At 67.7% G+C, this 55,495-nt stretch carries 54 protein-coding genes and 1 other RNA gene (1 of these 55 running past the window's edge); 23 read left to right on the top strand and 32 right to left on the bottom strand.

What is annotated here, in order from left to right:
* The first annotated feature begins 71 nt into the window (after positions 1–71).
* The 3 genes from ACNSN4_RS10490 (at position 72) to ACNSN4_RS10480 (ending at position 2,615) form a co-directional block, all read left to right on the top strand.
* Positions 72–332: a DUF7123 family protein gene (locus tag ACNSN4_RS10490; protein WP_418285762.1), complete on the top strand. Its 261-nt coding sequence runs from the start codon at positions 72–74 to the stop codon at positions 330–332.
* A 311-nt stretch (positions 333–643) separates the two neighbouring features.
* On the top strand, positions 644–1,795 hold the full coding sequence (locus ACNSN4_RS10485; RefSeq protein ID WP_418285761.1) for a site-2 protease family protein: 1,152 nt from the start codon (positions 644–646) through the stop codon (positions 1,793–1,795).
* A gap of 4 nt (positions 1,796–1,799) precedes the next feature.
* Positions 1,800–2,615, top strand: coding sequence for an FkbM family methyltransferase (locus ACNSN4_RS10480; RefSeq protein ID WP_418285760.1), 816 nt, complete (start codon positions 1,800–1,802; stop codon positions 2,613–2,615).
* A gap of 3 nt (positions 2,616–2,618) precedes the next feature.
* On the opposite strand, the gene ACNSN4_RS10475 is transcribed toward ACNSN4_RS10480, so the two are convergent.
* The 4 genes from ACNSN4_RS10475 to ACNSN4_RS10460 form a co-directional block, all read right to left on the bottom strand.
* Positions 2,619–4,292 carry an ABC1 kinase family protein gene (locus ACNSN4_RS10475; RefSeq protein ID WP_418285759.1) on the bottom strand — a complete coding sequence of 558 codons (1,674 nt, stop codon included), beginning with the start codon at positions 4,290–4,292 and terminating at the stop codon, positions 2,619–2,621.
* Positions 4,293–4,295: 3 nt separating this feature from the next.
* Positions 4,296–4,733 (bottom strand): Hsp20/alpha crystallin family protein, encoded by a 438-nt coding sequence (locus ACNSN4_RS10470; RefSeq protein WP_418285758.1) that lies wholly within the window; start codon positions 4,731–4,733, stop codon positions 4,296–4,298.
* Between the two features lie 63 nt (positions 4,734–4,796).
* Positions 4,797–5,549, bottom strand: coding sequence for a DUF2391 family protein (locus ACNSN4_RS10465; RefSeq protein ID WP_418285757.1), 753 nt, complete (start codon positions 5,547–5,549; stop codon positions 4,797–4,799).
* Positions 5,550–5,629: 80 nt separating this feature from the next.
* Positions 5,630–6,409 carry an alpha/beta fold hydrolase gene (locus ACNSN4_RS10460; RefSeq protein WP_418285756.1) on the bottom strand — a complete coding sequence of 260 codons (780 nt, stop codon included), beginning with the start codon at positions 6,407–6,409 and terminating at the stop codon, positions 5,630–5,632.
* Between the two features lie 209 nt (positions 6,410–6,618).
* Here ACNSN4_RS10460 and ACNSN4_RS10455 point away from each other — a divergent pair, with 209 nt between their 5' ends.
* Together ACNSN4_RS10455 and ACNSN4_RS10450 are read left to right on the top strand one after the other, a co-directional pair.
* Positions 6,619–6,870, top strand: a complete 252-nt coding sequence (locus ACNSN4_RS10455; protein ID WP_418285755.1) for a DUF7127 family protein — start codon at positions 6,619–6,621, stop codon at positions 6,868–6,870.
* The gene (locus ACNSN4_RS10450; protein ID WP_418285754.1) at positions 6,867–9,143 is read left to right on the top strand and encodes a CDC48 family AAA ATPase; all 2,277 of its coding nucleotides are present in this window, start codon (positions 6,867–6,869) and stop codon (positions 9,141–9,143) included. The genes ACNSN4_RS10455 and ACNSN4_RS10450 overlap by 4 nt, the downstream gene beginning before the upstream one ends.
* 39 nt (positions 9,144–9,182) lie before the next feature.
* Here the strand turns inward: ACNSN4_RS10450 and ACNSN4_RS10445 are convergent, their stop codons facing one another.
* Positions 9,183–9,422 carry a DUF8029 family protein gene (locus tag ACNSN4_RS10445; protein WP_418285753.1) on the bottom strand — a complete coding sequence of 80 codons (240 nt, stop codon included), beginning with the start codon at positions 9,420–9,422 and terminating at the stop codon, positions 9,183–9,185.
* A 425-nt stretch (positions 9,423–9,847) separates the two neighbouring features.
* Here ACNSN4_RS10445 and ACNSN4_RS10440 point away from each other — a divergent pair, with 425 nt between their 5' ends.
* On the top strand, positions 9,848–13,009 hold the full coding sequence (locus ACNSN4_RS10440) for an adenosylcobalamin-dependent ribonucleoside-diphosphate reductase (protein ID WP_418285752.1): 3,162 nt from the start codon (positions 9,848–9,850) through the stop codon (positions 13,007–13,009).
* 468 nt (positions 13,010–13,477) lie between these two features.
* Here the strand turns inward: ACNSN4_RS10440 and panB are convergent, their stop codons facing one another.
* Positions 13,478–14,284 (bottom strand): 3-methyl-2-oxobutanoate hydroxymethyltransferase, encoded by an 807-nt coding sequence (panB, locus tag ACNSN4_RS10435; protein WP_418285751.1) that lies wholly within the window; start codon positions 14,282–14,284, stop codon positions 13,478–13,480.
* A 135-nt stretch (positions 14,285–14,419) separates the two neighbouring features.
* On the opposite strand from panB, the gene ACNSN4_RS10430 reads away from it, so the two are divergent.
* Positions 14,420–14,713 (top strand): DUF5822 domain-containing protein, encoded by a 294-nt coding sequence (locus ACNSN4_RS10430; protein ID WP_418285750.1) that lies wholly within the window; start codon positions 14,420–14,422, stop codon positions 14,711–14,713.
* A 28-nt stretch (positions 14,714–14,741) separates the two neighbouring features.
* Here the strand turns inward: ACNSN4_RS10430 and ACNSN4_RS10425 are convergent, their stop codons facing one another.
* The 8 genes from ACNSN4_RS10425 to ACNSN4_RS10390 all read right to left on the bottom strand — a co-directional run bounded on the left by ACNSN4_RS10425 (position 14,742) and on the right by ACNSN4_RS10390 (position 20,545).
* Positions 14,742–15,398, bottom strand: a complete 657-nt coding sequence (locus ACNSN4_RS10425; protein WP_418285749.1) for an HAD family hydrolase — start codon at positions 15,396–15,398, stop codon at positions 14,742–14,744.
* Positions 15,395–16,594 carry an acyl-CoA dehydrogenase family protein gene (locus ACNSN4_RS10420; protein WP_418285748.1) on the bottom strand — a complete coding sequence of 400 codons (1,200 nt, stop codon included), beginning with the start codon at positions 16,592–16,594 and terminating at the stop codon, positions 15,395–15,397. The genes ACNSN4_RS10425 and ACNSN4_RS10420 overlap by 4 nt, the downstream gene beginning before the upstream one ends.
* Before the next feature lie 50 nt (positions 16,595–16,644).
* A complete protein-coding gene (locus tag ACNSN4_RS10415; RefSeq protein WP_418285747.1) occupies positions 16,645–17,670 on the bottom strand; it encodes an AIR synthase family protein in 1,026 nt (341 codons plus the stop codon).
* Positions 17,667–18,938 (bottom strand): alanyl-tRNA editing protein, encoded by a 1,272-nt coding sequence (locus ACNSN4_RS10410; protein WP_418285746.1) that lies wholly within the window; start codon positions 18,936–18,938, stop codon positions 17,667–17,669. The genes ACNSN4_RS10415 and ACNSN4_RS10410 overlap by 4 nt, the downstream gene beginning before the upstream one ends.
* Before the next feature lie 181 nt (positions 18,939–19,119).
* Positions 19,120–19,320, bottom strand: a complete 201-nt coding sequence (locus ACNSN4_RS10405) for a dodecin (RefSeq protein ID WP_418285745.1) — start codon at positions 19,318–19,320, stop codon at positions 19,120–19,122.
* Between the two features lie 69 nt (positions 19,321–19,389).
* Entirely contained in the window at positions 19,390–19,728 is a 339-nt protein-coding gene (locus ACNSN4_RS10400) for a DUF7116 family protein (RefSeq protein ID WP_418285744.1), read from the bottom strand.
* A 97-nt stretch (positions 19,729–19,825) separates the two neighbouring features.
* Complete coding sequence (locus ACNSN4_RS10395) at positions 19,826–20,071, bottom strand: DUF5816 domain-containing protein (protein WP_418285743.1); 246 nt, start codon at positions 20,069–20,071, stop codon at positions 19,826–19,828.
* Positions 20,072–20,179: 108 nt separating this feature from the next.
* On the bottom strand, positions 20,180–20,545 hold the full coding sequence (locus ACNSN4_RS10390) for a HesB/IscA family protein (protein ID WP_418285742.1): 366 nt from the start codon (positions 20,543–20,545) through the stop codon (positions 20,180–20,182).
* A 130-nt stretch (positions 20,546–20,675) separates the two neighbouring features.
* Here ACNSN4_RS10390 and ACNSN4_RS10385 point away from each other — a divergent pair, with 130 nt between their 5' ends.
* Positions 20,676–23,066 (top strand): glycoside hydrolase family 32 protein, encoded by a 2,391-nt coding sequence (locus tag ACNSN4_RS10385; protein WP_418285741.1) that lies wholly within the window; start codon positions 20,676–20,678, stop codon positions 23,064–23,066.
* 27 nt (positions 23,067–23,093) lie between these two features.
* On the opposite strand, the gene ACNSN4_RS10380 is transcribed toward ACNSN4_RS10385, so the two are convergent.
* Positions 23,094–24,455 carry a glycoside hydrolase family 68 protein gene (locus ACNSN4_RS10380; protein ID WP_418285740.1) on the bottom strand — a complete coding sequence of 454 codons (1,362 nt, stop codon included), beginning with the start codon at positions 24,453–24,455 and terminating at the stop codon, positions 23,094–23,096.
* Positions 24,456–24,717: 262 nt separating this feature from the next.
* On the opposite strand from ACNSN4_RS10380, the gene ACNSN4_RS10375 reads away from it, so the two are divergent.
* Entirely contained in the window at positions 24,718–25,791 is a 1,074-nt protein-coding gene (locus tag ACNSN4_RS10375; RefSeq protein WP_418286360.1) for a TrmB family transcriptional regulator, read from the top strand.
* Positions 25,792–25,994: 203 nt separating this feature from the next.
* Here ACNSN4_RS10375 and ACNSN4_RS10370 read toward each other — a convergent pair whose 3' ends face one another.
* Genes ACNSN4_RS10370 through ACNSN4_RS10355 form a run of 4 tightly spaced genes read right to left on the bottom strand, consistent with a single transcriptional unit; the run spans position 25,995 to position 30,636 of the window.
* Complete coding sequence (locus tag ACNSN4_RS10370; RefSeq protein ID WP_418285739.1) at positions 25,995–27,122, bottom strand: ABC transporter ATP-binding protein; 1,128 nt, start codon at positions 27,120–27,122, stop codon at positions 25,995–25,997.
* Between the two features lie 2 nt (positions 27,123–27,124).
* A complete protein-coding gene (locus ACNSN4_RS10365) occupies positions 27,125–28,147 on the bottom strand; it encodes a carbohydrate ABC transporter permease (RefSeq protein ID WP_418285738.1) in 1,023 nt (340 codons plus the stop codon).
* Positions 28,144–29,151: a carbohydrate ABC transporter permease gene (locus tag ACNSN4_RS10360; protein ID WP_418285737.1), complete on the bottom strand. Its 1,008-nt coding sequence runs from the start codon at positions 29,149–29,151 to the stop codon at positions 28,144–28,146. Before ACNSN4_RS10360 ends, ACNSN4_RS10365 begins: the two co-directional genes overlap by 4 nt.
* Before the next feature lie 15 nt (positions 29,152–29,166).
* On the bottom strand, positions 29,167–30,636 hold the full coding sequence (locus tag ACNSN4_RS10355; protein ID WP_418285736.1) for an extracellular solute-binding protein: 1,470 nt from the start codon (positions 30,634–30,636) through the stop codon (positions 29,167–29,169).
* A 160-nt stretch (positions 30,637–30,796) separates the two neighbouring features.
* Here ACNSN4_RS10355 and ACNSN4_RS10350 point away from each other — a divergent pair, with 160 nt between their 5' ends.
* The 3 genes from ACNSN4_RS10350 to ACNSN4_RS10340 all read left to right on the top strand — a co-directional run bounded on the left by ACNSN4_RS10350 (position 30,797) and on the right by ACNSN4_RS10340 (position 32,560).
* The gene (locus ACNSN4_RS10350; RefSeq protein ID WP_418285735.1) at positions 30,797–31,255 is read left to right on the top strand and encodes a DUF8215 family protein; all 459 of its coding nucleotides are present in this window, start codon (positions 30,797–30,799) and stop codon (positions 31,253–31,255) included.
* Positions 31,252–32,169 (top strand): DUF8054 domain-containing protein, encoded by a 918-nt coding sequence (locus ACNSN4_RS10345; protein WP_418285734.1) that lies wholly within the window; start codon positions 31,252–31,254, stop codon positions 32,167–32,169. The genes ACNSN4_RS10350 and ACNSN4_RS10345 overlap by 4 nt, the downstream gene beginning before the upstream one ends.
* A gap of 88 nt (positions 32,170–32,257) precedes the next feature.
* A complete protein-coding gene (locus tag ACNSN4_RS10340; protein WP_418285733.1) occupies positions 32,258–32,560 on the top strand; it encodes a hypothetical protein in 303 nt (100 codons plus the stop codon).
* A 46-nt stretch (positions 32,561–32,606) separates the two neighbouring features.
* Here ACNSN4_RS10340 and ACNSN4_RS10335 read toward each other — a convergent pair whose 3' ends face one another.
* From ACNSN4_RS10335 to ACNSN4_RS10305, 7 genes are all read right to left on the bottom strand, one after another.
* On the bottom strand, positions 32,607–32,849 hold the full coding sequence (locus ACNSN4_RS10335) for a hypothetical protein (RefSeq protein WP_418285732.1): 243 nt from the start codon (positions 32,847–32,849) through the stop codon (positions 32,607–32,609).
* Positions 32,850–33,129: 280 nt separating this feature from the next.
* Positions 33,130–34,407 (bottom strand): histidinol dehydrogenase, encoded by a 1,278-nt coding sequence (gene hisD, locus ACNSN4_RS10330; protein WP_418285731.1) that lies wholly within the window; start codon positions 34,405–34,407, stop codon positions 33,130–33,132.
* 94 nt (positions 34,408–34,501) lie between these two features.
* Positions 34,502–34,711, bottom strand: a complete 210-nt coding sequence (locus ACNSN4_RS10325) for a hypothetical protein (protein WP_418285730.1) — start codon at positions 34,709–34,711, stop codon at positions 34,502–34,504.
* A 39-nt stretch (positions 34,712–34,750) separates the two neighbouring features.
* On the bottom strand, positions 34,751–35,716 hold the full coding sequence (locus ACNSN4_RS10320; RefSeq protein WP_418285729.1) for a phytoene/squalene synthase family protein: 966 nt from the start codon (positions 35,714–35,716) through the stop codon (positions 34,751–34,753).
* 262 nt (positions 35,717–35,978) lie between these two features.
* Positions 35,979–36,134: an HVO_2523 family zinc finger protein gene (locus ACNSN4_RS10315; protein WP_418286359.1), complete on the bottom strand. Its 156-nt coding sequence runs from the start codon at positions 36,132–36,134 to the stop codon at positions 35,979–35,981.
* Between the two features lie 108 nt (positions 36,135–36,242).
* Positions 36,243–36,818, bottom strand: coding sequence for a hypothetical protein (locus ACNSN4_RS10310; protein ID WP_418285728.1), 576 nt, complete (start codon positions 36,816–36,818; stop codon positions 36,243–36,245).
* Between the two features lie 102 nt (positions 36,819–36,920).
* A complete protein-coding gene (locus ACNSN4_RS10305) occupies positions 36,921–37,496 on the bottom strand; it encodes a cysteine hydrolase family protein (protein WP_418285727.1) in 576 nt (191 codons plus the stop codon).
* Positions 37,497–37,649: 153 nt separating this feature from the next.
* Here ACNSN4_RS10305 and ACNSN4_RS10300 point away from each other — a divergent pair, with 153 nt between their 5' ends.
* Together ACNSN4_RS10300 and ACNSN4_RS10295 are read left to right on the top strand one after the other, a co-directional pair.
* Positions 37,650–39,437, top strand: coding sequence for an Hvo_1808 family surface protein (locus ACNSN4_RS10300; protein WP_418285726.1), 1,788 nt, complete (start codon positions 37,650–37,652; stop codon positions 39,435–39,437).
* A gap of 90 nt (positions 39,438–39,527) precedes the next feature.
* Positions 39,528–40,688, top strand: a complete 1,161-nt coding sequence (locus tag ACNSN4_RS10295) for a nicotinate phosphoribosyltransferase (RefSeq protein WP_418285725.1) — start codon at positions 39,528–39,530, stop codon at positions 40,686–40,688.
* 72 nt (positions 40,689–40,760) lie between these two features.
* Here ACNSN4_RS10295 and ACNSN4_RS10290 read toward each other — a convergent pair whose 3' ends face one another.
* The gene (locus ACNSN4_RS10290; protein ID WP_418285724.1) at positions 40,761–41,363 is read right to left on the bottom strand and encodes a TIGR00296 family protein; all 603 of its coding nucleotides are present in this window, start codon (positions 41,361–41,363) and stop codon (positions 40,761–40,763) included.
* A 177-nt stretch (positions 41,364–41,540) separates the two neighbouring features.
* On the opposite strand from ACNSN4_RS10290, the gene rnpB reads away from it, so the two are divergent.
* Positions 41,541–41,942: RNase P RNA component (gene rnpB, locus ACNSN4_RS10285), an RNA gene on the top strand.
* A gap of 375 nt (positions 41,943–42,317) precedes the next feature.
* On the opposite strand, the gene ACNSN4_RS10280 is transcribed toward rnpB, so the two are convergent.
* The 3 genes from ACNSN4_RS10280 to ACNSN4_RS10270 all read right to left on the bottom strand — a co-directional run bounded on the left by ACNSN4_RS10280 (position 42,318) and on the right by ACNSN4_RS10270 (position 45,520).
* Positions 42,318–43,340: a CPBP family intramembrane glutamic endopeptidase gene (locus ACNSN4_RS10280; protein ID WP_418285723.1), complete on the bottom strand. Its 1,023-nt coding sequence runs from the start codon at positions 43,338–43,340 to the stop codon at positions 42,318–42,320.
* Positions 43,341–43,424: 84 nt separating this feature from the next.
* Entirely contained in the window at positions 43,425–43,970 is a 546-nt protein-coding gene (locus ACNSN4_RS10275) for an NUDIX hydrolase (protein WP_418285722.1), read from the bottom strand.
* A gap of 80 nt (positions 43,971–44,050) precedes the next feature.
* Positions 44,051–45,520, bottom strand: a complete 1,470-nt coding sequence (locus ACNSN4_RS10270) for a DNA polymerase Y family protein (protein ID WP_418285721.1) — start codon at positions 45,518–45,520, stop codon at positions 44,051–44,053.
* A 138-nt stretch (positions 45,521–45,658) separates the two neighbouring features.
* On the opposite strand from ACNSN4_RS10270, the gene ACNSN4_RS10265 reads away from it, so the two are divergent.
* The 3 genes from ACNSN4_RS10265 to ACNSN4_RS10255 all read left to right on the top strand — a co-directional run bounded on the left by ACNSN4_RS10265 (position 45,659) and on the right by ACNSN4_RS10255 (position 48,525).
* A complete protein-coding gene (locus ACNSN4_RS10265) occupies positions 45,659–47,449 on the top strand; it encodes a hybrid sensor histidine kinase/response regulator (RefSeq protein WP_418285720.1) in 1,791 nt (596 codons plus the stop codon).
* A 70-nt stretch (positions 47,450–47,519) separates the two neighbouring features.
* Positions 47,520–47,798: a zinc ribbon domain-containing protein gene (locus tag ACNSN4_RS10260; RefSeq protein ID WP_418285719.1), complete on the top strand. Its 279-nt coding sequence runs from the start codon at positions 47,520–47,522 to the stop codon at positions 47,796–47,798.
* A 52-nt stretch (positions 47,799–47,850) separates the two neighbouring features.
* Positions 47,851–48,525 carry a phosphate ABC transporter permease gene (locus ACNSN4_RS10255; RefSeq protein WP_418285718.1) on the top strand — a complete coding sequence of 225 codons (675 nt, stop codon included), beginning with the start codon at positions 47,851–47,853 and terminating at the stop codon, positions 48,523–48,525.
* 58 nt (positions 48,526–48,583) lie between these two features.
* On the opposite strand, the gene ACNSN4_RS10250 is transcribed toward ACNSN4_RS10255, so the two are convergent.
* Positions 48,584–49,441, bottom strand: coding sequence for a 3-hydroxyacyl-CoA dehydrogenase family protein (locus ACNSN4_RS10250; protein ID WP_418285717.1), 858 nt, complete (start codon positions 49,439–49,441; stop codon positions 48,584–48,586).
* Positions 49,442–49,735: 294 nt separating this feature from the next.
* On the opposite strand from ACNSN4_RS10250, the gene ACNSN4_RS10245 reads away from it, so the two are divergent.
* Positions 49,736–50,539: a class I fructose-bisphosphate aldolase gene (locus tag ACNSN4_RS10245; protein WP_418285716.1), complete on the top strand. Its 804-nt coding sequence runs from the start codon at positions 49,736–49,738 to the stop codon at positions 50,537–50,539.
* Positions 50,539–51,450: a class 1 fructose-bisphosphatase gene (locus ACNSN4_RS10240; protein WP_418285715.1), complete on the top strand. Its 912-nt coding sequence runs from the start codon at positions 50,539–50,541 to the stop codon at positions 51,448–51,450. The genes ACNSN4_RS10245 and ACNSN4_RS10240 overlap by 1 nt, the downstream gene beginning before the upstream one ends.
* Before the next feature lie 70 nt (positions 51,451–51,520).
* Here ACNSN4_RS10240 and ACNSN4_RS10235 read toward each other — a convergent pair whose 3' ends face one another.
* Positions 51,521–52,435: an NAD-dependent epimerase/dehydratase family protein gene (locus tag ACNSN4_RS10235; protein WP_418285714.1), complete on the bottom strand. Its 915-nt coding sequence runs from the start codon at positions 52,433–52,435 to the stop codon at positions 51,521–51,523.
* 205 nt (positions 52,436–52,640) lie between these two features.
* Between ACNSN4_RS10235 and ACNSN4_RS10230 the strand changes: the two genes are divergently transcribed.
* The 3 genes from ACNSN4_RS10230 to ACNSN4_RS10220 form a co-directional block, all read left to right on the top strand.
* Positions 52,641–52,871: a DUF8593 domain-containing protein gene (locus ACNSN4_RS10230; RefSeq protein ID WP_418285713.1), complete on the top strand. Its 231-nt coding sequence runs from the start codon at positions 52,641–52,643 to the stop codon at positions 52,869–52,871.
* A 307-nt stretch (positions 52,872–53,178) separates the two neighbouring features.
* Positions 53,179–53,916: a hypothetical protein gene (locus tag ACNSN4_RS10225; protein WP_418285712.1), complete on the top strand. Its 738-nt coding sequence runs from the start codon at positions 53,179–53,181 to the stop codon at positions 53,914–53,916.
* Positions 53,917–54,102: 186 nt separating this feature from the next.
* Positions 54,103–55,495, top strand: partial view of an acyl-CoA carboxylase subunit beta gene (locus ACNSN4_RS10220; RefSeq protein WP_418285711.1) — the 5' portion only. Its footprint extends 419 nt past the window's final position; 1,393 of the gene's 1,812 nt are visible here — the first part of the coding sequence; it begins with the start codon at positions 54,103–54,105; the stop codon falls past the right edge of the window.

The following is a 55,495-nucleotide window of genomic DNA, read 5'->3' as shown; positions in this document are numbered from 1 at the left end:
TGAAAGCCCCTGAACACCGTCCAACGGTCTGTCCTTTATAACATCCCCCGGCGACAAGCGGGGAGTGTACCATGAGCGCGACTGCAAATCCCTCCACGAACGCGAACCCGACCGACGACCTCAGCAAGGAAGAGCGGCTGAAGCGGTACCTGCTCGACCGCGCCGAGGACGGCGAGATGTACTTCAAGGGGAAGTTCATCGCCGAGGACGTCGACCTCTCGCCGAAGGAGATCGGCGCCCTGATGGTGAAGCTCCGCGACTCCGCCACGGAGCTCACCGTCGAGAAGTGGTCGTACACGGGCGCGACGACGTGGCGTATCGAACCCGCCTGAGGCACCGCTGACGATCGGCGTCAACGGCGCTCAGCCCGTTCCACCGGCGACCGATTCACCGACGAACCACGCGCTCACGCGCGTTCCCGCACAGGTACGGCCCTCCGCCGACACCACCCGGATGTCCCTTCGATGACGTCCCGGATGTCCCTTCGATGACGTCATTCGAGTCCTCCGGCGAGACCGCCGGTGCGCCGGACCAGCTTCGGTCCGTCCCCCGCTGACGTGACCGCCCGCTCGCTCTGACGGCTCCTCGCCGCGACCCACCGAGCGACGCGGGGTTTATACTCGCCGACCAGCTACGTCCGACGATGCCACGAGACGAGGACGCGGCGGCGTCGGAGTCGACCGACGTGCCGCGCCCCGAACCGCTCCAGACGTTTTTCCGGGTCGACGATGTGGATACTGAGGACGGTCGCGTGCGGTACGTCGGCGAGTCCTACATCCCGGAGCGGACGCTGCTGCGGAAGTTGGCCCCACCGTTCCGCGAGGCTGGCTACGACGTCGACCTCGAAGCCGTTGGGGGGCGACACGTCGTCATCGCGACCCCGTTCGGTCACGGTCGAGACGGAATCCCGTGGGTCAACGTCGCGATGTTCCTCGCGACGGTGCTCTCGACGCTGTTCGTCGGTGCCTACGGGTGGTACTACATTCCCTTCGCGGAGATCCGCGCGAACCCGCTGACGATGCTGCAGGCGTGGCCGTTCACCGCCGCCGTCCTCGGGGTCTTGATGGTTCACGAGCTGGGGCACTACGCGATGGGACGGTACCACGGCGTGAACGTCTCGCTCCCGTACGTGATTCCCTTCGTGTTCCCGTTCGGGACGCTCGGAGCCGTGATCCGAATGCGCGGCCGAATGCCCTCGCGGAAGGCCCTGTTCGACATCGGCGTCGCGGGCCCCATCGCGGGGCTGGCCGCGACCGTCGTCGTGACCGTGATCGGGCTCTCCCTCGGCCCGGTACAGATTCCGGCCGACGTGGCGAGCTCGTCCGGCACGGTGATCCGGTTCAACAACCCGCCGCTTCTGGGGATCATCGCGGACCTCATCGGCCAGCCGACCGGGTACGAGGACCCGACGCTCACCGCGCACCCGGTCGTCATCGGCGGGTGGCTCGGGATGTTTTTCACGCTGCTCAACCTCCTCCCGGTCGGCCAGTTGGACGGCGGACACATGGTGCGGGCGATGCTCGGCCCCCGACAGGAGACCGTGGCGGCGCTCGTCCCCGGCGCGCTGTTCTCGCTCGCCGCCTACCTCTACTTCTGGCGCGGGCTCAGCCTCAACGATTCGGTGGTGCTGTGGGCGTTCTGGGGCGTGTTCTCGCTCGTGATCGCCTTCAACGGCCCGGCGAACCCGGCGGACGAACAACGACTGGGATGGCCCCGGATCGCGGTCGGAATCGGCACGTTCGCCGTGGGCGCGCTGTGTTTCCTCCTCGTTCCCATCGAAGTCGTGACCCCCTAAGCGGATGAACCCAGTACGAGCACGACTCGAACGGACCGGATTCCGCCTGCTGTACCGACTCGTCGACCTGACGTACGCGCTCGGCGTCGCCACGCCGAAGCGGAGCGTCGCCGGGACGTACTGGAGCTACGAGCCGACCAACCCGCACGGAGGCGATCCGGGACTGGCCGCCCTCGCCGCGCTTCCGACCGACGCCACCGTCGTCGACGTCGGCGCGCACGTCGGCGAGCACGCGATCCCGCTGGCGCGCGGAACCGACCGAGACGTGATCGCCTTCGAGCCGAACGGCGAGAGCGCCGATCGGCTCGCCCGCAACGCGCGGCGGAGCGGGCTGCGGGTGAGCGATCGAGACAGTGGACAGCGCGACGACGGCGCTGATGACGCGACCGGCGCGATCGACCTTCGCCGCGCCGGGCTGGGCGACATGGACGCGACCCTCTCGTTTTACCGGTCGACGTTCTCGAAGCTGTCCGCCTTCGACCGCGACCGCGCGACCCGGTGGGGGGCCGGGATCGCCAGCGTCGAGGCGGTGCCGATCGGGCGTCTCGACGACCTCGTCGTCGGCACTGACGCCGGAGACGAACGCGACGACGCCGTTCCGCCCCCGGACGCGGTCAAGATCGATGTCGAGGGACGCGAGGGCGCGGTGCTCCGCGGAGCGGAACACACGATCGAAACGTACCGCCCGCTGTTGGTCGTCGAGGTACACAGCGGGGGCGACGACGACACGGCCGATCACCGCGACCCGCTCCGCGAGTGGCTCACCGAACGAGGGTACGAGATCGAGGCGATCGAAGACGTGTGGGTCTGTCGCGGGTGAACGTCAGTCCTCGCGACGCTTCTTCATTCCCTGTCTGGTGAACTGCGGAGTCGTCCGGAGCCCGCGTTTCTTCCGGAACGAGCGGTAGAGCGCGATAGCGAGCGGCGCGGCGAGAAGCAGCACGACCGCCGCGAGTCGCCACTCGTTCGCGAACGAGTAGAGTATCGTCGCCGAGAGCACGCCGACCGCGAGCAGCACGGAGTACGCGATCCGCATGGCGAGCTTGTCGAGCACGTGCGTGTCGTCCTCGATCGTGACGTCGACGTGGAGGTTCCCGCGGTTCGCCCGGTCGAGGAAGTCGTCCGCCTTCGGCGGGACGGTGAACAGCGCCTCGGTGGTGCGCTGGACCTGTCGTCCGGCGTCTTCGGCGAGATCGCGGGCAGTCTGCTCGTAGTAGCCCTCCTCGCGGAGGTACTCCGTGGCCGTCGAGATGAAGTCGAACTCGGGATCGAGCGTAACGCAAACCCCCTCGACGACGGTTGCGACACGCAACACGAGCGCGAGGTTGGGCGGGAGCCGGAGCGGGAACTCGTAGATGGTCGACTCCACCTGCTCGATGATCTGGTTCACCTGGTACTGTTCGATGTCCTCGCCGCTGGCGTCGGCGATGGCGAGCTCCATCACGTTGCCCATCACCTCCCGGTCGGCCTCCGGCGAGAGCGTCCCCATCGCGATCAGGGTGTCGAGGATGGCGTCGATGTCCTGCCGGGCGACGGCGACGTAGAAGTCGACGATCTTCTCTTGGATGAACGGGTCCACGCGACCGGCCATCCCGAAGTCGTAGAAGATCACGGCGCCGTCGTCGTCGACGGCGAGGTTCCCCGGGTGCGGGTCGGCGTGAAACACGCCGTCATCGATGATCATCTGGAGGTACACCCGCTGGAGCGTCCCGGCGATTTCCGTCCGGTCGAATCCGGCGTCGTCGAGCTCGTCGAGGCGGTTGATCTTTATTCCGGGTACGTACTCCATCGTCAGGACTCGCGGGCCGGACACCGACTCGTAGGCGGTCGGGATCCGAATTCGGTCGTTGTCGGCGAAGTTGACGCGGATCTCTTCGAGCATCTCCCGCTCGCGGTCGTAGTCCATCTCCTCTCGGATCGTCTCCGCGAACTCGTCCGCGAGGTTCTCCAGCGAGAACGCCCGCCCGCTGCCGATGAATCGCCTGACGAGCGGAATGGACCAGCGGATCGTCCGGAGGTCGGCCTCGACGAGCGACTCGATCCGCGGACGGCGAACCTTCACGGCGACGGGCTCGCCCTGATATTGGGCGGTGTACACCTGCCCGAGGCTGGCGCCGCTTATCGGCTCTCGGTCGAAGTCGTCGAACGTCTCGTCGACGGGGCCGAGCTCGTCTTCGAGGACGATCCGCGATTCCTCCCACGGGGCGGGCGGAACGTCGTCTTGGAGCCCTTCGAGCACCTCGATATACGCGGGCGGGAGGATATCGGGGCGCGTCGAGAGGAGCTGGCCGAGCTTGATGAACGTCGGTCCGAGCGTGAGGAGGATGTCGAGGAGGATCGCGGCGCGCTCGCGCTGGGTCTCCTCGTCGACCTCGCGGCTTCCGCCGAACAGCAGGAACCGCTTCCGGTCCCGCCAGTAGGCGACGATCAGCGGAGAGAACTGCCGCATGACCACGACGAACCGCCAGTAGGCGCGAAGGTTGACCAGCGTCACCACCCGTTAGGAGTCGTCCTCGGCGTGCTCCTCGCTATCGGTCTCGACGTTCTCATCGGTCGTGACGCTTTCGTCGGTGCCGGCGCCCTCGGCCTCGTCGATCGGGATGGTTCGGGAGACGTCTCCGGTGCGCTTCGGAATCGTGACTTCGAGGACGCCGCGGTCCATCTCGGCGTCCGCACCGCTGCCGTCGGCGTCGGAAGGGAGCGGCAGCTCGGCGTCGAGGAACAGGGGTCGGTCCTCGCTGACGTAGCGGAAGCCCTCGGGAACGGCCTTCTCGCGGCGCCCCTCGATGACGATCCGGCCGTCTTCGGCGAGTACCTCGGTCGTCTCCGGGTTCGCGCCGGGGAGGTCGACGACGAGTACGTACCCGTCGTCGGATTCGAGCAGGTCCGCGAACACCGCGTCCGGGAGGTCCCGGAGCGCGTCACGTAGCGCTGACATACGTACTGGTACGGTCGCCGCGGCGAAAAAGGTGTGGAAACGGGGGGGCGTTCTCCCCGCCGATCAGTCGTCCCAACCGAGGTCGAACTCCCCGAGATCGTCTCCCTGTGACTCGCCCGGGAGGATGTCCCCCACCCCCGCGCCGAACGCGGCCGCGGCCCAGACGACGGCCACCCGCCCCACCTGTTCGAGGGCGGTCGGGTCCTCCTCGTGGAGGCGACCCCAGAGCAGCAGCATGAACGCGGCGGTGACCAGCGAGACGGTGAGGATACCGGCGTACCGCCGAGGGATAACCCCGAGAATCGGGTGCGTCACCTCGATTTCACGGAAGTCGGCGTAGTAGAGGAGGCCAGCGGTCATCGTCAGCACGAACGCGACGTGCAGAAGGAGAAAAACGGGAACCCCGGCAAAGGTCGCCTCCACGAACCACGCGGCGATCTCGAAGACGCCGCCCTCCACGAGCAGCGGGAGCGAGAACAGCACGGCCCCGACGAACGCCTCCGCCATGTCCCGAGACGTGAATTTGGTGATCCGGGTCGTGAACGCCGAGCTACCGGGCATTCGCTCGACGAGCGAGATCGTCTGCTGGACCTTCTCCCGCTCGTGTGGCTCGTCCACCGTCTCTTGGAGCGCATCCAGCTTCCGCAAGAGGTCGTTGATATCGGGGTTTTCGGGACCGTGAGCCGGGTCGATCCCCTCCGCCGCTGATCCGGCTCCCGTCGAACCGGCGGAGGGATCCGAGCCGCCACCGTCGAACCGGGGCGTGTCGGCGGAGCCCGACTCGTTTGCGTCGCCGAAGCCGTCCTCGCGAGTCATTGCAGGTGGGTGTACTCCACCGCGGCAAAAGGATACCGCTCGAAAACGGAGACGGAAAGCGACGGTCGTTTCAGTTCGGATTACGGCGCCGAAGTTCGTCCGAGAAAGTCCGCGATCGCGGCGTTGAACGCCGCCGGTCGTTCGAGCATCGCGAGGTGCGCAGCGTCCTCGACAGTCGCGCGCTCACAGTCGGCGATTCGGTCCGCGAAGTACTCGTGGTACTGCGGGGGCGTGAGCGAGTCGTATTCGCCCACGACGGCGAGCGAGGGAACGCCGATCTCGTCGAGCCGATCGCGAACGTCGAAGGCGTGACACGTCCGGAAGTCGCGCTCGGTGACCGCGCGGCCGCAGCCGTGCATACCCGCGCGCGACAGTTCGAGGTACTCCGAGGGCGGGTCGTGGAAGAGCCGGTCGGCCTCGTGCAGGAACTCGACCGCGCGGTCGAAGTCGGTCGCCAGCGCGTCGAGAAGCGGCTCGGTGACCGCGAGTTTCGCGCCCGTACCCGCCAGTACGAGGCCGTCGAGCGAGAGGTCTCGTTCGAGCGCGACCCACAGCGCCACCGCGCCGCCGAGCGAGTTGCCACAGAGCACGGTCGCCTCGGTCTCCGCTGCGACCGCGACGACGTCGTCCGCGTACGCGTCGAGCGTCTCCGGCCCCGCCGCCGTCGGTACGTCGTCGCTGTCGCCGTGTCCCGAGAGATCGAGCGCGACGACCGGGAACCGGTCGCTCAACCTGTTTTGAGCCTTCCAGACGTCCTTGCTCCCGCCGCTCCCGTGGACGAAGCACGTCGTCGGTCCGTCGCCGCCGCGGTCCGAGACGCGGTACGCCGTATCGCGATCGTGGTGGGTGACCCGCTTCATGGGCGCACCTCTCGCGGATTGGGTATAAACGTCCGGCGACGCCGACCGCGGCCGGCGTGCTCAACCATCGCCCGCTCGCGAGAAACGATCAGAGGAACTGGAGCGCGATCGACCCTGAACCGCAACACTACCACTATTTCGATCTTTTATATCATCTTGCGATTTTCTGCGATGGGTTTAAATACTTTGGCGCCTAACTTGTAGTTAGCATGAATCTCAATCAGACCCGATCGTCCGGCGACGGCGCGTTGCTCCGCCGGTACGACTACGAGGACGGGTGGGTCGTCGCCGCCGATCTGGGCGCCGACGCCGAGAACGCCAGCGTCGACACCATCGGCGACACGGCCATCGTCGTCGTCGAGGGCGACGGCGAGCCGGTCGAGTCGGAGTTCGAACTCCCGAGCGCGGCCGACAGCGTCGTGATCGAAAACGGCGTGGTCACGATCGAGGGGAGCCGATGAAACTCACCGTTAGACCCTTAAAACAGAAGGACGCCGGTCGTCGCCTCGCGGCGATCGACCGGGTCGCCGCCGAGGAGCTCGACCTCTCGGGCGGCGACTTCATCCGCGTCGAGGGACAGAGCGGTGCCGCTATCGCCCGCGTCTGGCCCGGATACCCAGAGGACGACGGCAGCGGCGTCATCCGGATCGACGGGAAACTCCGCCAGGAGGCGAGCGTCGGTATCGACGACAAAGTGACCGTCGAATCCGTCGAAGTGAACCCGGCGGACCAGGTCACCATCGCACTCCCCCAGCGGCTCGGCGTGCGCGGCGACGTGGGACGGTTCCTCCGCGACAAGCTCGCCGGTCAGCCGATCACCGAGGGGCAGACGATCCGCGTCCCCTTCGGTTTCGGCCTCATGGGCGGCGGCGGACAGGAGCAGGCGGTCCCCGTGAAGATCGCCGAGACGGCCCCGTCCGGGACGGTCGTCGTCACGGACGCGACGGAGATCTCCATCTCGGAGAAGCCTGCCGAGGAGATCGTCAGCGGGTCGGGCGCCGGCGGCGACGCCAGCGAAGACGCCCCCGACATTACCTACGAGGACATCGGCGGACTCGACGACGAGCTCGAACAGGTCCGCGAGATGATCGAGCTGCCCATGCGGCACCCGGAGCTGTTCAAGCGGCTCGGGATCGACCCGCCGCAGGGCGTCCTCCTCCACGGGCCGCCGGGCACCGGGAAGACGCTGATCGCGAAGGCCGTCGCCAACGAGATCGACGCCAGCTTCCACACGATCTCCGGCCCGGAGATCATGTCGAAGTACTACGGTGAGAGCGAAGAACAGCTCCGTGAGGTGTTCGAGGAGGCGTCGGAAGCGTCGCCCGCGATCATCTTCATGGACGAGCTCGACTCCATCGCACCCAAGCGCGAAGAGGCCGGGGGCGACGTCGAACGTCGGGTCGTGGCGCAGTTGCTCTCGCTCATGGACGGACTGGAGGACCGCGGCCAGGTCGTCGTCATCGGCGCGACCAACCGCGTCGACGCGATCGATCCCGCGCTCCGGCGCGGTGGGCGATTCGACCGCGAGATCGAGGTCGGGGTCCCCGACCGCGACGGCCGCAAGGAGATCCTGCAGGTCCACACCCGGAACATGCCGCTGGTCGACGAGATCGACCTCGACGAGTACGCGGAGAACACGCACGGCTTCGTCGGGGCCGACCTGGAGTCGCTCGCGAAGGAGTCGGCGATGCACGCGCTGCGGCGCATTCGCCCCGAGCTCGATCTCGAAAGCGAGGAGATCGACGCCGACGTGCTGAACGCCATCCAGGTCACCGAGAACGACTTCAAGGAGGCGATAAAGGGGATCGAGCCCTCCGCGTTGCGGGAGGTGTTCGTCGAGGTTCCCGACGTCACGTGGAACGACGTCGGCGGGCTGGAAGACACCAAAGAGCGTCTCCGCGAGACGATCCAGTGGCCGCTGGAGTACCCGGAAGTGTTCGAGGAGCTCGACATGCAGGCCGCGAAGGGCGTCCTGATGTACGGGCCGCCGGGCACGGGGAAGACCCTGCTCGCGAAGGCCGTCGCCAACGAGGCGGAGTCGAACTTCATCTCGATCAAGGGGCCCGAGCTGCTCAACAAGTTCGTGGGCGAGTCCGAGAAGGGCGTCCGCGAGGTGTTCAGCAAGGCCCGCGAGAACGCGCCGACGATCGTGTTCTTCGACGAGATCGACTCGATCGCGACCGAGCGCGGCAAGAACTCCGGTGACTCCGGCGTCGGCGAGCGCGTCGTCTCCCAGCTGCTGACGGAGCTCGACGGGCTCGAATCGCTGGAGGACGTGGTCGTCATCGCGACGACGAACCGTCCGGACCTGATCGACTCGGCGCTGCTCCGGCCCGGCCGACTCGACCGCCACGTGCACGTGCCCGTACCGGACGAGGAGGCGCGCCGGAAGATCCTCGACGTCCACACCCGGAACAAGCCGCTGGCCGACGACGTGGACCTCGACGCGCTGGCCCGGAAAACTGACGGGTACGTCGGCGCCGACATCGAGGCGGTCACCCGCGAGGCGTCGATGAACGCCTCCCGAGAGTTCATCGCCAGCGTGTCGCGTGAGGAGATCGGCGAGTCCGTCGGGAACGTCCGCGTGACGATGGCCCACTTCGAGGACGCCTTAGACGAGGTGAATCCGAGCGTCACCCCCGAGACGCGCGAGCGCTACGAGGAGATCGAAAAGCAGTTCAAGCGGTCGGAGGTCGACCGCACGGAGGCCGAACCGGGAGCCGCGTTCCAGTAGGCGGAACGCGGGTCAGGTGACCGAGACGCCGCGGTGTTTTCAAATCAGTCCCAGTGTCGAGAGCAGGAAGAAGGCCGCCACGATGACGATACCGATCGTGACGAGCCGCCACGCGAGCTTCAACACGAACTTGCCGACGATGATGACGAGGGCGACGGCGAGGAGCGCGACGAGCAACTGTCCCGCCTGCGTGCCCAAGAGCCCGGCCTGGAGCGGGAGCGACGATGCGATCGCGGCGAGCGAGGCAGTCATGTCTGAGGCCACGACGAGGCCGGGCATAAGCTTGTGGGAGTGAGGTCGGCCGATCGGTTATCTGATTCTGATAGGTTCGTGGCAAGAACTGCAGCGAAGCCCGACGATCGATCACCCTCGAGCGGCCCCAAGAGCGGCGACGGCCGTCGATACCGCGAATATATTCATCAAATAACCCCCCTTCTGTTCCAGTGGGAAGGAGCTTCATTGATGCGGTTTTTTCGGTTTCAGATCAGTTTCACTCCGGTCTGGCTACGCTTATGTGTCCGGAGCCCGATCGTTTCCGACGTACCGAAACCCAGCGTCAGACGCGCGGAACGAACTTGTATAACGAATCGAACACATTGGAGTGGTCGGGCCCGGATATCCGAACGTACAAGGGCCCGCCTCGCCAGTACACCAACACAACAGATGATCCATATTTCACGCCAACCCAGCGAGGTAGCCGTCGAATGAGCAGCGACGGCGTCGCCGCTGACGAACTCGAACTGCCGATCAAACGCACCACGGGCGAGACGATGGAGGAGCGACTCACCGCCAACGCCTATCACAACATTCTCCCCGCGCGCTACCTCCGAAAGGACGCCGACGGCGAGCCGATCGAGAACCCCGAGGAGCTGTTCGACCGCGTCGCGCGGAACGTCGCGCTCGCGGAGGCCGTCTTCGAGGCCGACAAGCAGGGCGTCGAAGTCACCGTCACTCCCGATCAGTTGAAACCCGATCACCCGCGGCGCGAGGAGCTCGCCGCGGACGTGTTTGGTACCGGAACGAGTGTCGACGACGACAGTGAGACGACGCTCACGGAGGAGAACGTCAATAAGTTCGCGTACGACACCATCGTGCCCGATCTCCCCGAGAGCGTCCGCGACCACGTCGAAGCGACCGCGGACCGGTTCCGCGAGGGAATGGAACAGCTCTCCTTTATGCCGAACTCGCCGACCCTGATGAACGCCGGCGACGAGCTCCAGCAGCTCTCCGCCTGCTTCGTCGACTCCCCCGCCGACGACATCACGGACATCCACCAGACCGCCAAGGAGGCGGCCGAGGTGTTCCAGTCCGGCGGCGGCATGGGGTACGCCTTCTGGAAGCTCCGCCCCTACGGCGACTCCGTCGGCTCGACCGGCGGTATCGCCTCCGGGCCGATCACGTTCATGCGGACGTTCGACCAGATGTGCGAGACGATCGCACAGGGCGGCGCGCGCCGCGGTGCCCAGATGGGCGTCATGCGCGTCTCGCATCCGGACGTCATCCAGTTCATCCACTCGAAGAACAAGGACGTCTCCTTAGCCCACTCGCTGCGGCTCAACGACCCCGACGACTTCACGCACAACTCCTTCGCGGACGCCCTCGAAGAGGCGCGCGAACTCATCGACGAGGACGGAAAGGTGCCCGAACACCTCCGGAACGCCGTCGAGGGCCACCTCTCGAACTTCAACATCAGCGTCGGCGTCACCGACGACTTCATGGAGGCGCTGTACAACGACGAGGAGTTCGTCTTCACCAACCCGCGCACGGAGGAGCCGCACGTCGCGACGCCCGAGACGAAGGAGATCTACGACATGTTCGGCCTCGGCGAGCACGTCGAGGTCGGCGAGGTCCTCTCGATCCCCGCACAGGAACTCTGGGACGACATGATCGAGGGCGCCCACGAGAACGGCGAGCCGGGCGTCATCTACCTCGAACGGGTGAACAAGGAACACTCGTTCGACACCGAGAAACACCCGGACCACCGGATCCTTGCAACGAACCCCTGCGGTGAACAGCCGTTGGAGGAGTACGAGGCCTGTAACCTCGGTCACATCAACCTCTCGACGCTCGCGGCGCAGGACGCGCCCGACTGGCGCGTCTGGTCCGCTGAGCACGCCGAGGAGTACGACTCACAGGAGGCGGCGATGTCGGCGTTCCTCGAGGAGGCGATCGACTTCGAGGAGTTCGACGAGCGGATCGACTACGGCACCCGGTTCTTAGAGAACGTGGTCACGATGTCGGACTTCCCGGTCGAGAAGATCGAAGAGAAGGTCCGCGACATGCGGAAGATCGGGCTGGGAATCATGGGGCTCGCCCAGCTGTACATTCAGCTCGGGATCCAGTACGGCACCGAGGAGGGCAACGAGGTCGCCCGCCAGCTGATGACGCACATCAACCACGCGTCGAAGCAGAGCTCTCACGAGCTCGCGGCGGAGCGCGGGCCGTTCAACGACTGGGAGGACTCGAAGTACGCGAACCCCACGGAGTACCGCGACTGGTTCGAACACTACACCGGACTCGACGCCGACGAGTGGGAAGACGGGTTCCCGATCCGCAACCACAACACGACGACGATCGCGCCCACGGGCACGACGTCGATGATCGGCAACACGACGGGCGGCTGTGAGCCCATCTACAACGTCGCCTACTACAAGAACGTCTCCGACGACGTGCAGGGCGACGAGATGCTCGTCGAGTTCGACGACTACTTCCTGCGCACCTTAGAGGAGAACGACATCGACGTCGACGCGGTCAAGCAGGAGGCACAAGAGCAGATGGCCGCGAACGAGTTCGACGGCGTCGACGGCTTGGAGACGGTGCCGGACGCCATCGGCGAGCTGTTCGTCGTCACCGGCGACCTCTCCGGCAAGCAGCACGCGTCGGTCCAGTGCGCCTGCCAACAGGGCGTCGACTCCGCCATCTCGAAGACGTGTAACTTCCCGAACGACGCCACCGCCGAGGAGATGGAAGCGGTGTACCGCTACATCTACGACCACGGCGGCAAGGGCGTCACGGTCTACCGCGACGGCACCCGCTCGAAGCAGGTGCTCACGACGCGCGCGAAGAACACGGAGTTCGCGGACGAGAGCGAGGCGGCCGAGACGATCGTCGAGCAGATCGCCGAGGTGTTCGGCGGCATCGAGGCGTTCCTCGACAACGAGGACGTGCAGGCGGCGATCGACACGGAGATCGCGGACCTCTTGGAGGCCAGCGAGCAGCCGCGGATCGACTACAGCGAACGCAGCCCGCGTCCCGACTCGCTGTCGGGCGTCACCCAGCGCGTCGAGACGGGCTACGGCAAGCTGTACGTCACCATCAACGAGGACGAGAACGGTCGGCCGTTCGAGCTGTTCGCGAACATCGGCCACTCCGGCGGCTACACTAACTCCTTCACGGAGGCGCTCGCGAAGGTCATCTCGACGGCGCTCCGCTCGGGCGTCGACCCCGAGGAGATCGTCGACGAGCTACAGGGCACCCGGAGCCCGAAGGTCGCCTGGGACAAGGGCGAGCAGATTCAGTCGATCCCGGACGCGATCGGCACCGCGCTCCGTCGCTACCTCGACGACGACGTCGACAAGGGGATTCCCCAGCAGCAGAGCCTCGACGACGTCGAGCGAGACCTCGCTGGAGAGTCGGCGAGCCAGACCGATGGCGGCGCAGCGGTCGACGCCGGTACGGCGACTGACACCCCGGACGCGAACGGAACCGGATCGGCAGCGACCGGCGACGCCGACGGCGCGGACGACGCGATGCAGGACCTGATCGAGGCGGGCGAGTCGCCCGAGTGTCCCGAGTGCGGGAGCCTGAGCCTCTACTACTCTGAAGGCTGCAAGACGTGCGAGTCGTGCGGCTGGTCGGAGTGTTAGACGCGACGAGCCAGCGTCGGTAACGAGCGGCTGACGACGCGATTTTTCCGACGGTGTACGGACGCGGAAGCGGTAGCTGTCGGGAGTGAGTGTTGCAGTTCGTGGGCAGTGATACAGCATCGAAATGGCTATGAGAGACAGCAACGATCCGTTATAACAGCGGTGCGGTGGCGTGCGCCTGCGGTTGCGGTCTCGCGAGTGGAACGAGCGGGAACACGGAAGTCGCAGCCCGCGCAGCGAACGAAGTGAGCGAGCAGGACCGTCTTCCGGGAGGTGCGGCTGGGGCTTTGAAGCCGTTCACCGGAGAGCGGTCGATCGCTTATAAACAGCCGCCAGCAACACGACTCAATCACAGATAACCAACGGCTCCAACGTACTATAACACCCGCTCCCGTCGTCAATCGCTGCTGTTCCTGTACTGACCGCCCCACGTCAGCGCGCTTGTATCGACGATACGATAGATGCCGCTCAGTACAAATTCTCAAGCGCAGATTCGACGTGCGAGTGCTCGTCGGTCGGGAAATCGCCGCTCCTCACCGCCTTCCGGTACGCCGTCACCGCATCGAGCATCTCGCCGCGGACATCACCGAACTGTCGAGAGAACGGCGGCGACCACTCACCGAGCCCGACGGCGTCGTTGATCACGAGTACCTGTCCGTCGCAGTCAGGACCGGCCCCGATCCCGATAGTCGGGATATCGAGTGCCTCGGTGACTGCGCCCGCGAGGTTCGCCGGAACGTGTTCCAAGACGAGCGCGAACGCGCCCGCCTCCGCGTGCGCGCCAGCGAGGTCGATTATCTCCTCTGCGGCATCTTGCTCGGTCCCCTGTCGGGTGTATCCGCCGAGCTGGTTGACGTGCTGGGGCGTCAGCCCGAGATGCGCCATCACCGGGATCCCCACGTCGGTCATCCGCCGCGTCGTCTCCACGGTGTGGGAGCCGCTCTCGATCTTCACCGCGTCGGCGTCGGCCTCCTTCAGCAGTTCGCCGGCGTTTCGCACTGACTCCGCCTCGTCGACGCCGAACGAGAGGAACGGCATGTCGGCGACGACGAGCGCGTCCTCGGTCGCGCGGGCGACCGCCGCGGTCCGGCTCTTCACCTCCGCCATCGTGACGGGAAGCGTGGAGTCGTAGCCTAAGACGGCGTTACCCATGCTGTCGCCGATAAGCACGATATCGATCCCCGCCTCGTCGACGACGGCGGCCGTGGGGGCGTCGTAGGCGGTCAGCATCGTGATCGGTTCCTCGCGGTCCCGGAGTCCCCGCGTCGTGGTCATACCCGAAATCACCCGTGCGAGCGCTTAAAGTCGACCGGATCCGGAATTCTCCGTCTCGGTAAGCGGTTCGGGAGGTTCGGTTGTCGCGGCAGCCGGACCGCCACCGATTTGGTCGCTCGCGACCCAGCACTGGTCGTGCAACCTGTCGAGCGGGCCGACTACGAAGGGGTCGACTACGGGTGGGTGATGCAGACGACGTTCGTCGTCACCATCCTCGTCGGCGCGCCGATCGTCGCGGTGCTGTCCGTGTTCGTCACCCTCGACACGTGGGGCGCGCGCGCGGCCTTCGCGATCCGAGTCGGCGCCCCGATCTGGTTTCTCACCGCCGTGGTCGTGGCGCTCTACGCGAAACGGACCGAGGCCGGCGACGGCGGATCAACGGTTGAGGATTCCGACGGATCCCCCGACGGCGACAATCGCGAGGCGTAACTGGCCGACGCGACGAGCCGCAGCGCGCTCAGCGGCCGAGCAGCTCCGACGCCCACGCGTAGTCGACGCCAGCGCGCTCGGCCGCGACCGCGTCCCGCTCGGAGTCGCCGACGAACAGCGCGTGCTCGGGCGACGCGCCGAGGCGGTCGATCGCCGCGAGCAACGATTCCGGCTCCGGCTTGTGGCTCTCGACCGTGTCTCGGCCGACGACCGCGTCCCCGTCGATCGCGGCATCGAGCCCGTGGGTCTCGACTGCGATCCGGCACGCCTCCTCGCAGTTGAGCGAACAGACGCCGACCGACGGCCGTCCGGAGGCCGATTCGTTTTCCGCCGCTCGGGTGCTCGCCGCGATCAGCCGCTCACCGAGCGGGAGAATGGTTGAATCGCGTGCGCCCGACCGCTCGTGGAGCGCGATCGCCTCCTCGACCGGCTGGCCGATCCCGTAGTCGTCCGCCGATTCGAGCAGCCCCCACAGATCGCTCGTCGGCGGCTTGACCGCGTGGTCGGTGTACACCCCTAGCACCGACTCCGCGACCGCCTCCCAGTCGACGACCAGTTCGACGAGGGTACCGTCGAGGTCGTAGACGACGGCGTCGTAGGCCGCGGGGTCGGGGACGCCCCCGTCCGTCGCGGTCGGGTCCGCCGGTGCGGGCGTCGCCCCGCCGGAGTCGTTCGAGTCGCTCATTGACTTCCCAACACCCCCCGCGCGATGATCGTCTTCTGTATCTCGCTCGTCCCCTCGTAGATCTCCGTGATCTTCGCGTCGCGGTAGAGCCGCTCGACGTCGAAATCGGTGGTGTAGCCGTAGCCGCCGTGGATCTGGACCGCCTCGTTCGTCACCGACATCGCGGTCTCGCTGGCGCGCAGCTTCGCCTGCGAGGCCGCGACGCGGTTGTCCTCGCCCGCTTCGGCCTGCCGACACGCCTCGCGGACGAGCAGGCGCGCACCGGCCACGTCGGTCGCCATCTCGGCGAGCTTGTGCCGGATCGTCTGGATCGCCGCGATCGGCTCGCCGAACTGCTCCCGCTCCGTCGCGTACGTTTTCGCCTCGTCGAGGGCGGCCTGCGCGACGCCGACCGCCTGCGCCGCGATCCCGATCCGTCCGCCGGTAAGCGTTCGGAACGCGGCCGAGAGCCCGCGACCCTCCTCGGTGAGTCGGTTCTCCGCGGGGATCCGGCAGTCGTCGAAGGAGACGGCGGTCGTGTCCGACGCCCGCAGGCCGAGCTTCTCCTCCTTTTTGCCGACCGCGAATCCGTCCGTGTCGGCGGGGACGAGGAACTGCGTGATCGCTCCGGCGTCGTCGCCGCCGGCGTCGCCCCCGTTCGCCTCGCCCCCCGGACGGACGGCCTTCGCGAAGACGATCGCGACGCCGCCGCGCCGTCCGTTCGTGATCCACTGCTTCTCGCCGTTGAGGACGTACTCGTCCGTTTCCGGGTCGTACTCGGCGGTCGTCGACATCTCGGCCGGGTTCGAACCGGCGTGCGGCTCCGAGAGACAGAACATGCCGACCGGCCGCCCGTCGGCCGCCATCTCCGGGAGCCAGCGCTCTCGCTGAGCCTCGCTGCCGAACTCGGCGAGACACGAGGTGGCGAGACAGTGGACCGACAGCGCCGTCGCGACGGCGAGGTGGCCGTGCGCCAGCTCCTCGTTGACGACCGCGTACGTCGTCGCGTCGGCGTCGAAGCCGCCGTACTCCTCGGGGACCGTGAGTCCGGTCAGTCCGAGCTCGGCGAGCCCGTCCCACACGTCCTCCGGGAACGTCTCCGTCTCGTCGGCCGCCCCGGCTCCGGGCCGGACCTCCTCGGCCGCGAACTCCCGGACGAGCTCGCGGATCGCCTCCTGTTCGTCGGTGAGCGACGAGCCGACGCGTGCGCCAGTCATACGGTAGCGTTCGATCTCACACGGAAAAAGGTGAGCGATCGGGGAGGGGCTTACGCCCTCTCCCAGAGCGGGTACAACTCGTCGCGCGGTGCCTCGTCGATCCGGTCGCCGTCGAGCAAAACAGTGCCGGGGTCGGCCGCGGTCCCCGCGTCGCCGTCGTCGCCGTCGTCGTCCTCGACTCCTGCCCGAACCTCGCCGATGTCGCCGACGTCGACACCGGCCGCCGCCAGCGCGTCGGTCGCCTCCGTAACCCGTTCAGGGGGGACCGCCGCGAGCAGCGCACCGGAGCCGAACGTCGCCAGCGGATCGACCCCGAGCGCGTCACAGCAGGCCGCTGTCTCGGGTCGAACCGGGACGCGATCGCGCTCGACCGAGAGGACGGTCCCGCTCGCGGCCGCCGTCTCGACCAAGGCGGTCAGCAGTCCGCCCTCGGTGGGGTCGTGCATCGCGTTGGCGGCGTCCCTGACCGCGGCCGCGTCGGGAACGACGCTCACCTCGTCGAGGAACGCGGCGGCGGCGTCGAGCGTGTCTTCGGAAACGCCGGCGTCCACACAGGCCTCTCGGAAGTCGGTCGCGAGGATCGCGGTCGCTTCGATGCCGGCACCCTTCGTCAACAGGAGCCGGTCGCCCGGCTCGGCCCCGCCGCTCGACACGAACCGGTCGGTGGTCCCGAGCGCGGTCATCGAACAGAGCGGTCGCTCCAGCGACGGCAACACCTCCGTGTGGCCGCCGACGATCGACACGCCGAGCGCGTCGGCGGTCTCGTCGACCTGCTCGGTGACGGTCCGGCGGCGCGCCGGGTCGTCGTCGGGCAGGAAGAGGGTGTGCGTGAGCCACCGCGGGTCCGCCCCGCTCGCGGCGACGTCGTTGCAGGCGACGTGGACCGCGAGCTCGCCGACCGCCTCGGCCGCCAGCGACAGCGGGTCCGCGGCGACCACGAGCGTCGACGCCGCGTCCCCGAGGTCGATCGCGGCGGCGTCCTCGCCGTACGCGGGACCCACTTCGACGGCGGGATCGGCCGCGCCCGTCGCCGCGAGCACCTCTGCGAGCGCGTCGGGACCGAGCTTCCCGGTCATCGGTCGCGGAGCCACGCCGCGACGGCGTCGGCGTCCGCGTCCAGTCCGCCGCCCTGCGCGAACGTCGGGCCGCCGCCCCCGCCCCCGCCGAACTCGGCGGTGACCGCCTCGACGACGTCTCCGGCGTCGGCCCCCGCGTCTTGGTCGGCGACCGCGACGACCACGAACGGGGCGTCTCCTCTCCCGATCGCCGCGATCGCGTCCGGCGCGTCGGGCTCCGACAACACTCGGTCCGCCGGTTCGCGGAGGTCGTTCGGGTCCGCGTCGGCGACCGTGCCGACCGCCCACGTCGCCCCCGCCGACTCGGTTCGCGGGAATTCGCGGATGCGGGCCTCGAGCAGGTTCGTCGTGGTCGCGCGGAGGTCCGCTTCGAGTCGATCGTTCGCCTCGCGGAGCCGGTCGATCGCCTCCGGGAGCTCGCCGATCCGGGTGTCGAGGGTCGTCGCCGCGGCGCGCGCCGCGGTGTGGACCGCCGCCCCGTGGTCGATCGCCGTCGGGCCGACCGCGAACTCGACCCGGGTCACGCCCTCGCCGGGGTTCGAGCGGTCCAGTACGGAGATCGGACCGATCTCGGCGGTGTTCCGGACGTGGGTGCCGCCGCAGGCCGCGACGTCCCACGGCTGCGCCCGCTCCCCGTCTCCCTTCACGCTTTGCTCCCCGTCGCTCGCGCCGCGCCCGCCGACCGACACGACGCGGACCGCCTCGCTCCCGCTCATCGCTCCCTCCTCGGTTTTCGTGTTGAACGCGATGCCGTCGACGGCGCGGGCCTCCGCCTCGGGCAGCGTCTCCCACGAGACGGGGAGCGAGTCCCAGACGGCCCGGTTCGCGAGCCGCTCCAGTTCCACGAGGTCGGCGTCGTCGAGCGGCTCCGCGGTGGTCAGGTCGACGCGGACCTTCTCGGGATTGATGTCGAACCCGGCGTACCCGAGGTCCTCGCACGTGCGACGGGCCGCCCCGTAGAGGACGTGCGAGGCCGTGTGCGCCCGGGTGCAGTACGTCCGGAACGCGTCGTCGACGATCCCCGTGACGGGCTCGCCGCTCGCGAGCGACGCGGGCGGCTCGTCGTCGAGGACGTGCACTACGCGGCCGTCGCGCTCGATCACGTCGTCGACGAGGATCCCGTCTATCGTGCCGCGGTCGGCGGGTTGCCCGCCGGACTCCGCGTAGAAGTACGTCTCGTCCAAGACGACCTCGCGTCCCTCGATCGAGTCGACCGTCGTCTCGAACTCCCGAACCTCGGGCTCCGCCGGCGCGCGTGACGCAGTCATTGGCGATCCGTGGCATCGGACAGATAAATAGGTGGGCGGCTCGGCGAGTATTTGTAAACAAACAGCGCGGAGGCGTGCGCCTCCGAGCGGCTGAGAAGCTCCCAGTTTTCTCATCTCTTTAAAAGTCCGAAACCGAAACCGACGCTTGACGCTCGACGCCGCTCGACGATACGCGCACCGCTCAGTCTTCCAACTCGAACGCGACCTCGACTTCCGCCTGATACTCTCGCTCGGGAGCGTTCTTGATCTCGACCCCGAACTCCTTGACCTCGGCCCAGTACACGTTCTCCAGAGTGTCCTCGGCGCGGTCGATCGCCTCGTCGGCGGCCGCGTCGAAGCTCTCATCGCTCGTCCCGATCAGCGTGATTTTCTTGAACACCATGTCGCGTGTTGATTGGACGCACGGTGATATAAAAGGAGGCGATGGGGACGAGGGACCGGCGTCGACGACTCAGGGACTGCCCGGCGCGCCTTCCATCACGGCGAAGTCTTCACCGTCGGCCTCGATGCCGATCACCGCCCAGTCGTAGGGAGGTTTCCGCGAGACGAGTTGGTCGCGAAGCTCTCCGGCTCGCTCGCGCCACGTGACGAAACAACGGAGCCGCGGAGCGTCGCCGCCGTCGGCGAGATACGGGTCGAGGTCGTCGTTCTCCAGACACAGTACGGTCACGAGCACGCGCCGCCACTTGCGTTCCGCGACGAACTCGCGTCCGCCTTCTGAGACGGTGTATCCGAGCTCGCGAAAGACGTTTCTGGCCTCCGTCGTCGGTGGGATGCTCGCAGGGGCCATCTACTCGACCGTTGGTCGTCTTCTGTGTTAAACTTTCTCACGATTCCGGAGCGTCGGAGCCCCGGTCGTCACCGGACCTCCTCGTCTCCCTCGGCGGTCACTCGTGGGCGGCGTCCCACTCGTCGGGCTTCCGGAGGTTCCCGCACTCGGTGCACTGGATCCGCCCCATCGTGTCCATCGCGGTGTCGAACGAGTCGCAGTTCCCGCAGCGAAACCCCCAGCGGTCCGCACCGTCGGCGTCCGCGAACACGACGTAAAAGGGACCCTCGGCTCCCCGCTCGACGAGCGATCGGTCGGTGTACACCTGCTCGCCGTCGGCCGTCGTCGCTGCGTCGAGACTCATAGGGGACCGTAGCCGTCGGAACGACTTAAAAAGAGGCGGAGCGGTGGAGGGAGGGGGCGCGGAGCCGTCGACGCGTGGCGGGGTCGTGGAGTCGATACCCGCGAAACGTTACGTTCGGAACGACTCGCCGCAGCCGCACTCGGAGACGACGTTCGGATTCTCCACCTCGAACCCGGCGGCCTGCAGGCCGCGCTCGTAGTCGAGTCGGCTCCCGCCGATGTAGTTCCGGCTCGCGGGGTCGACGAACACCCGAAGCCCGTGGTGCTCGACGACGAGGTCGTCCTCCTCCGGCTCGGTATCGAACCGCATCCCGTACGAGAGACCCGCACAGCCGCCTTGCTGGACGAATAGTCGCAGTCCGGCCTCGTCCGTGTCGAGTCCTTCGCCGTCCAGCAGCGACAGCGCCTCCTCTGCGGCGTCGACGGTTACCTCGATCGCCGGGTCGCTCCCCGATTCGACCGTTTCGGTGCTCATGCGAACATATTCCCCTCGAACGCTAAAAACCCTGCCGCCGGATCCCCCGCGAACGTGCCCGGTAGGGGTTACCCCTGAGAACCTCGTCGCGGACGACACGGTTTTGACTCGGTAACGAGTGAGTCACGCTATGACGGAGCTGTCGTTCCGCGTCGGCGTGCTCACCGCTGGCGACCCGTCCGCCGAGCAGCGCGCGGTCGTCGAGTGGCTCGACGCACAGGACGGGGTCGCGGTCGAGGTGGTCCCGCTCGATCTGCTCTCTGCGACGGAGTCGGACGCGAAGACCCGGATTCCGGCGGAAGCCGATGCGAGCGACGCCGGTGTCGACGCGCCGATAGACGCGCCGATAGACGCCGACCGCGAGACATCCCTCGGCGAATCGTATCCCGGACCCGGAGTGGGCGACAGCGCGGAGACGCTCCACCGGTTCGACGTCCTCTGGTGGCACCGCGCCGCGCCGCGCTCGGGAGGCGACCCGCTCGGCGACGCCGCCCCTGCGATCGAGTCGTTTCTCGCCGACGGCGGCGGCCTCCTCTTGACGCTCCGGGCGATGGCCTCGGTCGACAGCCTCTCGATCGAATCGGTCCCGCCCGACTGCGTCGGCGAAGAGGCGCTCTCGGAGCCGACGGGCGTCCTGTGGCGGTCGCTGTACGCCGACCACCCCGCGGTCGACGCCCTCGACGGACTGCGCCATCCGCTACGCTCGCACGGCGTCGTACCGGCAATCAGGTACGAGCGCGTCGTCCCCGAGCGCGGTGAGGTGCTCGCCTCGACCGTCCGCGGCGAGACCGAGGTACCGGGCGAGATGACGGCCGTCTCGTGGACCGTCGGCGACGGTGCGGTCCTCGGCCTCGGCGCACCGGTTTGCTTCGGCGACGCGCCGGCTCCCGACGCCCGCGCCGCCGACGCGCTCGCGGCGACCCGAGACCGACTCGTCGCTGGTTGCCTCCGAAGCCTCGCGCACGGGACCGCGATCCCCGAGCGACCGACGACAGGCGAGGCCATGCGCAGACTCCGTGACCGGGTCGCCGAGAGCGGCGAAGACCGTGTCGGCGGCCGTCCCGCCTACCACCTCACGCCCCCAGCCAACTGGTTAAACGACCCGAACGGGTTGATCCGGTGGAACGGGAGCTACCACGTCTTTTACCAGTACAACCCGGCCGGACCGTTCCACAACACGATCCACTGGGGCCACGCCGTCAGCGACGACCTCGTCACGTGGCGCGACGAGCCCGTCGCGCTCTCACCTTCTCCCGACGGCCCCGACCGCGACGGCTGCTGGTCCGGCTGTGCGGTCGACGACGACGGGACCGCGACCCTGCTGTACACGGGCGGGAGCGGTCGCGATCAGCTCCCGTGTCTCGCGACGACCGCTGATCCCGACCTCCGAACGTGGGACAAGTACGAGGGCAACCCCGTGATCGCCTCCCCACCGGCCGACCTCGACGTCCTCGCGACCGAGCACTGGCGCGCCGAGTTCCGGGACCACAACGTCTGGCGCGAGAACGGTCGCTGGTACCACCTCGTCGGAACCGGGCTCGAAGACGGCGGCGGCGCGGCGCTGTTGTACACCTCCCAGACGCTCACCGAGTGGACCTACGAGGGCGCGCTGCTCTCCGGCGGCCCGGACGCGGGTGCGGTCTGGGAATGCCCCGAGCTGCTCGATCTGGGCGACCGTCGGCTCCTGCACGTCTCCGACTACGAGAACGTCGTCTACTTCCTCGGGCGGTTCGAAAACGACGCGTTCACGGTCGAGTCCGAGGGGCTGCTCGATCACGGCGACTTCTACGCGCCGCAGTCGCTGACGGACCGCGGCGACGGCGACGGCCGGGGGGTGGACGGTGAGAACGCGAACGGCGACGACGGCGCGAGCGACACCGACGGCGACCGCACCCTCACGTGGGGATGGCTCCCGGAGGCCCGCGACGTCGAGGCGCAGTGGGACGCCGGGTGGTCCGGCGCGCTGTCGCTTCCGCGCGTCATCGAGACCGGGCCGGACGGGGGAGTTCGCCAGCGACCGGCCGACGAGGTGACCGAGCTCCGAACCGAACGGATCGCGGACGCACGCGACCTCGCGCTCGGGCCGGACGACAGGCGTCGACTCGACGTCGAGGGAGCGACGATCGAGGTCGACGTCGAGATCGCGCTCGACGACGCGGACGCGGTCGAGCTGTCGGTGTTCGAGACGCCCGACCGCGCCGAACACACGCCGATCCGATACGAGCGAGACGGGACGCTGTCGGTCGACCGCGCGCCGTCGAGCGACGATCCGAGCGCCTTCGCCGACACGCAGTCGATGTCGGTGCCGCCGTACGACGAACCGCTCTCGCTGCGGGTGTTCCTCGACCGCTCCGTGGTCGAGATCTACGCCAACGAACGGCACTGCCTGACGAGCCGAGTGTACCCGACCCGCGACGACGCGGTCGGCGTTTCGGCGGTCGCGAAGGGCGGGCGCGCCTCGATCGCGTCGCTGTCGGCGTGGGAGATGGGCGAGGCGATGCCGACCGGCGACGATTTATAAGACGCCGGCGCGGTCGCAGCCGATCCGCTATCTGATATCGTCGCCGTCCGCGCCGCTCGGTCCCGCGAGGTACTCGCCGACCGTGCCACCCTCCCGGATCTCGCCGCCGAGTTCGGCGTCCGTCGGAAGCGACGACCCGTCCGCCGGCGGGAGCGGCTCGTCCGGCGTCGGGATGTGCCACCCCTCCAGCGTCCCGAGCAGCCGCGTCCGGTCCCCCTCCACCGCGAGCCGGAGCGTCGGGGCGAGGGTGCCGCCGAACCGCTCGCGCTGCTCGGCCTCGGGGAACTCGGCGATCGCGTCCAGCGAGTCGCCGGCGAAGTCGTGGTAGTTGAGGAAGCTCTGTACGAGCACCTCCTCGTCGTGGGCGAACGCCATCCACGAGTACGCCTGGAACGGGGCCTCCGGCGGGTTCGTAACGACGAGTCCGGAGCCGTTCAGCGGTCGGTACTCGCCTTCGACGGCGTCGGCGACGAACCCGTACAGCGCGTCGGGGCCGGTCACGCCGGGCGCGAACGTGTGGACGTGGCTGCAGACGAACAGGTAGTACCGCCCGTCGGCGACGACGACGTGCGGGCGTTCGAGCTCCTGGTTGACCTCGGTCGCGTCGAGCAGCGGGGGACGGAGCTCCCACGAGAGCGGGTCGCCGGACTCCGAGACGGCGACGCCGACGCAGCCGTTGAATTCGCGTCTGTGGGACGTCTCGGCGTCGTCGCCCTCGCGCTCCGGGGCGGGCGCGTTCGCCTCGAACAGGAGGTACGTCTCCCCAGTCGCCGGGTCCTCGAAGAACCACGGGTCGCGGAAGGTGTAGATCATCCCGCGGGACTGCGACTCGGTTTCGTACCACTCGCCGTCGGGGGTCAGCAGCGTCTCGTGAGCCCACGGTCCGGAGAGTTCGACGCCGTCCGTCGTCGCGGTCACGGTCCCGCCGTGGGCGACCGCGATCCGCTGGGCGTACGTCATCTCGTCGGCACTCTCGTCGCCGGCGGCGGTGTAGTAGAGATAGATGTCGCCGTCGTCGTACAGTGCAGAACCGGCCCACTGCCGCTGGCCGAGCGCGCCCCCGTCGAAAACCGACCCCGCGTCGTGCCACTGTTTGCCGTCCGCGGAGTAGAAACACCGGATCTCGGCCACGTCGTGCCGCTTTCCGGGGAGGAGGTCGGCCGACGCGGTCAGCGAGAACGCCAGCCGCCAGCCGTCGACGTCGGCGATCTCGCCGTGTCGATCACGGAGCAGCCACGTGTCCCAGATGTGGAGCCCCGGAAACGGGTCGATCGTCGGCGGCCCGGCCGGCGGCGCAACGGTACCGTGACGGCGCTCGATCGACGCGGCCTGTTCTCTCGTCCACCGCGATCGCTCTCGGCCGCCGTCGTTCACGGAGGTCTCGTGCATACGTCGACTCCACGACGAACCGAATAAAGCCTTTTCAGTCGTTTCGGGTATCCCCTGTGACGACCGCTGCGCTGACTAGGTACGGAATACCGCTGCGCTGACTAGGTACGGAATACCGCTGCGCTGACTAGGTACGGAATACCGGAACAGAGATAAAACGTTTTATCACAGCCGTGGTAGTCCAGATCATGGAGCATCGAGACACCGTCGACGTGGGGATAGACGCTGCGGTACCCTTCCCGAGCGAGGATACGGAGTGAACGTGGATCGCGCTGCCCTCACCGCCACGCTGGAGGACGCCGGACTCTCGCCGTATCAGGCCGACGCCTACGTGACCGTCCTCGAACTCGGCGCCGCACCGGTCACGCGTGTCGCCGAGGCCAGCGGAGTCCCCGACCCGCGGATCTACGACGTGTTGCGCGACCTGGAGAGCTCCGGTTACATCGAGACGTACGAACAGGAGTCGCTGTACGCCCGCGCGAACAGCCTCGACGCGATCACGGAGGACTTGCGCACGCGTGCGAGTCGATTCACTGCGGCGACCGAAGAGATCGAACGCCGCTGGAACGAGCCGTCCGTCGAGCAGTCGACCGTCAGCATCGTCACTCGATTCGAGACGGTGATCAAGAACGCCGATAAGTTCATCCGAGACGCCGAGACGCAGGTGAACGTCTCGCTCGGGATCGAGCACTTCGAGCGGCTCCGCCCCGCGTTGGCGGCCGCCACGAAGCGCGGGGTCCGAGTCAACCTCTCGATCCACACTCCCGACGGAAGCACCGAATCTCTGCCGGACGCCGACACCCTCGCCGAAGTCTGTTCCGAAGCGCGCCACCGACGCCTCCCCTCGCCGTTCGTAGCCATTATCGACCGAACCAAGACCTGCTTCGCGCCGCACACCGGATCGACCAACGAGTACGGCGTGCTCGTCGACGACCGCACCCACTCGTACGTGTTCCACTGGTACTTCTTGACCACCCAGTGGGACACGTGGGAGCCGATCTACACCGCGCTCGACGACGAGCCGCCCATCGATTACATCGACATCCGGTACTGCGTCCGCGACGTCGCGCCGCTGCTCGACGACGGCGCGACGATCCGCGTTCGCGTCGAGGGCACCGACACCGCCACGGGTGACGACCGCGTCGTCGAGGGCGTCCTCTCCGACGTCGTCGTCACCGGTTCCACCGATCCGACCGGCTCCGAGACCGTCGCGAGCTACGGCGGTCGGGTCACTCTCATCATCGAAACTGACGACGGTCCCGTCGAGGTCGGCGGCTGGGGCGCGATGGTCGAAGCGGTCGAGGCACAGCGGATCACGGTCGAGAGCATCGAGTAAACTACCCCACCCTACTCGCTCACGGCTTCGCCGTTCGCTTCGTTGAGGGCGGAGGCTCCACCTTGTATTATGCTGAACGCCGCGCTCCGTCGCTCCGAGATGGCTTCATAACGACGCTCGTCATAGTGTGCCGGTCAAAAAACGGTTGAAAAGGACCTGCGGTGCGGTCGCGTCACGCCTCCGCTTGAGAGGACGACTGCGTCCTACTCCAGCGAGTGGGTGATCGCGTCGCCGCTCGCCCGGTCGAACAGATGCGTCTTGTCGCGATCCATCACGACGCTGATGTCGTCGCCTTCGGAGATCTGCGTGTCCGGCGTGAGGTTGATCAGGAGCTGCCCCTCACCGCGCCCCTCGGCGCTCGCCTCGACGTCGCGGTCGAACAGCAGGTAGACGAACAGCTCGCTTCCCATCGGTTCGATGACGTCGACGACCGCGTCGAACGCCTTCGTCGGCGCCGCGGCCTTCTCGGCGTCGCGCTGCAAATAGACGTCCTCGGGGCGAACTCCCACCGTGATGTCCTGACCGGTTTGGACCCCCTGCGTCGCGGGATCGAAATCGAAGTTCGTGTACTTCGATTCGACCCCGTCGTCCACGACCTCGCCTTCGAGGAAGTTCATCGCCGGTGAGCCGATGAAGCCAGCGACGAACCGGTTCGCCGGCTCGTTGTAACACTCGAGCGGCGGCGCCACCTGCTGGAGCACGCCGCTGTTGATGACGGCGATGCGGTCGGACATCGTCATCGCCTGCGCCTGGTCGTGCGTGACGTAGATGATCGTCGTATCGAGTTCGCGGTGAAGCCGCTGGAGCTGCGTCCGCATGTGGACTTTCAGCTCGGCGTCCAGGTTCGCCAGCGGCTCGTCCATCAGGAACGCGTCCGGTTTCCGGACGATCGCCCGCGCGATGGCGACGCGCTGCCGCTGTCCGCCGGACATCTCTTTCGGCATCCGTTCCATCATCCCCTCTAGCTGGACGATGTCGGCCGCCTCCTCGACGCGCCGATCGACCTCCTCCTGGTCGTACTTTCGGAGCCGGAGCCCGAAGGAGATGTTGTCGTACACGTCCATATGGGGGAACAGCGCGATGTTCTGGAACACCATGGAGATCCCCCGGTCTTTCGGCGGGAGGTTCGTCACGTCGCGGCCACCGATATCGATGGTTCCCTCGGTGGGAAGCGTGAGCCCGGCGATCGTCTCCATCGTGGTCGACTTACCGCACCCGGAGGGCCCGACGAAGGTGACGAACTCGCCGTCGTTGATCTCCAGGTTCATGTTGTCGACTGCCGTTACGTCCTCGTACCGTTTCGTAATTCCGTCTAGTGTGACTGATGCCATGGTTACTCCTTGACCGCTCCCGAGGTGAGTCCGCTCACGATCTTCTCCTGTGCGACGATGACGAGTATCGCGACCGGCAACACCGCGACGATGCTGGCGGCCGCCATGAGGTTGAACAGCACTTCGAACTCGCCCTGGAACCGTAGGATACCTTCCAGCATCGGTGCCCAGCTCCCCGGTCGTCCGTCGGTCATCAGCGAGCTGAAGAAGTACTCGTTGTACACCGAGATGAACGTCAACACCCCGGCGGTCGCGACGCCCGGGGCTGACAGCGGCACGATGACGCGGAACAGCGCCCCGAGTCGCGTCGTTCCCTCGACGCGGGCCGCGTCCTCCAGCCCGTCGGGGATCTGCGAGTAGAACGTCATCAGGATGAAGATGGAGAGGGGTAAGAAGATCGCCGACAGCGGGATGAAGATCGCGTACGGGGTGTTGTACAGCGATCCGTCGGAGATCAGCGGCCTGAGCGCGTCGACGTTCCGGTTGAACAGCCGGTTCAGCGGAATGAAAAAGGCCGCCGGCGGGAAGAAGGACGTCACGAGCACCAACAGGAGCATCGCGTTGCGTCCCCGGAACCGCAGCCGGCCGAACACGTACCCGGCGAGGCTCCCGACGAGCAGCACCGCCACCGTCGCGATCGTCGCGATCAGGAAGCTGTTGAACACGTACCGGTGGAACGGTAGCGTCTGGAAGATCTCGATGAACGCCGCCGGGTTGAACCCGCCGGGCGTGAGCACGCCGACGTCGGAGAGGCTCCCCCTCGGTGTCAGCGCGACCATGAACAGCCAGTAGAACGGGAACAGCGTCGTGACGAGGAAGAATATCGTCGCCACGTAGAACGTCGCGCGGTACGCCCGATCCGGATTCGAGATCATCTTCGCGGCCCACGCTTCGATGAGGCCGCGGTCGAGCTCCGGCTCGTCAGCCGTCGGATCGAGGGCCGGCTGTTCGATTGTCGAGTCCTCAGCGACGCCGCCATCGGGGGCCACGGCAGACTCCGACCCGTCGACTCGGCGGTCGCTCATGCGACACCTCCGTCGCTGTTGCGCAGCGCGAGCAGGTACAGCACGACGAACGCGCTGATGACGACGGCCGTCAGGAACGCCACCGCGGAGGCGGTCGCCCAGCGTCGGCTGCTCTGCAGCGAGATGATGACCAGACACGTGAGCGACGGCACCGTCTCACAGCCCGCCGTCGCGTCGATGAGCCCGTAGATGCGCATCGCGTCCATCGTCCGGAACAACATCGCGACGAGCAGGGCGGGGGCGACGAGCGGCAGCGTGATGTACTTGAATCGCTGCCACGGCGAGGCGCCGGACACCTTCGCGACGTCGTAGAGCCCGCGGTCGATGCTCTGGAGTCCCGCCAAGATCAGCAGCGCCATGAACGCGGTCGTCTTCCAGATGTCGGCGACGAGCACGATCAAGAACGCGTCCGTGCTGCTCGACAGCGGGTTGCTCCCGAACACGCCGAGCCACTGCATGAAGTCGGTCCCGAACCCGATGGTCGGGTTGAACATCAGGAAGAAGATCATTCCCTGGATGACGATCGGGATGGCCCACGGGATGATGATCGACACGCGGACCCACCGGCGACCGTAGAAGTCCTTGTCGAGCACGAGCGCTTGCCCGAACCCGATCGTCGTCTCGAACAGCACGCTGATGATCGCGAACGCCAGCGTGACGAAGATCGCCTGCTGGAGGAACGGCGCGTCGAACTGAACGAACGGGAATCCCTCCGCTAGCGACACCGAAATGAACTGCTGTGTGAACGGCGTGTTCCCGGTCAACAGCGCGACGTAATTATCGAGGCCGACGAACTCGCCGAACGGGTCGGCGGCCGCGAGCTCGTTGGCGAGCAGCGAGAACCGGAACGTCTCTATCAGCGGGTAGAACGCGACGACCGCGAGCAGCAGGAACGCCGGGGCTAACAGGACGTACGCGTACACCTCCTCGCTCTGCGTCTCCAGCCAGTTGAGCGGGCTGGTGAGCCCAAACCCGCTGTCGTCCGCCCGCGTGTCGGTGGACATTCTCGTCTCCTCGCGTTATGCCAGCTCCGATTCGATCGATTCGAGCTCTCCCTCGAGGTCGGCCATCGCCTCCTCGGGCGACTTCTCGGCCTGATACGCGGCCGATAACTCGGAGGCGATCTGTGGCGACTGGTCGGGCCACGCGATCGTGACCGGCCGCGGGACCGTGTTCTCGCCGGCGACGGCGAGCGTGTCGAGGAAGGCGCCGAGATCGCCGACGTCCTCGGGGTTGACCGACTCGGTGACGGACGGGTTCGGCGGGATGTACCCCCCTTCGGCGAAGTTGTTGACCATCACGTTCTCGCTGGCGAACGCCTCCAGCACCTGGACCGCGTCGTCGATCCGCTCGGAGTTCGGGTTAACCGTGAGGTGCCAGCCGCCCAGCGCCGCGGACGTGCCGCCAGTGCCGTCGTACGTCCCGGCGCCCTCTTCGACGCCGTACGGCAGCGGCATGACGCCGTAGTCCTCGGCGTCGAAGGCGTCGGAGTCGAAGTTGATCGGGATCGCGTACGGCCAGTTCCGGTGGAAGATCGCGTTTCCGGAGGTGAACGGTTCACGGGACGGCTCCTCGGTGAACTCGATGAGGTCGGTCGTCGATATCTGCGGGAAGTCCGGATGCGCGTACTCCGCGTCCGGCCCCTCCATGAACGACCGCATCATGCGGATCGTGTCGTGAACGGGTTCCTCGTCGACGGTGATCGGTCGGTCACCGATCGGACCGAAGAGGTTCTCGTGATCGCCGAAGTACGCGCCGCCGAACGAGGTCATCGTCTCGTTGAACGTACAGCAGGCGAGCCCCTCGTAGTTGTCGCCCTGCGTGGTGAACGCGTAATCGAAGTCGCCGTCCGGGCCGCCGTTGTCGTCCCACACGTCGGCGGCCATCTCGGCGAACTCCTGCCAGCTCATCGGCTCGGTCGCCCAGTTCTCGCCCTCGGGGTCGTAACCGGCCTCCTCGACGAGGTCCTTCCGGTAGTGCATCACCGGGTAGTCCGGGAACAGCGGGACGCCGTAGAGGTCTCCCGTCTCCGGGTCGCTCGCCGTGCTCACGGCGCTTTCGAGGTAGTTGTCCTGGATGTAGCTAAGCTTCTCCGAGGAGAGCTCGTCGCTGAGGTTGACGAGCTGCTCGCGAGCGATGAACGGGATCGTCCACCCGGAGTCCATCATGAAGATGTCCGGGCTCGACCGGCCCGAGTCGAGCGCCGACGTGAAGTCCGACCGCCGCGCGCCCGTCTCGAAGTCGCCCGGCAGGATCTCGACTTCGATCGACTCGTCGAGACCGGCCTCGTACAAGGCGTCGTACACCGAGTCCTCGAAGCCGGTCCACTCGCCGTCCATCGTGATCTGGATCGGCCCGTCGCCGTCGCCGTCTCCGCCGGCACAGCCAGCCAGACCGACCGCTGCACCCGCAGCTCCGGTTGTTTCGAGGAATCGCCGCCGTGATACCCCCACGCGACCGCTGTCGTGATCAGGTTCTCTGTCGACCATTACAGCCGTTGTTACAAAATACACTCGTATATAACTATTGATGCTAATGGTCAACGTTCGTGATAGTACGCCCGGAACGCCCCCGAATCGGGGAGGCGGAACCGCCAGCGCGTCGCGGGCGGAACGGCTTTCAGGCCCCGGCATAGAGGTGACGACGACTATGGGTGGCACCGGGACCGCGGCGAAGCGAATTCAGAGGGGGATACTGGAGTGGCTGGAACGGATCTTCTACGGCGGCGCGGAGCTCGCGGCGCTGTCGTCGCCCGCGTTCGCCGCCGTGCTCGTGCTCCAGACCGAGTATCCCGACGCGATCCCGATCGCCGGACTCCTGGCGCTCACCACAGGCAGCGTCTCGCTCGCGGTCTTCCGCGGGAAGTCGATCGACGTCGGCCAGTGGCCCCGCCGCGGCGAGTTGGCGACGATGCCGCTCCGAGTGGGATACTTCAGCGGCCTCTTCCTCCTCGCTTCCGCGGGAGTCGGAGCCGCGGCCGTCGCCGCGGGGACGCTGTGGGTCACGGTCCTCGGCGGCGTCGTCCAGCCGCTCGGATTCGCGGCGTTCCCTCGCGTGTACCGCCTCGTTCACGGTGAGCCGCTCCAACACCCCGCCGCCAAACTATGACGACCGACTCCACGTCCACGCCCGTCCTGCATCGCCTCCGAACCGCGCTCTCCAGCCCCGAACACACCGGAGAGAACCGCTGTCTCCCGTGTACGATCGTCAACGCGATCGGCGTCGCGGTCGTCGTCGGCTTGCTCTCGCGCCGCCGGCGCTCGCTCGGCCTCCTCGCCGGTCTCCTCGGTGCCGGCGCGATATGGCTCCGCGGCTACGTCGTTCCGGGGACGCCTCGGTTCGCCCCGCGGATCGTCGGACCGCTCCCGATCGATATCGGACCCGATCGTCCCGATGACCTCGGTTCCGGCTCGCTCGCGGGAAACGCCGACGCAGCCGGGAGAACGGCGGTCCCTCCCGACCCCCCCGGCGCCGACGCGGGGATCGCTCCCGAGAGCGGTCCGGACGGCTCCGCAGGTGACGACGGACCGGTCGATCCCGAGACCGTGATGCGTACCCTCGTCGACGCCGGCGCGCTCGCCGACGACGGGGAGCAACTCGTCCTCGACGAGTCGTTCCGCGCGGCGGTGTACGACCGCATCGAAGCGCTGCGTCGAGAGTCGAACGAGGCCCTCGCCGACCGAGCCGCCGCGCTCGCGGGCCAGAACGTCGAGGGCGAGGTCCACGACGGTCGCATACTGCTGGCCGGCGGCCGCGACACGTGGCTGAGTCGGTCGATCGCGCTCGCCGAGACCGCCTTCGCGGAGGCCCTCCGCGAGCGGGGCGTCGACGACGCGGTCGCCAGGGGGGCCGCCCGACCGCTCCGCGCGTTCCTCGACGCCTGCCCGGCGTGTGACGGCCCGGTTCGAGAGACGACCCTCCGGAACTGCTGTGGCGGCCCCGGGGGCGTCAGCGGCGACCCCGAACGGCCCGTTCGCGCCTGCGCGGACTGCGACGCGGTCGTCTTCGCGGACCGTCCCTGAACCCGGGACCGCGGCGGACCGACTCGCCTATTCGCCGCGCTCCGGCGACCGCCGACAGCTACAATCCGGTCCGACGCGAGCCGATCGTATGGGTGTCGATGGCACGGCCGAGCTCGCCTTTCGGCTCGCGGTCGCCGCCGTCGCGATCGGCGGGCCGACGGTCCTGTACCTCGGGCTCTGGCGCTTCCTCGCGTGGCTCCGAGACGACGCGCTGATCGACCGACTCGCGAGCCGCGGCGCGGTCGAGGAGCCCCGACCCGCCCCGGCGGACGTGCTCGCGTCGGCGACGGCCGGTCTCGACCGTCGGCGCTGCTCGGACTGCGGAACGAGGACCGTTACGGGGGCGACGCGGTGTCGGCGCTGTGGCGGTGCGCCCGACGACGGGTCGTGAACGCCGACGGCGCGGTAGCGACGAGAACCGGTCGAGCGCGGCCGCGCTACCGTTCGGCGACTATCGGGAGCAGGTCGCGAAGGCTCGCGATTCCGACGGTCGGGTCGTAGTCGTTGCTCACGAGACCGGCCGTCACGTGATCGGACAGTCGGCCGAGGGCGTCGGCGGTGGTTCGGATCGTCATATCGGCGTGATACTCGTCGTTCGCGGTCGTCGGTCGCTCCTCGATCGGGAGTGAATCGCAGCCGCGAGCGCTCGGACCGACGACAATGTTGTATTGTACGTACACAAATACACACATACGCATAGACACACATACACGCAGATACACACAATTAACTCAGGTAGTACAAGTAACACGGAACTCGCTTAAATACAGATTATTTCTCTGAATCGCTCAGACACCGCTACGTACCGCTGTTGCGTGATACTCGGGAAACTCCTGTTGCTGGAATTGCATCGTGCTAACAAGAAGGTATCAGTATCAGATCGAGGGGGATCGAGGGGATCGGACGGAACGCGCGAAAAGACGCTCCGTCTCCGGCGGACGCGATCAACCGGGTCCGACGCTATTCGAATCGCTTACGGACGCTCTCGGCGTGCGCCTCTAGCCCCTCGGCCTCCGCGAGCGTCGTAATCGTGTCGGAGAGGTCGGCGAGCGCGTCGCGATCGAGCCGTTGGACCGTCGAGGACCGGAGGAACGTGTCGACCGAGAGTCCGCCGTACCGCTTCGCGCCGCCGTTCGTCGGCAGGACGTGGTTCGTCCCGGTCGCGTAATCGCCCGCGGCCACGGGCGAGTGCGGACCGAGGAACACGGATCCGGCGTTCGAAATCCGGTCGAGCAGCGCCTCGTCGTCGTCGGCCATGATCGAGAGGTGTTCGGCCGCGTACTCCTCGGTGAACAACACCGCCTCGGGCATCGACCGGGCGTGGAGCACGCCCGACGCGTCGTTGTCGAGCGCCGCCCGAATCGTCTCCTCGCGGTCGCGTTCGGCCGCCTGCTCGTCGACGGCGGCGGCGACCGCCTCCGCCAGCTCGGCGTCGTCCGTGACGGCGACGACGGAGGCGTTCGGGTCGTGTTCGGCCTGCGCGACGAGTTCGCTCGCGACGAGCGCGGGGTCGGCAGTGTCGTCGGCGAGGACGAGGACCTCGCTCGGTCCGGCGAGGAAGTCGATCTCCACGTCGCCCTGCACGATCGCCTTCGCGGCGGTCACCCACTTGTTGCCCGGGCCGACGACCTTCTGGGCGCGCGTCACCGTCTCCGTCCCGTACGCGAGCGCGGCGATGGCCTGCGCGCCGCCGACTTGGTACACCGCGTCCGCGCCCGCCTCGCGGATCGCGGCGAGCGTGACCGGATTCAGCTCATCGGCAGGCGGGGTCGCGACCGAGACGTGGTCGACGTCCGCCACGGTCGCGGGGATCACGCCCATCAGCGCGCTGGACGGGTACGCCGCGGCGCCGCCGGGCACGTAGACGCCCGCGCGGTCGATCGGCCGGAACCGGCGTCCCAGCTCCCGCCCGTCGAAGTCGTCCCGCCAGTCCTCGGGTCGCTGGCGCTCGTGGAACGCCCGGATGTTGGCGGCGGCCTCTTGGACCGCGTCGAGCACCGGGTCGTCCGCGTCTGCCAGTTCGGCGTGGGCGCGCTCGGCGTCGTCCGTGATGTCGATGTTGCCGACGCTCACGTCGTCGAACTTCTCGGAGAACTCCCGGAGGGCGACGTCGCCCTCCGTGCGCACTCGGTCGACGATCTCCGTCACGTCGTCGCGGACCGCGTCGACGCCGGCGTCGCGCTCGAAGAAGGCGAGACGCTCGGCGGGCGCGAGGTCGGCGACGGTTCGTACGTCCATACCTGGTCTCCGCGCCGCGGTCAAAAGGGCGTTCCGACTTCGGGCACGGCTCTCACCGGGCGCTGCCGCTCCCGTCGCCACTCGCGCTCCTCGGTCACTCCAGCGGACGAACACCGGTGACGTCGAGCGTCGCGAGCACGACGAGCGCGGCCAGGAGTCCGGCGGCGGCGAAGAGGATCGGCGCGGACAGCGCCACGGCGAGCTCGTAGGGCGCGACGAGCCGCGTCGTGCCTCGGACGACGAACGAGGCGAAGACGAGACCGAACGCGAGCAGCGCGAGCCCGACGAAGCGAGATCGGTTCATTCGAACCGTGCTCCGTTCATCGCCGTGAGTCCACCACCTTCAGTCGGAGTGGACGACGCCCGGTCCGTGGGGCCCGTGTTCGCGGTGTTCGCGGCTGCCGTCGAAGCCGTGACACATCTCGTGGAACACCGCTTCCGGGTCGTTGTTCCACTGCCACTTCCATCGGGTCCGGACGAGCAGCGAAATTTTGCGGGTGAACGACAGCTCGGGGGTCGTGGAGACCGTGTCGTATCCGAGGTCCCTGATAAGTCGGTGGTGGTCCGCGTACAGCACCGCCGCCAGCAACACCGCGAGCTGACAGTCCTCGGGGAGATACTTGATCCCGGCGACGCCCTCCTCGTAGAGCCGCTCCGTCCGGGCGAGTTCCTCGCGGATCGCGGCCGCGACGTTCGCGTCGAACTCCAACTCGAGGATCTGTCCTTCGCTCACGTCGTGTCGCCGGAGCGTCTCCAGCGGGAGGTAGATACGATCACGCTCGACGACGTCTTCGCGCACGTCCCGAAGGAAGTTCGTCATCTGGAACGCCTCGCCGAGCTTGGTCGCGTGGGGCAGCGCCGCGGCTTCCGCCTCCGCGTCGAGGTTCATTATCGCGGTCATCATCCGGCCGACCGCGGCCGCCGAGCCGTCCATGTACGTCTCCAGCTGGTCGTACGTCTCGTACCGGTCGGTGCCGATGTCGCTCGCCATCGCGTCGACGAACGCGTGCACGTCCTCGTCGGGGATGCCGTGCTCCTCTCGGACCGCGCTGAACGCGTCCAACACCGGATCGTCGGTCGACTCCTCGCCGAGTGCGGCCCGTCGAAGCCGGTCCAACTCGGCCCGCTGTTCGTCCGGCGGTGCGGTCTCTTCGGCGTCGACGACCTCGTCGGCGATCCGGAAGAAGCCGTACAGCACGTACGTCGGGTGGCGGATCCGTTTCGGGAGCAGCCGGGTGGCTACGTGGAAGGTTTTCCCGGTACGGCGCTGGATCCGCTTGCTCCGGGCAACCTGTGTCTGCTCTACCATGCTGACCTCGTCGGGTCGGCAAGGAGGGTTGCGAGCGGGTCGCCCATCATACCCGGAAAATCGAGTTCCAAGAACATAACAGTTCGCACATCCCTTGTTAGTTTCACTCGGCGGTGCATTTATTTCTCTCAACAAACAACAATTGGAAGGCGATGAAAAGACGCTTTTCACGGCTTATTCCCGGTTTTCGCGCTTTCGGCCTCTGCGCGGATCCCATCACTGGCGTCTGACGTTTCCGGTGAGCGACTCGTCCGGGAAACGGTCAGTAGAACGTGTCACTGCAGTCGTAGACGACGCCGTGCGCCGGGCAGACGTACTTGCAGTGCCTGTGGTACATGGGCGTTTCACAGCGCGGACAGGGGCGCCCTCCCCGAATCGAGCCCGAGCGGTCCTCCGTCGTCTCCTCGCCGTCGTTCATGCCGCGACTGATGGATTCCTCCGACATAAGCCCCCCTCTCGCGTCTATCTTGCGAATCGCCTCTCGCGTCTACCTTGCGGGCTTCCAGATTGCACGGTACCTGACCAGTCAGGATTCAGCAGCCGCCAGCGACTCGTAGACGTCCGCGGCGACCGGCTCCCCGGTGAACGGTAGCGTCAACACGCCGCCCCACTCCTCGTCGGTGAGCGCGTCAGCGGTCGGCCGATCGAGGTCGACCCGTCTGACTTCCGCCCCGTCCAGCGTCATCGAGACGGCGAATCGGTCCGGCGCGTCGAGCGCACCGGCGTCGGCGAGTCGCTCCTGGAACGCCTCGATCCCTGCAGTACCGAGCGCAACATACACCAGGTGCTCGTCGGCCTCGGACACGACGCCCTGCACGCGGGCCAGTCCGTCGGCGTCGAACAGGATCCGTCCATCGTCCGCGTCCTCCGCGTCCTCCGCGCCGTCGCTGAGAAGCCGCGCTTCGAACGGGGCGTCCGGATCGACCGCGACCGAGGGACTGACGCCGGCTCCGGTATTTCCGTCCCCGGTGGCGTCTCCGCCGCCGTCGCTGTTTCCGTCGGTCTCGTCGTCACCGACCGATACCGCTCCGGCGAACCCGACGGCTCCGACCGCACACGCGACTCCGAGCCCGCCCAGCACGCCGCGTCGGGAGAGTTCCATACGCGACCGTTCCGCTCACGAATAAAAAGGGTTGCACGCCGATTGACGCGGTTGATAATCGCCGCCGACTCGCCGTATCGCTGCGGTGGCGTCTCGACGTCGCTACCCGTCGAACGCCACAGATTCGCGGGTCGTCGTCTCCCCGAACAGCCAGTCCGCGTGGTCGACGGCGTACTCGCGATGGTCCGCCGTGATGTACCCGAGCGCGTCCTCGACGACGACCGGCCGGTAGTCGCGGAGCCCGGCGCTGCCGGCGGTGTGGAGCACGCAGACGTTCGCGAGGGTTCCGCAGATCAGCAGATCGCGGATCCCGTGCGCGTCCAGGTACCCCTCCAACTCCGTCTGGTAGAACGCGTCGTAGGTGTGCTTCTCGACGACGCGGTCCCCGTCGCGCACGTCGAGGTCATCGACGAGTTCGGCGTCCCACGACCCCTCGACGACGTGTTCACCCCACCGGTCGAACTCGTCGTAGTAGTGCGTGTCGTCGAACTGCTCCGGCGGATGGACGTCGCGGGTGTACACGATGTCCGCCCCAGCGTCGCGCGCCGCTGCGACGAGCGCCCCGACCGGCTCAACCGCCGCCTCGCTCGGCTCGGCGTAGAGGCTCCCGTCGGGATGACAGAACCCGTTTTGCATGTCCACGACGATCACCGCCGTCTCGCTCGGATCGTACGGCATAGGTACTCGTTGGACGCCCGACGGGAAAAATCCGAAGCCGAATCGGGCGGGTCCGGTGCCCACTCGCGGAGTTCTATCCGCGAGCAACGCGGCGGTCCGACACGGCGTTGTAACACCGACAAACTACTTACCGGGTCGGCCGTAATCGGTGCTATGCGACGGGTTCCCACCCTCCCGCTCGTGATTGCCACGCTCGCCCTCCTGCTCGTCGCGGGCGGAGCCGCAGCCGCGACGCCTGCGGTCGCTGCGCCTGCGGCCGCCTCCACCGTAGACGGCTCGGACGCGCTCGGCTCTCTCGGGGACTCCCCGGCGAGCGTCACCGCTGCCGAGTGCGAGGTCGGGGGTGACACCGAGCTGGTCGGTTGTTGGAACGGGACGCACTACACGGAGGAGCCCGGATTCAACCAGAGCGACGGGCTGACGGACGACGAGCTGGTGCGGCTCACCGAGCTCTCGATGGCGCGCGTCGAGCACATCCGCGAGCGACCGTTCCGCGAGGCGGTGCCGGTCGAGACCGTCACGCGCGAGGAGTTCGCCAACGACACGACCGGTCGCACCGAAAACGACACCGAGTTCCAGCGCTGGAACGACCAGGTGTGGAAGGCGCTGTTCGTCGTCGGCGAGGACGAGACTTCGGCCGATGCCATCGACGCGGTGTTCGGCGGCGCAGTCACCGGGTTCTACTCGCCGGCGGACGAACGGATCGTCCTCGTCGTTGCCGAAGGCGAACGGCTCCAAGTGAGTGAGCTAACCCTCGCTCACGAGCTCGGTCACGCGATGCAAGACCAGTACGAGGACCTCTCTGACGCGCGGTTCCGCGGGGTCACCCAGGACGGTGATCTCGCGGTCGACGGAATCGTCGAAGGCGAAGTCGTGTATATCGAGGAGGTGTACGACGCCCGCTGTGCGGACGACTGGGTCTGTCTTGACGAGCCCGACGGGACCAGCGGCGGCGGCGACACTCCCGACGCGTTCAATTTCGGCATCCTCCAGACCGTGTTACAGCCCTACTCCGGCGGCGCGCTCTACGTGACGGAGCTCGTCGAGGAAGACGGGTGGGAGGCCGTCGACGCGGCGATGGAAGAGCCCCCGACGTCGACCTCGGAGGTGATCCATCGCGAGCCCGATTACGAGACCGGCGAGATCGACTTCGACGACGCGGCGACCGGCGGCTGGGAGCTGTCTCCCGACCAGGGCGTCGACGGCGCTGAGACGGCCGGTGAGGCGTCGATGTTCGTCATGTTCTGGTACCAGAGCTTCGAGTACGACCACGCGGTGCTCGACCCGTCCGGGACCGTCGCGGACAACGTCCGGATCCACACGCAGCCCGAAGAGGAGCTACGGACTCGCGCGAACTACAACTACGCCCACGAGACGACCGACGGGTGGGCCGGTGACGAGCTGTACCCGTACCGCGACGGGAACGGGGACGAGGACACGGACGGTGACCGCGACGGCTACGTCTGGGTGACCGAGTGGCAGACCCCCGAAGACGCAGCTCAGTTCCACGAGGCGTACCTGCGGATGCTGACCGCGCACGGCGACGTTCCCTACGAGCCCGGCGAGGTATACGCGGTCGACGACGGCGACTTCCGCGGGGCGTATGGCATCGAGCGCGGCGACACGACCGTGACGATCGCCCACGCCCCCGAGCCCGAGGGCGTGCTCGAACTCCGTCCTGGCAGCGACCTCTCGGTTCCGGCGTCCGACGACGACACCGCGGACACGACCGACGACGACACCGCGGACACGACCGACGAATCAGACGACGAGGGCGTCAGCACCGACGTTTCGGGGGAAGAGTCCGACGACGCGACGGACGGCGACGACGCCACCGGGGACGGGAGTACCTCCGGCGCAGCGCCCGGGTTCGGCCCGCTCGCCGCGCTCGTGGCCCTGCTCTTGGGAGCCGCGCTGCTCGCTCGGCGCTCGCGGCCCTGACTCGGCGAGCGACTCGCGGCGGTCGCGTCCGGTCACCACCACGCCGGTGGACCCGGTTGGCTTTTCCTCCCCGGCGGGCGTATCCGGTGTATGACCGAGTTCGACATCGTCGACGCGGCCGCGATCCGCGACGGCCGAGCGACCGACGCGTACTTCGAGCGGACCGAGACGGCCCTGGAGACGGCCGGAAAGAACCCCCACGTCGTCGCCGAGGTGACCGCAGACCAGTTTCCCGACGGCGAGTTTGAGACATTCGCTGGCTTGAAAGATGCCGTCGCTCTACTGGAAGGGAGCCCGATCGACGTCCACGCGATCCCCGAGGGTCGGCTGTTCGACGGCGGTCCGGTGATGCGGATCGAGGGATCGTACCTGTCCTTTGCGCGCGCCGAGACGTCGCTTCTGGGATTCCTCTCGCACGCCTCGGGGATCGCGACCGCCGCGCTCGACTGCCGGGTCGCCGCCCCGGAGTCGCAGATGCTCTCGTTCGGCGCTCGACACGTCCATCCCGCGATGACCGCGACGGTCGAGCGCTCGGCGCTGGTCGCTGGCTTCGACGGGTTCTCGCACGTCGCCGCCGGGGACCTGATCGGTCGGGAAGCGTCGGGGACGATGCCGCACGCGCTCGCCATCTGCTTCGGGCGCGGCGAACAGGAGGCGGCGTGGCGCGCCTTCGACGAGGGCGTCGACGAGTCGGTCCCGCGGATCGCCCTCTGTGACACCTATAGCGACGAGGTCGACGAGGTGCTCCGCGCCGTCGAGACGCTCGGTGATCGTCTGGACGGTGTCCGACTCGACACCACGGGGTCGCGCCGGGGAGACTTCCGTCACATCATCCGCGAGGTTCAGTGGGAGCTCGACGCGCGCGGTCACCCGGATATCGACGTGTACGTCTCCGGCGGGCTCGGACCCGCGGACCTCCGCGAGCTTCGCGACGTCGTCGACGGGTTCGGCGTCGGCGGCTACGTCTCGAACGCCGAGCCGGTCGACTTCGCGCTCGACATCGTCGCCGTCGACGGCGATCCGGCGGCCAAGCGCGGCAAGCTCTCCGGCGCGAAGGCCGTGTATCGCACCGCTGACGGGGCGCACGCGGTCGGGCTCGCCGAACGGTCGGGACCAGCGGGGGCCGAGCCGCTCATGGAGCCGGTGATCCGTGACGGGGAGGTCGTGAACGAGTCGGCGTTCGACCTCGACGCGGCGACGGAGCGGACGCTCGCGGACGCGGAAGCGGTGGAGTACGGACGGAGTAACTGAGAAAGGAGAACGAACTGAGTGGATCGCTTCGCAGGATCGATCGGATCCGAACCGGACCGCTTCGGGCGGCGACTACAGCTCTTCGACCGCGCCGCCGTCGGCGCGCTCTCGGAACACCTGTCCCTCGATGAGCGTCACCATCGTCTCGCCGTCGTCCCACGCGTTCGGGGAGAGCTTCGCCTTACGGCAGGCGCGCGAGAGGAACTCGGCGCCGGACCAGCCGTTCTCGACGGGGACTGTCGGGTACAGCCATCCGTGGGAGTTACCGCCGTCGACGGCGACGCCGTGGGTGCCGATTTCGAGGTCAGCGAGGGGGTCGTTGGTGAGCACCGTGTTCGAGACGACGAACACGGAGACCGTGATGTTGTCGAGTTCCTTCGGTTCGACCTCGGAGCCGCAGGAATCGCCCGAGGCGGCCTTGATGGCTGCCTCGACGATCGCGTGGCCGAGCTGATCGGAGGTGTCCCACGCGCCGGCACAGCCGCGGAGGCGTCCGCGGCCACGGGTGGATTCGAGCCGGACGAATGCACCCGTGCGGGCGTAGAACGCCTCGCGCATGCTTCCCGGTTGTTCACGTTGTCCGTGTCGGACGAACGACTCGACCGCCTCCCGCGCGAGTTCGACCGCTCGTGCACCGTCGTCGTACGACAGCTGAACGGTCTGAGCCTCGGACATGATAGTCCCTTACGTTGCTGACGACTTGAACGCTTCCCTTGTGACACCGTCGATCGCGACCGGTCTCGGCGGGGACGTAGGCCGTCGGTTGAGCGATCGAGTCGTCGAGTCATACCCCGATTGGAACGACGTTACCGACCGAATCGCTTATCGGCGGCGACGGGAAACTGATAACTGGACAGAGGGAGCCCGACTCCCGTGCCTCTGGCATGAGGAAAGTCCCCCCACCGGCCGGACAGGCGACCGGGCACACGCCCGGAGTCGGAGACGGCTGGCTCTGGAACAGCAACGATACCCCCCACCCCGACCTGTGAGTCGCGTTCGGTCGCTTCGGCGACCGGCGGCGTTCGCGGGGTCGCCCGCGAACGAGCGAACCGACCCGCAAGGGAAGGGAGTTAACCCGACGAGGGCGCGTGGTTTCGCCACGTTGGCGTGGCTTTGCCACGTTACAGACGGGTGGGAACGGATGGAACGGCGAATCCTCGCCGGTGCAAGTCCGCGCCATAAGGTAGTCCGGCCACGGCGCGGACGCTTAGCCGAATGTCGGGATGAACCGAAGGGGGCTTACTCCCCTCAGTCCGCCTATACTTGTTAGCTACCGGTGTGTCGGTCAGTTCTGTATAAACCGCCATTGACGGCGGATCAGCGGGAAACACTCCACAGCCCCAGCCGTTGAGTCCCACCCCGCCCCGTACAGCAACCGCGCCTCACGCCTCCTCAGCCTCGTTGGCCGCCCTCCGCGCCGCTCCGGGCGACCAACTCCCTCGCGAGCTGTCGAGCGGCCGCCGTCGGCGGCCGCTCGCAGGCGCAGGGCGAGAGCGAAGCTCTCGCTTGCAGCCGGCGCTGTGCGCCGGCGACGCCGACCGCCTCGTTCGTTTATAAGTAACCGCGTGCGTCGGTGGAGGAACGAACCGCGCCGTCCTCTCTCGTTCTGCTGCCGACGCTACCGCCCGCTTACAGTCCGAGGAGCGCCGCTCCCGCCTGTCCTGCTTCTTCGAGCTCCGGTCCGAACCTGATGGCGATGTACCCGATCGTCAGCAGGAGGCTGTTGTACAGCCCGTGCATCACGGCGACGACGACGAGGTTCTCCGTGTACTCGTACACCGCCCCGAAGAGGAGGCTCGGGACGAACAGGATGCTGATCGTCGCCAGCATCGCGCTCAGGCCACCCGTCAGCGAGACGATGTGTGCGGGCGCGAACACGGCGGCCGCGAGGAAGATGGCCGGCACCGCGGAGAACGTCTCTCGCGCTCGGCTCTGGATGACGCCGCGGAACAGGAACTCCTCGCAGGGGCCGACGACGAGGAGCATCGCCACGATCATGATCGGAATGATCGTCGGATTCTCCAGCGTCATCGCCGCGCCCTGATTCTGGGCCGGTTCGGTGCCGAACAACAACACGATCGACCCGACGGTAAGCGCCGTGATGAGGACCAGTACCGGTCCGATGACGGCGATCACGAACTCGAGCGCGCTCGGCCGCCGAACGCCGAGGTAGTCGATCATCTCGCTCCGGCTCAGGCCTCGCCATCGCAGGTAGCCGAGGCCGACGCCGAGGAACGCGACGATCTGGCTGACGGCGAACGGGACGACGAACGACACCGCGAGCGACGGCTGCTGCCCGGTGAGCCGTGCGACGATAAAGATGGCACCGCCGACGACCGTGGAGATAGCGAGGAGGCCGAGAATTCCCAGAACGCCGAGGCCGAACGCCGCGCCGATCGCCCGCAGCGGGGAGTCCATCGACTCGTCCGGCGGTGCAGTATCGGTCGTGACCGCCGTCGCGGTTGAATCGCTGGGATCGGCCGATGCGGTCGGGTTCGCGGAGCCGTCGCCGTCGACCGATCCGGGCGAACTCGCGGTTTCGCCGCCGTTGACCGCGGAGGCCGACTCGCCGCCGTCCACTGCGGTGGATACCTCACCGCCGCCGGCGTCGGTGTCTCTGTCGGACGAGTCGTTCGCGGAGGGATCGCTCATTACCGGCCGTACGGACCGGCCGGTCAAAGGCTTGTCCGTCGCCCCCGGGGCCGTCGCCTTTGCAGGTCGCCGTATCGGTCGCCGTCACCGATACAGCAGCTCGTACCACAGCACGGCCGTCACCGCTCGCCCGTCCCGGAGCCCGTCGTCGACGACGGCTTCGAGGAGGTCGTCGTAGGGAACGGTATCGACCGCGATCGACTCGTTGTGGTCCAGATCGCGCTCGGCGGTCGGCTCACAGCCCCGCGCGAGGAAGTGGTGGTGGACCGCGTTCGCCATCCCGTTCGTCGGCTCGACGGTCGTCAGGTGCTCGAAGGAGTCGGCCTCGTAGCCGGTCTCCTCGGCGAGCTCGCGGGCCGCCGAGCGTTCGAGGTCGTCGGCGTCCGCCTCCTCGACCGTCCCGGCCGGGAGCCCCCGATTAACTCGACCCACCGCCTGCCGCCACTCGTCGATGACGACCGCGTCGCCCTCGGGCGTCAGCGGGAGCACGACGACCGCCGGCGGCTCGTCGACGTAGTGAAAGCCGTCGGTCTCGCCGTCCGGGAAGCGCACCTCGTCGCGTCGCACGTCGAACCCGGGACAGCGGTAGTCAACCTCGGTGCCGAGCGTCTCCCACGAGAGGTCGTTCATAGGCCGATGTGGGCGCTCCGCGACATAAAAAGGCCGCCCCGTCCGGGCCGTCGTCTCGGCCCTGACGCAGCGCCCGCCGGTCACGACCAGTCGTCCAGCGACGCCTGTCCCTCTCGGGGCGTTCGTGGACGGGACCCCTCGGTTACCTCCGGCTCGTCTCCGGTCGGGTCGCCGTCGATCCACTCCGCGAGCGTCGCGCCATCGTGAGTTCCGTCGTCCGCTGTGACCGATCGGCCGCCGCAACGCGATCCGGCTCCCTCGCCGCCTCCCCCGTCGTCGAACCCCGTCAAGGTCGCTTGGTCGCTCTCGGCGAAGTCGAGGTTCGAGACCCGGACGCCGAGCTTGCGGACCCGGTCGTCCGCGAACTCCGCGAGGAGGTCGAGCGCGACCGACTCCACGAGCTCCGGGTCGTCGACGGGCCCGGAGAGGCTCCGCGCGCGGGTGTTGACCTCGTAGGGGGGCTCGACCGCCTTGATCCCGATGGTGCGGTACAGACATCCCCGCTCGCGGGCGCGGCGGGCCACGTCGGCGGCCAGTGCGCACACGGTCTCCCGTTTCGTTTCCCCGTCAGCAGTCGCCGACAGCGACGACTCCCGCGAGAGGCTCTTGGGGAGTCCGGTCGGCGTCACCGCTCGGTCGTCGTCGCCACGGGCGCGCCGGTGCAGTTCGGGTCCCCGCTCGCCCAGCGCCGCCGCCAGCCGGTCCGGATCGGCGGCCGCGAGGTCCTCGGCAGTGTCGATCCCCATGTCGGCGAGCGTCCGCTCCGTCACGGGGCCGATCCCGTGGATCTCCGCGGTCGGCAGCGGCGCGAGGAACGACTCGACCGAGCCGGGCGGGACGACCACGAGCCCGTCGGGCTTATCGGCGTCGCTGGCGACCTTCGCGGTCGACATGTTCGGCGCGACACCGACGCTCGCCGGGACACCGGCCTCGCGTTCGATACGCTGCTTGACGTGTCGGGCGTATCCTTCGGCGAGGGTTCGGGACTCGGCGGGACCGGCCGCGGCGCTCGGTGGCGGGGCGGCGGGGGCGTCACTCGCTGCGGTGCTGCTTCCTCTCCCGTCGCCCGCGGAAGCGCGGCGTCCCCCGACGACGTCCCACGCGGTCCGGTCGGTGACGTCCAGGTACGCCTCGTCGATACTCACCTCGCGGAGGGTGTCGGCGCAGTCGCGGAGGACGGCCTTCACGTCGCTCGCGACGTCCTTGTAGAAGTCGAGGTCGACGGGGAGATATCGGCCGGTTTCCCCGGGGTCGGGCGCGTTCGGATCGGCGGGGTCCGCGTCCGCTCGACGCGGGAGCAGCTCCAACGCCTCCGAGATCGGCATCGCGCTTTCGACGCCGAACGCGCGGGCCTCGTAGCTCGCGGTCGCGACCGCACCGATCGTCTCGCCCGCCTCGTATCCCATCCCGACGACCACGGGCTCGCCGTCGAGCTCGGATCGGCGGAGACGCTCGCAGGACGCGTAAAAGCAGTCCATGTCGACGTGGCAGACGACGCGGTCGCTTCCGTCGTCGCCTGCGGTCGTTCCCGGGAGCGTCTCCTCCGCCATCGTCGGACCGTCAGCGCTCCGCGGGCTTAAGAATCAGCCACGCGCAGCGAGAGTGAAACGGCGTGCGCGGCCCCTTCCGGATCCAGAATCGATAGTCGGGCCGATGTTCGTTTATCCCTCCCGCTAGTAGCATCGGTCATGCCTGAGCAGATCGACGTGTTACACGTCGACGACGACCCCTCCGTGCTCGACCTCACGGAGGCGTATCTCGAACGCGAACTGGACGCGGTGGCGGTAACGAGCGTGACGGATCCGGCGTCGGCCCTCGAACGTCTCGATGAGGCGACGTTCGACTGCGTGATCAGCGACTACGACATGCCGCGAATGGACGGGCTGGCGTTCTTCGAGACGCTCCGCGAGCACCACCGGAAAATCCCCTTCGTGCTGTACACGGGCAAGGGGAGCGAGGAGATCGCGAGTCAGGCGCTCAACGCGGGCGTCACCGGGTATTTCCAGAAGGGCGGCCCGGAACAGCTTCGCCGACTCGCGAACCGCGTCGATCAGGCCGTCGACGAGTATCGGACCCGCGAGATTGCAGACCGTTACTCGACCGTAATCGACGCGCTCGGCTATCCGGTGTACGTCGTCGACGAGACCGGGACGTTCGAGTTCGTTAACCAGCCGTTCGCGGAGTTGATTGGGTACGATATCGAGGAGATCGTCGGGAGCAAGCCGGGGCTCATAAAGGACGACGAGGCGGTCCAAGAGGGCGAAGATCGGCTCGGAACGATTCTCTCCAGCACCGGCCCGGACGTCCAGCATTTCACCGTCGATATCGTTCCGAAGGACGGCGAGCCGATCCCGTGTCGGGACCACATGGCGGCGCTCCCGTACGAGGGGGAGTCTTTCGACGGCAGCGTCGGCATCCTTCGCGATGTCACCCGCGAGCACAAACAGCGCGAGGAGCTAGAGACGAAGACCCGCGCGCTCGACGAAGCGCCCGTGGGCATCACGATCACCGACCCCGACCGACCGGACAACCCGATGGTGTACGTCAACGACCGGTTCGTCGAGATGACCGGCTACGGACGCGACGAGGCGGTCGGGGTCAACTGTCGATTCCTGCAGGGCCCCGATACCGACGAGGAGTCCGTCGCACAGCTTCGCGCGGCGGTCGACGCCGAACATCCGGCCTCCGTCGAGCTGTTGAACTACCGGAAGGACGGCACCGAGTTCTGGAACCGCGTCAGCGTCGCCCCCATCCGCGACGACGACGGCCGCGTCACGGAGTGGGTCGGATTCCAGGAGGATATCACGGCGTTCAAAGAGCGGGAGGCGGCCCTCGAACGACAGAACGAGCGGCTCGACTCGTTCGCGGGCATCGTCTCGCACGACCTCCGGAACCCGCTCAACGTCGCGCAGGGGCGCGTCGATCTGGCCCGCGACGCGGGGGCGGCGACCGGGCACCTCGACGCCGCGGTCGACGCGCTCGACCGCATCGAGTCCATCGTCCAACACACGCTCACGCTGGCCCGGGAGGGCGAGACCGTCGGCGACCCGGAACCGGTCGAGATCGCGTCGGTCGCCGCCGACAGTTGGGAGACGGTCGACACCGCCTCGGCGTCGCTCGACGTCGAGACCGACCGGACGGCGCTCGCGGACCCCGACCGGTTACAGAACCTGTTCGAGAACCTCGCTCGGAACGCGGTGGAACACGCGGGCGAAGATGCGACGATCGCGATCGGTGACCTCGACGACGGGTTCTACGTCGCCGACGACGGGCCGGGGATCTCGGAGTCGGTCAGAGACACCCTGTTCGAGCCGGGACAGAGCGGCGTCGACGGGAACACCGGGTTCGGGCTGGCGATCGTTCGGGAGATCGCCACCGCCCACGGGTGGACGGTCGAGGCCGTCGACGCGGCGGACGGGGGCGCGCGGTTCGAGTTCCGCGGGGTCGACCGCCGACATCCGCCGACGCGCGAGGCGTAATCGGCGGCGGGCGGGACCGCGACCGCCGCCAATTGAAGTTTATAAGTTCGCGAGCCGCGAACCGTCGAGCGTGCCCCGCGATCGCGTTCACTGCGTCGACTGTCGGGAGCCGATCCCCAGCGACGCCCGCATCTGTCCGCACTGCGAGGCCGTCCAGCCGTCGCCGCTCGTCGATGTCGGCGTCGCGGTCGCTGGCGTGTTCGCCTTCGTCTTCGGTGCGGTGCTCGCGCTGATGACGCTCGGACCCTCCCGCCTGGTCGGCTTCACGCTTATCGTGCTCGGATTCGGGCTCGCCGTCGGCGGTTACACGCGCCATATCGACCGACAGGCGGGGCGGCGGGCGCGGTGACAGCCCGTCGATTACGCGGTCATTTATGTATTCTCGGGCGAAAAGACGGCCCATGCTCACGCCACTCAGCGTCGGACTGGTCCTCGCCGGTCTGCTCCTCGCGTTCGTCGGCGCCGCGGTCTCCGTCTACGCCGTGACCCTGACCGGGCTCCTGATCGGGGCCGGCGCAGGGTACCTCGCCGCGCCGACCCTCGTCGGACTGATCGCGGTCGACGGACTGGTTCTCACGGGCATCGGCGTCGCGTTCGGCGGAGCGATCGGCGGCTTCCTCGCGTACGCCGGGCTCTCGTTCGCGGTGGTCGCCATCGGCGGCGTGGTCGGCGGCTTCGTCGGTCGGTTCGCCGTCGGCCCATTGTACGCGGCCGACGCGGCCGGAATCGAGGGGACTCTCCTCCTCGTCGGCGCGACGCTCGGCGGTGTCGCGCTCGGCGCGCTGTTCGGGTTCGCGCTGAGTCGGACGACGCTCGTCGTCTCGACCGCGTTCATCGGGGCGGCGCTCGCGTCGCGGTCGCTCACTCTCGGAACGTTCGAGGCGGCCGCCGCCGAGACGGCCGTCGAGCCGCTGCTGTTCGACGTCACCGCGCCCGTCTTCCTCGCGGTGTTCGCCCTCGGCGTCCTCACGCAGTTCGGCCTCTTCAAGTTCGGCTACGTGACGAGACTCGTCGGCGCCTTGCCCGGCGCGCGGCGCTGGACCGCAGATGACGACCGCAAGTCGAGCGGGGCGTGAAAACGGCGACGACGCGAGTTGCCTTTGTACGCCTTTCAGCCGTCGACCCGTCTTCGCGTCAGTCGTACTCGTAGAACCCGCGCCCCGTCTTCTTCCCGAGATCACCGGCCTCGACCTTACGCTTTATCAGGTACGCCGGTTTGTACCGGTCGCCGAGCTCGGCGTGCAGCGTCTCGCTGGCGTCGAGGACCACGTCGAGCCCGATGTGGTCAGCGAGCTCTAAGGGCCCCATCGGGACGTTCGTCCCGAGTTTCATCCCGCGGTCGATGTCCGCCTTGTCGGCGACGCCCTCGTCGTACGCGCGGACGCCCTCGTTGATCCACGGCATCAGGATGCGGTTGGTGACGAATCCGGGCTTGTCGTCGGCCTCCCACGTCTCCTTGCCGAGGCCCTCGGCGAAGGCGTGCGCGAAGTCGACGACCTCGCGGCCGGTTCGCTCCCCGACGACGACCTCGACGCCGTCCATGATCGGCACGGGGTTCATGAAGTGGAGGCCGATCACGTCGCTCGCGCGGTCGGTGGCGTTCGCGATGGTCGTGATCGACAGCGTGGAGGTGTTCGTCGCGAGCACCACGTCGTCGTCGGTCACCGCGTCGAGATCGGCGAAGATCTCGCGTTTCACGTCCATGTTCTCGACGGCGGCCTCGACGACCACGTCCGCGGCCGCAAGATCCTCGAGGTCGGTCGTTCCTGCGATCCGCTCGCGGACGGCCGCCGGCTCCTCGTCGAGGGCACCCTTCGATGCCAGTCGGTCGAGGCTGTCGTCGATGCTGTCGAGCCCGCGCTCGACGTACGCCGCCTCGATGTCGCGCATCACGACGTCGTACCCCGCCGTCGCGGCGACCTGTGCGATTCCGTTGCCCATCGTGCCGGCCCCGACGACGCCGACGACCTCGATTTCGGATAACTCCCGCATGCAGGTCGCTGTCGCGTCGCGGGTGGTAAGTATTGCGGGTTCGGGATGGGTGGGAAGGGAAATGCCGAGACGACCAAGTGTCCGTAGCGAGACGACTGACTGCCCGTAGCGGCGTGCAGTGGCCGGGATACTTCTTTGAGAGCGAGTGACAATTAACTATTTGAGTAGTAATTCTTTACACCGTGTTATTGCTAGTATAACGGAGCGAAACGCGCGGTACTCGTCGAATTCGTTTCTTTACGTCCGCCGAAACGACCATAGCATTTTTTATCGATGTAACGGGAGTACGAATTGATGCTTCCTCACGCTGCCGACGACATCTCGCGCGACGGTAAATCGCTAATCTTAGCGTACGACCACGGGATCGAGCACGGCCCGGTGGATTTCGAGCCGAATCCCGAGACTGCGGACCCCGAGCGGATATTCGAACTCGCCACTCACGAGGCGGTCACCGCGGTGGCGGTCCAAAAGGGGCTCGCCGAGGCGTACTACCCCGAGTACGAGGACGAGGTCAATCTCCTGTTGAAGCTCAACGGGACCTCGAACCTCTGGATGGGTGAACCGAACAGCGCGGTCAACTGTACCTCGGAGTACGCGGCCGGGCTGGGCGCGGACGCGATCGGGTTCACCGTCTACGGCGGGTCGAACCACGAGATCGAGATGGCCGAGGAGTTCCGGAGGGCACAGGAGGGCGCCCGCGAGCACGACATGGGCGTCGTCATGTGGTCGTACCCCCGCGGACAGGGGCTCCGCAACGACGGGAGCCCGGAGGTTATCTCCTACGGCGCACGGCTCGGGCTCGAACTCGGCGCCGACGTGGTGAAGGTGAAGTACCCGGGCTCAGCAGAGGCGATGGGCGACGCCGTCGAGATGGCCGGACCCGCCAACGTCGTGATGTCCGGCGGGACGATGCGTGACGACAAGGAGTTCCTGCGGAACGTCTCGAACGCCATCGACGCGGGGGCCACCGGCGTCGCAGTCGGACGAAACGTCTTCCAGCGCGACGACCCCGAGCGCATCCTCGACGCGCTCGAAGCCGTGATCTTCCAGGAGGTCGACCCGGAAGAGGCGCTGGCAGTCGCCGAGAGCGCGGACTGATGGCCGACTCGGATCCGATCGTCGAAGCGGTCTTCGACGCGGTCGCCGAGACGGCCCCGGCGATCCGCGACGCGCTCCCGGGTCGACGCGTCGAGAGCGGGACGGACAACCCCTCGGGCGAGAGCGTCATGGCCGGCGACCTGTACGCCGACCAGCTGCTCGGCGACGCGCTCACCGCGGTCGACGGCGTCGGCTCCTTCGTCAGCGAGGAGCGCGAGGCCGCCGTCGACGCCGGCGGCGCGGTCGGCGACGGAGCGTACGCCGTCGCGATCGACCCCCTCGACGGCTCCTCGAACCTCCGGTCGAACAACGCGATGGGGACGGTGGTCGGTATCTACGACGCGCCGCTCCCCGCCACCGGTCGCGACCTCGTCGCCGCCGGATACGTGCTCTACGGACCGATCACGACGATGATCGTCGCCGACGAGACGGGCGTGCGAGAGGAGGTGATCGAGCGGGACTCCGCCGGGGGCGACGCGGAAGACGGCGGCCGTGCCGTCTCCCGCTCGGTCGTCGAGGACGACCTCCGACTCCCCGAGGACCCCGTCGTCTACGGGTTCGGGGGGCGCGTCCCCGACTGGCCGGACGACTTCACGACGTACGCGCGAGAGATCGAAGACGAACTGAAACTCCGGTACGGCGGCGCGATGGTCGGCGACGTGAACCAGGTGCTCACCTACGGGGGGATCTTCGCGTATCCCGCGCTCGTCGACGCGCCGGAGGGGAAGCTCCGGCTCTCTTTCGAGGCGAACCCGATCGCGTACATCGTCGAACGGGCGGGCGGGGCCGCGACCGACGGCGACACGGACATCCTCGATATCGAGCCCGAGGGAGTTCACGACCGCGTCCCGCTCTACGTCGGCAACGAGGCGCTGGTCGAGCGGCTCGAGGACGCGCTCGCCGACGAGTGACCCGGCAAGTGCCGGGTGAGGATCGCCGAGACTGGCAGCGGTCCCGGGACCCCGTCGCGTTCCCGTCGATTTAGATCGGTGGCTCGGACATCGCGTTCCCGGAGTCGGTCGGCTCGTAGCCCACCCGCTCGCGGGCGTGGGCGAGGTCGAACCACCCGTTCGGGTTATCGCTGACCCCGTAGAACACCTCGAATGCGCCGCCAGCGACGGTGTTCGGGTTCCGCCCACTCGTATCGGTCTCTGCCCCGTCGGTCCCGTCGTCGAGACACGCGTCGACGAGCGCGGCGCAGTCGCGCCGCGAGAGCCACGTACAGCGCATCCGAGCGACGGCCCTCTCGTAGTCGTCGTCGCCGCGCTCGCAGTCACCGCGGGCGACCGCGCGCTCGGCGTCGCCGAACGGGTGGTCGAACGCCGGGTCCCTGACCGAGCCGATCCGGAGGGCGTAGCAGCCGATCCCTTCCCGTTCGGCGTACAACCGGCACCAGGCCTCGCCCGCCGCCTTCGACGCGCCGTAGTCCGAATCGGGGCGAACCGGGCTCCGGTGGTCGACGGTCGGACTCTCCTCGCCCTGTCCGGGGGCGTACAGCGCGGGCGCGTGCTCCGTCTCGTACATCCCGACGACGTGGTTCGAGGAGGCGAAGACGACGGTTCCGACTCCGGCGCGCGACGCCGCCTCGAGGACGTTCCGCGTCCCGCGGACGTTGTTGCGCTCGACGCTCTCGTACGTCGCGGAGACGGTCGGATCGCCAGCGAGGTGGACGACGGCCGCCACCCCGCGTTCCGTCATGGCGTCCGTGAGATCCCCGACCGCGTCGTCCGCGCCCACGTCGGCGACGACCGTCTCGCGATCGCGATGTGGATGGGGGCTCCCGTCGCCGAGCTCGTCGGGAGCCGGCTCCCGGTCGAGCAGGACGTGGTCGTACGCCGAGGCCGCAGTCACCGCGGTACCGACGGTGCCGTGTGCGCCGGTGAGCAGGACGGTCATACGCGGAGTTCGAGCGCACGACCAATAAGCGGTCGGCGGATCCCCCAGCCCGTGCCGACGCGATAAGTCCCCCGTATCGATGGCGACGTGAGGGGCGCGATCTGTCGGCCGCGGTTGCGGGAAATTTTGCCGAGCTTACCCTTGCCTATCGACCTAATTACAATCGCTAGTCCCGTCGAAGTATTAGGTGCGGAGGAGACCACAAATGCAACTCTCAGACAACGAAGAAGGCAAGGCCGTCGTCAACAAGGCGGGAGAAAAGGTCGGAATGGTGGCCCAAGTCAAGGGCAACCGCGCACACGTCGACCCGGACCCGGGGATCACAGACACGATCAAATCGAAGCTCGGCTGGGCCGACACCGACGAGGACATGTATCCGATCGACGAGTCGGACATCGAGTCGATCAACGACGACGAGGTCCAACTCAACCGATAGGGACGCTCCGGCTAGCCGCGCTCCGTCCCGATAGAGAGCCCGGCTACCGTCCCGACCGGAAACCCGATCTCGACACCGAACGCGGCCGTTTTTTCTGCGGCGGGCTCGCGACGCTCGAAGCACCTGCTCCCGTGTGGCTGAAACAGGCTCGAACAGTCGCGGAGAGATATTTCGACTGCTATCTTCCTAATTTTAAATTCGCGTTATCGGAACCTGCACTAACTGTATTTGAAATATCAGAAATTCTTATATTAAGTGTGTCCTAACGGCCGGTACGACCCGGTATGCAGCTGCTACCGGGCAACATATGGACGCGCACTACGACGACCCTCGGATAACGGGCGAGCACCTTCGTTCGATCGACACTCCTACGGGAACCGTTACGCTGGTCGGTGTCGTCCACGATCACCCCGCTAGCGTCTTCCGGGTTCGAACCGTGGTCACGGACCGAGTCCCCGACGTCCTCGCGCTTGAGCTGCCGCCGCTTTCGCTCCCGCTTTTCGAGCGTTATGCCGAGGATACCCGCACTCCGCCGGTGTTCGGAGGAGAGGCGAGTGCCGCGATCCAGGCGTCGACCACCGATCGCGTCGTCGGGATCGACGGGCCGACCCTCCCGTTCCTCCGGCGGCTCGCCGTGACGCTGTATCGCAAGGGCGGGTCGATCGGGACCGTTCGCGGTATCCTCCACGGGCTCGCGTCGGTGACGAAGAACACCCTCCGATGCCGACTTGCGGGCTCGCTCGCCGCGGTGACGTCGATCCGGCTGGAAGTCGACTCGCCGGTCACGTACGCGACCAGTCGGGTCGACAGCCCCGAGCGGCAGGCCGAGAACGAACACAGCCAGATCACCCGCGCTCGCGCCGTGATGGACGCGTTCGAGCCCTCTCGGGCGGCTTCGTTCGGCGACGACGTGCGTGAGACGCACATGGCCGATCGCCTCGCCGAGTTCCGCAACGACGGCGACGTCGTCGCCGTCGTCGGCCGCCACCACCTCGAGCCGATCGCCGAGCAACTCGGCGCCAGACTTGCCGACCCGGACCGCTGACTCGGATTGCCGACCCGGACCGCTGACCCGGATTGCCGACCGACCGTTGCGTCTCGGTCTCGCATCCGGCCGTGGTCGAGACCCATCGATCCGCTTGACGGTCCGCCAGACGCCCGCTCAGGCGGCGTTCACCCCTCGCCGGAACCACATGGAAAACTGTTTAGGATCTTCCGCAAATCTTGCCCCATGAAAGTCCACGTCGGCGCGGCGGCGACGCCCGAGGAGGCCGAGGCGATCGCGCGGTCGCTCGCGGAGCACCTCGGCGTCGGCGTCGACGTCCACGTCGGAGAGAGCGACGCGGCCGCCGCGAGCGCCGAGCCGCCCGCGGTCGAATACCCGCTCGACGACGATCTCGGTCCCACCGACCGCGAGCGTGACCTCCGGGCCGAGATCGACGACATCCTGCAGGGCGGCCCGGAGAAGTACCGCGAGCGGCTCCCCGAGCAGGGGAAGCTGTTCGTCCGTGACCGCCTCGACCTCTGGTTCGGCGGTGCGGACGGGACCCGCGGCGCGGGGGACGCGAGCGCGGCAGAGGGCGACCCGGCGGGGCTCCACTTCGAGGACGGGAAGTTCGCCGCCTTCGACGACTGGCACCCGAGTGCGCCCGCCGACGAGGATGGCAACCGAAACGAGCCCGACGGCGACCGCCTCCCCGGTGACGGCCTCCTCACCGGCGCGGCCGCCTTCGAGGGGCGCGACGTGCACTTCATGGCCAACGACTTCACCGTGAAGGCGGGGTCGATGGCGGGGAAGGGCGTCGAGAAGTTCCTCCGGATGCAACAGCGCGCCCTGAAGACGGGCAAGCCCGTGCTCTACCTGATGGACTCTTCCGGCGGCAGAATCGACCAGCAGAGCGGCTTCTTCGCCAACCGCGAGGGGATCGGGAAGTACTACTACAACCACTCGATGCTGTCGGGCGCGGTCCCGCAGATCTGCGTCCTCTACGGCCCCTGTATCGCCGGCGCGGCGTACACTCCCGTCTTCGCCGACTTCACCGTGATGGTCGAGGGGATGTCCGCGATGGCGATCGCCTCGCCGCGAATGGTGAAGATGGTCACCGGCGAGGAGATCGAGATGGCCGATCTGGGCGGTCCCCGGATCCACGCGGAGGAGTCCGGCTCGGCGGACCTCGTGGCCCGCGACGAGGAACACGCCCGCGAGCTCGTCGCTGACCTCATCGGGTATCTCCCCGACAAGGCGGGAGAGAAACCCCCGCGGTCGGAGGCGAAGCCCCCGAAATACCCGCCCGAAGGGATCGACGAGCTGATCCCCGAATCGCCGAACCGGCCGTACGACGTCCGCGACCTGCTCGATCGAATCGCCGACGCGGAGTCCGTCTTCGAGCTGAAGGAGGGGTACGGGCCGGAGATCGTCACGGCGTTCTGCCGGATCGACGGTCGTCCCGTCGGGGTCGTCGCCAACCAGCCGACGGAGCGGTCGGGTGCCATCTTCCCCGACGCCGCCGAGAAGGCCGCGGAGTTCATCTGGACCTGCGACGCCTACGAGATTCCCCTCCTGTACCTCTGTGACACGCCGGGGTTCATGGCCGGTTCGCAGGTCGAGAAAGACGCGATCTTAG

Source organism: Halorubrum marinum (assembly GCF_048381195.1).
GTDB lineage: Archaea > Halobacteriota > Halobacteria > Halobacteriales > Haloferacaceae > Halorubrum.
This window is presented reverse-complemented; position numbering and strand designations above follow the sequence as displayed.

Bases quoted from the DNA above. Each gene is read 5' to 3' on its own strand.
- ACNSN4_RS10490 (WP_418285762.1), top strand. From the start codon at position 72: ATGAGCGCGACTGCAAATCCCTCCACGAACGCGAACCCGACCGACGAC.
- ACNSN4_RS10485 (WP_418285761.1), top strand. From the start codon at position 644: ATGCCACGAGACGAGGACGCGGCGGCGTCGGAGTCGACCGACGTGCCG.
- ACNSN4_RS10480 (WP_418285760.1), top strand. From the start codon at position 1,800: ATGAACCCAGTACGAGCACGACTCGAACGGACCGGATTCCGCCTGCTG.
- ACNSN4_RS10470 (WP_418285758.1), bottom strand. From the start codon at position 4,733: ATGTCAGCGCTACGTGACGCGCTCCGGGACCTCCCGGACGCGGTGTTC.
- ACNSN4_RS10465 (WP_418285757.1), bottom strand. From the start codon at position 5,549: ATGACTCGCGAGGACGGCTTCGGCGACGCAAACGAGTCGGGCTCCGCC.
- ACNSN4_RS10460 (WP_418285756.1), bottom strand. From the start codon at position 6,409: ATGAAGCGGGTCACCCACCACGATCGCGATACGGCGTACCGCGTCTCG.
- ACNSN4_RS10455 (WP_418285755.1), top strand. From the start codon at position 6,619: ATGAATCTCAATCAGACCCGATCGTCCGGCGACGGCGCGTTGCTCCGC.
- ACNSN4_RS10450 (WP_418285754.1), top strand. From the start codon at position 6,867: ATGAAACTCACCGTTAGACCCTTAAAACAGAAGGACGCCGGTCGTCGC.
- ACNSN4_RS10445 (WP_418285753.1), bottom strand. From the start codon at position 9,422: ATGCCCGGCCTCGTCGTGGCCTCAGACATGACTGCCTCGCTCGCCGCG.
- ACNSN4_RS10440 (WP_418285752.1), top strand. From the start codon at position 9,848: ATGAGCAGCGACGGCGTCGCCGCTGACGAACTCGAACTGCCGATCAAA.
- panB (WP_418285751.1), bottom strand. From the start codon at position 14,284: ATGACCACGACGCGGGGACTCCGGGACCGCGAGGAACCGATCACGATG.
- ACNSN4_RS10425 (WP_418285749.1), bottom strand. From the start codon at position 15,398: ATGAGCGACTCGAACGACTCCGGCGGGGCGACGCCCGCACCGGCGGAC.
- ACNSN4_RS10420 (WP_418285748.1), bottom strand. From the start codon at position 16,594: ATGACTGGCGCACGCGTCGGCTCGTCGCTCACCGACGAACAGGAGGCG.
- ACNSN4_RS10415 (WP_418285747.1), bottom strand. From the start codon at position 17,670: ATGACCGGGAAGCTCGGTCCCGACGCGCTCGCAGAGGTGCTCGCGGCG.
- ACNSN4_RS10410 (WP_418285746.1), bottom strand. From the start codon at position 18,938: ATGACTGCGTCACGCGCGCCGGCGGAGCCCGAGGTTCGGGAGTTCGAG.
- ACNSN4_RS10405 (WP_418285745.1), bottom strand. From the start codon at position 19,320: ATGGTGTTCAAGAAAATCACGCTGATCGGGACGAGCGATGAGAGCTTC.
- ACNSN4_RS10400 (WP_418285744.1), bottom strand. From the start codon at position 19,728: ATGGCCCCTGCGAGCATCCCACCGACGACGGAGGCCAGAAACGTCTTT.
- ACNSN4_RS10395 (WP_418285743.1), bottom strand. From the start codon at position 20,071: ATGAGTCTCGACGCAGCGACGACGGCCGACGGCGAGCAGGTGTACACC.
- ACNSN4_RS10390 (WP_418285742.1), bottom strand. From the start codon at position 20,545: ATGAGCACCGAAACGGTCGAATCGGGGAGCGACCCGGCGATCGAGGTA.
- ACNSN4_RS10385 (WP_418285741.1), top strand. From the start codon at position 20,676: ATGACGGAGCTGTCGTTCCGCGTCGGCGTGCTCACCGCTGGCGACCCG.
- ACNSN4_RS10380 (WP_418285740.1), bottom strand. From the start codon at position 24,455: ATGCACGAGACCTCCGTGAACGACGGCGGCCGAGAGCGATCGCGGTGG.
- ACNSN4_RS10370 (WP_418285739.1), bottom strand. From the start codon at position 27,122: ATGGCATCAGTCACACTAGACGGAATTACGAAACGGTACGAGGACGTA.
- ACNSN4_RS10365 (WP_418285738.1), bottom strand. From the start codon at position 28,147: ATGAGCGACCGCCGAGTCGACGGGTCGGAGTCTGCCGTGGCCCCCGAT.
- ACNSN4_RS10360 (WP_418285737.1), bottom strand. From the start codon at position 29,151: ATGTCCACCGACACGCGGGCGGACGACAGCGGGTTTGGGCTCACCAGC.
- ACNSN4_RS10355 (WP_418285736.1), bottom strand. From the start codon at position 30,636: ATGGTCGACAGAGAACCTGATCACGACAGCGGTCGCGTGGGGGTATCA.
- ACNSN4_RS10350 (WP_418285735.1), top strand. From the start codon at position 30,797: ATGGGTGGCACCGGGACCGCGGCGAAGCGAATTCAGAGGGGGATACTG.
- ACNSN4_RS10345 (WP_418285734.1), top strand. From the start codon at position 31,252: ATGACGACCGACTCCACGTCCACGCCCGTCCTGCATCGCCTCCGAACC.
- ACNSN4_RS10340 (WP_418285733.1), top strand. From the start codon at position 32,258: ATGGGTGTCGATGGCACGGCCGAGCTCGCCTTTCGGCTCGCGGTCGCC.
- hisD (WP_418285731.1), bottom strand. From the start codon at position 34,407: ATGGACGTACGAACCGTCGCCGACCTCGCGCCCGCCGAGCGTCTCGCC.
- ACNSN4_RS10325 (WP_418285730.1), bottom strand. From the start codon at position 34,711: ATGAACCGATCTCGCTTCGTCGGGCTCGCGCTGCTCGCGTTCGGTCTC.
- ACNSN4_RS10320 (WP_418285729.1), bottom strand. From the start codon at position 35,716: ATGGTAGAGCAGACACAGGTTGCCCGGAGCAAGCGGATCCAGCGCCGT.
- ACNSN4_RS10315 (WP_418286359.1), bottom strand. From the start codon at position 36,134: ATGAACGACGGCGAGGAGACGACGGAGGACCGCTCGGGCTCGATTCGG.
- ACNSN4_RS10310 (WP_418285728.1), bottom strand. From the start codon at position 36,818: ATGGAACTCTCCCGACGCGGCGTGCTGGGCGGGCTCGGAGTCGCGTGT.
- ACNSN4_RS10305 (WP_418285727.1), bottom strand. From the start codon at position 37,496: ATGCCGTACGATCCGAGCGAGACGGCGGTGATCGTCGTGGACATGCAA.
- ACNSN4_RS10300 (WP_418285726.1), top strand. From the start codon at position 37,650: ATGCGACGGGTTCCCACCCTCCCGCTCGTGATTGCCACGCTCGCCCTC.
- ACNSN4_RS10295 (WP_418285725.1), top strand. From the start codon at position 39,528: ATGACCGAGTTCGACATCGTCGACGCGGCCGCGATCCGCGACGGCCGA.
- ACNSN4_RS10290 (WP_418285724.1), bottom strand. From the start codon at position 41,363: ATGTCCGAGGCTCAGACCGTTCAGCTGTCGTACGACGACGGTGCACGA.
- ACNSN4_RS10280 (WP_418285723.1), bottom strand. From the start codon at position 43,340: ATGAGCGATCCCTCCGCGAACGACTCGTCCGACAGAGACACCGACGCC.
- ACNSN4_RS10275 (WP_418285722.1), bottom strand. From the start codon at position 43,970: ATGAACGACCTCTCGTGGGAGACGCTCGGCACCGAGGTTGACTACCGC.
- ACNSN4_RS10270 (WP_418285721.1), bottom strand. From the start codon at position 45,520: ATGGCGGAGGAGACGCTCCCGGGAACGACCGCAGGCGACGACGGAAGC.
- ACNSN4_RS10265 (WP_418285720.1), top strand. From the start codon at position 45,659: ATGCCTGAGCAGATCGACGTGTTACACGTCGACGACGACCCCTCCGTG.
- ACNSN4_RS10255 (WP_418285718.1), top strand. From the start codon at position 47,851: ATGCTCACGCCACTCAGCGTCGGACTGGTCCTCGCCGGTCTGCTCCTC.
- ACNSN4_RS10250 (WP_418285717.1), bottom strand. From the start codon at position 49,441: ATGCGGGAGTTATCCGAAATCGAGGTCGTCGGCGTCGTCGGGGCCGGC.
- ACNSN4_RS10245 (WP_418285716.1), top strand. From the start codon at position 49,736: ATGCTTCCTCACGCTGCCGACGACATCTCGCGCGACGGTAAATCGCTA.
- ACNSN4_RS10240 (WP_418285715.1), top strand. From the start codon at position 50,539: ATGGCCGACTCGGATCCGATCGTCGAAGCGGTCTTCGACGCGGTCGCC.
- ACNSN4_RS10235 (WP_418285714.1), bottom strand. From the start codon at position 52,435: ATGACCGTCCTGCTCACCGGCGCACACGGCACCGTCGGTACCGCGGTG.
- ACNSN4_RS10230 (WP_418285713.1), top strand. From the start codon at position 52,641: ATGCAACTCTCAGACAACGAAGAAGGCAAGGCCGTCGTCAACAAGGCG.
- ACNSN4_RS10225 (WP_418285712.1), top strand. From the start codon at position 53,179: ATGGACGCGCACTACGACGACCCTCGGATAACGGGCGAGCACCTTCGT.